This window comes from Pontibacterium sinense, from assembly GCF_015209595.1.
Classification (GTDB): domain Bacteria; phylum Pseudomonadota; class Gammaproteobacteria; order Pseudomonadales; family Balneatricaceae; genus Pontibacterium; species Pontibacterium sinense.
The window spans coordinates 1-57,671 of record NZ_JADEYS010000004.1 but is presented as its reverse complement, the minus strand read 5'-3'; the positions used below and the strand labels follow the sequence as shown (position 1 = coordinate 57,671).

General features: G+C 50.3%; 54 protein-coding genes, 1 tRNA gene and 1 pseudogene (1 of these 56 running past the window's edge). 25 read left to right on the top strand and 31 right to left on the bottom strand.

The features are described from left to right. From dbpA to IOQ59_RS05235, 4 genes are all read left to right on the top strand, one after another. On the top strand, positions 1-972 hold the 3' portion of the coding sequence (gene dbpA, locus IOQ59_RS05250; protein ID WP_228050706.1) for an ATP-dependent RNA helicase DbpA. The gene continues 468 nt to the left of window position 1, outside the view; only the last 972 of its 1,440 coding nucleotides appear in the window; the start codon falls outside the window, past its left edge; it ends in the stop codon at positions 970-972. A gap of 31 nt (positions 973-1,003) precedes the next feature. Then, positions 1,004-1,285 carry a peptidylprolyl isomerase gene (locus IOQ59_RS05245; protein WP_193952221.1) on the top strand — a complete coding sequence of 94 codons (282 nt, stop codon included), beginning with the start codon at positions 1,004-1,006 and terminating at the stop codon, positions 1,283-1,285. A 108-nt stretch (positions 1,286-1,393) separates the two neighbouring features. Beyond that, a complete protein-coding gene (locus tag IOQ59_RS05240) occupies positions 1,394-1,654 on the top strand; it encodes a hypothetical protein (RefSeq protein ID WP_193952220.1) in 261 nt (86 codons plus the stop codon). Positions 1,655-1,735: 81 nt separating this feature from the next. Next, the gene (locus IOQ59_RS05235) at positions 1,736-1,981 is read left to right on the top strand and encodes an RNA-binding protein (protein WP_193952219.1); all 246 of its coding nucleotides are present in this window, start codon (positions 1,736-1,738) and stop codon (positions 1,979-1,981) included. Between the two features lie 6 nt (positions 1,982-1,987). Here the strand turns inward: IOQ59_RS05235 and nth are convergent, their stop codons facing one another. From nth to cysD, 11 genes are all read right to left on the bottom strand, one after another. Continuing rightward, complete coding sequence (nth, locus tag IOQ59_RS05230; protein ID WP_193952218.1) at positions 1,988-2,632, bottom strand: endonuclease III; 645 nt, start codon at positions 2,630-2,632, stop codon at positions 1,988-1,990. A gap of 102 nt (positions 2,633-2,734) precedes the next feature. Beyond that, entirely contained in the window at positions 2,735-3,703 is a 969-nt protein-coding gene (locus tag IOQ59_RS05225; protein WP_193952217.1) for a GGDEF domain-containing protein, read from the bottom strand. Next, positions 3,703-4,683, bottom strand: a complete 981-nt coding sequence (locus IOQ59_RS05220) for a response regulator (protein ID WP_371871829.1) — start codon at positions 4,681-4,683, stop codon at positions 3,703-3,705. The genes IOQ59_RS05225 and IOQ59_RS05220 overlap by 1 nt, the downstream gene beginning before the upstream one ends. 114 nt (positions 4,684-4,797) lie before the next feature. Next, positions 4,798-5,499: an electron transport complex subunit E gene (locus IOQ59_RS05215; RefSeq protein WP_193952216.1), complete on the bottom strand. Its 702-nt coding sequence runs from the start codon at positions 5,497-5,499 to the stop codon at positions 4,798-4,800. After that, positions 5,499-6,134 (bottom strand): electron transport complex subunit RsxG, encoded by a 636-nt coding sequence (rsxG, locus tag IOQ59_RS05210; RefSeq protein ID WP_193952215.1) that lies wholly within the window; start codon positions 6,132-6,134, stop codon positions 5,499-5,501. Before rsxG ends, IOQ59_RS05215 begins: the two co-directional genes overlap by 1 nt. After that, positions 6,134-7,195 carry an electron transport complex subunit RsxD gene (gene rsxD, locus IOQ59_RS05205; protein ID WP_193952214.1) on the bottom strand — a complete coding sequence of 354 codons (1,062 nt, stop codon included), beginning with the start codon at positions 7,193-7,195 and terminating at the stop codon, positions 6,134-6,136. Before rsxD ends, rsxG begins: the two co-directional genes overlap by 1 nt. Before the next feature lie 19 nt (positions 7,196-7,214). After that, entirely contained in the window at positions 7,215-10,181 is a 2,967-nt protein-coding gene (gene rsxC, locus IOQ59_RS05200; protein WP_193952213.1) for an electron transport complex subunit RsxC, read from the bottom strand. Next, positions 10,181-10,786 carry an electron transport complex subunit RsxB gene (rsxB, locus tag IOQ59_RS05195; protein WP_193952212.1) on the bottom strand — a complete coding sequence of 202 codons (606 nt, stop codon included), beginning with the start codon at positions 10,784-10,786 and terminating at the stop codon, positions 10,181-10,183. Before rsxB ends, rsxC begins: the two co-directional genes overlap by 1 nt. Positions 10,787-10,802: 16 nt before the next feature. After that, a complete protein-coding gene (gene rsxA, locus IOQ59_RS05190) occupies positions 10,803-11,384 on the bottom strand; it encodes an electron transport complex subunit RsxA (RefSeq protein ID WP_193952211.1) in 582 nt (193 codons plus the stop codon). A gap of 224 nt (positions 11,385-11,608) precedes the next feature. Further along, a complete protein-coding gene (gene cysN / locus IOQ59_RS05185; protein ID WP_193952210.1) occupies positions 11,609-13,336 on the bottom strand; it encodes a sulfate adenylyltransferase subunit CysN in 1,728 nt (575 codons plus the stop codon). Between the two features lie 57 nt (positions 13,337-13,393). Next, positions 13,394-14,311, bottom strand: a complete 918-nt coding sequence (gene cysD, locus IOQ59_RS05180) for a sulfate adenylyltransferase subunit CysD (RefSeq protein WP_193952209.1) — start codon at positions 14,309-14,311, stop codon at positions 13,394-13,396. Positions 14,312-14,602: 291 nt separating this feature from the next. On the opposite strand from cysD, the gene IOQ59_RS05175 reads away from it, so the two are divergent. The 5 genes from IOQ59_RS05175 (at position 14,603) to cysG (ending at position 19,927) form a co-directional block, all read left to right on the top strand. Further along, complete coding sequence (locus tag IOQ59_RS05175) at positions 14,603-15,388, top strand: sulfite exporter TauE/SafE family protein (RefSeq protein ID WP_193952208.1); 786 nt, start codon at positions 14,603-14,605, stop codon at positions 15,386-15,388. Between the two features lie 65 nt (positions 15,389-15,453). Next, positions 15,454-17,112, top strand: coding sequence for a nitrite/sulfite reductase (locus IOQ59_RS05170; RefSeq protein ID WP_193952207.1), 1,659 nt, complete (start codon positions 15,454-15,456; stop codon positions 17,110-17,112). After that, positions 17,096-17,572 carry a DUF934 domain-containing protein gene (locus tag IOQ59_RS05165; protein WP_193952206.1) on the top strand — a complete coding sequence of 159 codons (477 nt, stop codon included), beginning with the start codon at positions 17,096-17,098 and terminating at the stop codon, positions 17,570-17,572. Before IOQ59_RS05170 ends, IOQ59_RS05165 begins: the two co-directional genes overlap by 17 nt. A gap of 59 nt (positions 17,573-17,631) precedes the next feature. Then, on the top strand, positions 17,632-18,351 hold the full coding sequence (locus IOQ59_RS05160) for a phosphoadenylyl-sulfate reductase (protein WP_193952205.1): 720 nt from the start codon (positions 17,632-17,634) through the stop codon (positions 18,349-18,351). Positions 18,352-18,502: 151 nt separating this feature from the next. After that, complete coding sequence (cysG, locus tag IOQ59_RS05155; RefSeq protein ID WP_193952204.1) at positions 18,503-19,927, top strand: siroheme synthase CysG; 1,425 nt, start codon at positions 18,503-18,505, stop codon at positions 19,925-19,927. A gap of 410 nt (positions 19,928-20,337) precedes the next feature. On the opposite strand, the gene IOQ59_RS05150 is transcribed toward cysG, so the two are convergent. From IOQ59_RS05150 to nrdA, 4 genes are all read right to left on the bottom strand, one after another. After that, complete coding sequence (locus IOQ59_RS05150; protein ID WP_193952203.1) at positions 20,338-21,336, bottom strand: cysteine synthase A; 999 nt, start codon at positions 21,334-21,336, stop codon at positions 20,338-20,340. 533 nt (positions 21,337-21,869) lie between these two features. Next, positions 21,870-22,136 (bottom strand): class I ribonucleotide reductase maintenance protein YfaE, encoded by a 267-nt coding sequence (yfaE, locus tag IOQ59_RS05145; protein WP_193952202.1) that lies wholly within the window; start codon positions 22,134-22,136, stop codon positions 21,870-21,872. A gap of 19 nt (positions 22,137-22,155) precedes the next feature. Beyond that, positions 22,156-23,286 (bottom strand): class Ia ribonucleoside-diphosphate reductase subunit beta, encoded by a 1,131-nt coding sequence (gene nrdB, locus IOQ59_RS05140; protein WP_193952201.1) that lies wholly within the window; start codon positions 23,284-23,286, stop codon positions 22,156-22,158. Between the two features lie 91 nt (positions 23,287-23,377). Continuing rightward, on the bottom strand, positions 23,378-25,645 hold the full coding sequence (gene nrdA, locus IOQ59_RS05135; RefSeq protein ID WP_193952200.1) for a class 1a ribonucleoside-diphosphate reductase subunit alpha: 2,268 nt from the start codon (positions 25,643-25,645) through the stop codon (positions 23,378-23,380). Positions 25,646-26,063: 418 nt separating this feature from the next. On the opposite strand from nrdA, the gene IOQ59_RS05130 reads away from it, so the two are divergent. Together IOQ59_RS05130 and IOQ59_RS05125 are read left to right on the top strand one after the other, a co-directional pair. Then, positions 26,064-26,147: transfer RNA gene (locus IOQ59_RS05130), tRNA-Tyr, on the top strand. Positions 26,148-26,331: 184 nt separating this feature from the next. Then, positions 26,332-26,538 carry a DUF2788 domain-containing protein gene (locus tag IOQ59_RS05125; protein WP_193952199.1) on the top strand — a complete coding sequence of 69 codons (207 nt, stop codon included), beginning with the start codon at positions 26,332-26,334 and terminating at the stop codon, positions 26,536-26,538. On the opposite strand, the gene IOQ59_RS05120 is transcribed toward IOQ59_RS05125, so the two are convergent. Further along, positions 26,535-27,050, bottom strand: a complete 516-nt coding sequence (locus IOQ59_RS05120) for a HugZ family pyridoxamine 5'-phosphate oxidase (protein ID WP_193952198.1) — start codon at positions 27,048-27,050, stop codon at positions 26,535-26,537. The genes IOQ59_RS05125 and IOQ59_RS05120 overlap by 4 nt on opposite strands. 127 nt (positions 27,051-27,177) lie before the next feature. Here IOQ59_RS05120 and IOQ59_RS05115 point away from each other — a divergent pair, with 127 nt between their 5' ends. From IOQ59_RS05115 to IOQ59_RS05095, 5 genes are all read left to right on the top strand, one after another. Next, on the top strand, positions 27,178-27,594 hold the full coding sequence (locus tag IOQ59_RS05115; protein ID WP_193952197.1) for a PilZ domain-containing protein: 417 nt from the start codon (positions 27,178-27,180) through the stop codon (positions 27,592-27,594). 70 nt (positions 27,595-27,664) lie between these two features. Continuing rightward, positions 27,665-28,513 (top strand): 3-deoxy-8-phosphooctulonate synthase, encoded by an 849-nt coding sequence (kdsA, locus tag IOQ59_RS05110; protein ID WP_193952196.1) that lies wholly within the window; start codon positions 27,665-27,667, stop codon positions 28,511-28,513. A gap of 82 nt (positions 28,514-28,595) precedes the next feature. Beyond that, positions 28,596-30,683, top strand: a complete 2,088-nt coding sequence (locus tag IOQ59_RS05105) for an SUMF1/EgtB/PvdO family nonheme iron enzyme (protein ID WP_193952195.1) — start codon at positions 28,596-28,598, stop codon at positions 30,681-30,683. Further along, positions 30,683-32,101 (top strand): DUF4139 domain-containing protein, encoded by a 1,419-nt coding sequence (locus tag IOQ59_RS05100; RefSeq protein WP_193952194.1) that lies wholly within the window; start codon positions 30,683-30,685, stop codon positions 32,099-32,101. Before IOQ59_RS05105 ends, IOQ59_RS05100 begins: the two co-directional genes overlap by 1 nt. Then, positions 32,098-32,691 (top strand): tRNA-uridine aminocarboxypropyltransferase, encoded by a 594-nt coding sequence (locus tag IOQ59_RS05095; RefSeq protein ID WP_193952193.1) that lies wholly within the window; start codon positions 32,098-32,100, stop codon positions 32,689-32,691. The genes IOQ59_RS05100 and IOQ59_RS05095 overlap by 4 nt, the downstream gene beginning before the upstream one ends. A 6-nt stretch (positions 32,692-32,697) precedes the next feature. Here IOQ59_RS05095 and IOQ59_RS05090 read toward each other — a convergent pair whose 3' ends face one another. Beyond that, positions 32,698-33,060, bottom strand: coding sequence for a tetratricopeptide repeat protein (locus IOQ59_RS05090; RefSeq protein WP_228050705.1), 363 nt, complete (start codon positions 33,058-33,060; stop codon positions 32,698-32,700). 383 nt (positions 33,061-33,443) lie between these two features. Between IOQ59_RS05090 and cysK the strand changes: the two genes are divergently transcribed. Next, entirely contained in the window at positions 33,444-34,412 is a 969-nt protein-coding gene (gene cysK / locus IOQ59_RS05085; RefSeq protein WP_193952191.1) for a cysteine synthase A, read from the top strand. A 90-nt stretch (positions 34,413-34,502) separates the two neighbouring features. Here the strand turns inward: cysK and IOQ59_RS05080 are convergent, their stop codons facing one another. Further along, positions 34,503-34,700 (bottom strand): hypothetical protein, encoded by a 198-nt coding sequence (locus IOQ59_RS05080; protein ID WP_193952190.1) that lies wholly within the window; start codon positions 34,698-34,700, stop codon positions 34,503-34,505. 161 nt (positions 34,701-34,861) lie between these two features. Here IOQ59_RS05080 and IOQ59_RS05075 point away from each other — a divergent pair, with 161 nt between their 5' ends. Further along, the gene (locus IOQ59_RS05075; protein WP_193952189.1) at positions 34,862-35,797 is read left to right on the top strand and encodes a bile acid:sodium symporter; all 936 of its coding nucleotides are present in this window, start codon (positions 34,862-34,864) and stop codon (positions 35,795-35,797) included. Positions 35,798-35,822: 25 nt separating this feature from the next. Here IOQ59_RS05075 and IOQ59_RS05070 read toward each other — a convergent pair whose 3' ends face one another. From IOQ59_RS05070 to IOQ59_RS05060, 3 genes are all read right to left on the bottom strand, one after another. Further along, the gene (locus IOQ59_RS05070; RefSeq protein WP_193952188.1) at positions 35,823-36,752 is read right to left on the bottom strand and encodes a Dyp-type peroxidase; all 930 of its coding nucleotides are present in this window, start codon (positions 36,750-36,752) and stop codon (positions 35,823-35,825) included. Between the two features lie 178 nt (positions 36,753-36,930). After that, the gene (locus IOQ59_RS05065) at positions 36,931-37,773 is read right to left on the bottom strand and encodes a sulfurtransferase (protein WP_193952187.1); all 843 of its coding nucleotides are present in this window, start codon (positions 37,771-37,773) and stop codon (positions 36,931-36,933) included. 33 nt (positions 37,774-37,806) lie between these two features. Further along, on the bottom strand, positions 37,807-39,087 hold the full coding sequence (locus tag IOQ59_RS05060; RefSeq protein WP_193952186.1) for a tryptophan--tRNA ligase: 1,281 nt from the start codon (positions 39,085-39,087) through the stop codon (positions 37,807-37,809). A 158-nt stretch (positions 39,088-39,245) separates the two neighbouring features. On the opposite strand from IOQ59_RS05060, the gene IOQ59_RS05055 reads away from it, so the two are divergent. The 4 genes from IOQ59_RS05055 to yaaA all read left to right on the top strand — a co-directional run bounded on the left by IOQ59_RS05055 (position 39,246) and on the right by yaaA (position 40,728). After that, complete coding sequence (locus tag IOQ59_RS05055; RefSeq protein WP_193952185.1) at positions 39,246-39,524, top strand: hypothetical protein; 279 nt, start codon at positions 39,246-39,248, stop codon at positions 39,522-39,524. A 91-nt stretch (positions 39,525-39,615) separates the two neighbouring features. After that, entirely contained in the window at positions 39,616-39,732 is a 117-nt protein-coding gene (locus IOQ59_RS21320; RefSeq protein WP_255512521.1) for a DUF2789 family protein, read from the top strand. After that, on the top strand, positions 39,719-39,850 hold the full coding sequence (locus IOQ59_RS21570; RefSeq protein WP_371871828.1) for a DUF2789 family protein: 132 nt from the start codon (positions 39,719-39,721) through the stop codon (positions 39,848-39,850). Before IOQ59_RS21320 ends, IOQ59_RS21570 begins: the two co-directional genes overlap by 14 nt. A gap of 107 nt (positions 39,851-39,957) precedes the next feature. Further along, positions 39,958-40,728, top strand: coding sequence for a peroxide stress protein YaaA (gene yaaA / locus IOQ59_RS05045; RefSeq protein WP_193952183.1), 771 nt, complete (start codon positions 39,958-39,960; stop codon positions 40,726-40,728). Between the two features lie 74 nt (positions 40,729-40,802). On the opposite strand, the gene IOQ59_RS05040 is transcribed toward yaaA, so the two are convergent. The 4 genes from IOQ59_RS05040 to IOQ59_RS05025 are packed head-to-tail and all read right to left on the bottom strand — an operon-like array spanning position 40,803 to position 44,718. Then, positions 40,803-41,696 carry a Tim44 domain-containing protein gene (locus IOQ59_RS05040; RefSeq protein WP_193952182.1) on the bottom strand — a complete coding sequence of 298 codons (894 nt, stop codon included), beginning with the start codon at positions 41,694-41,696 and terminating at the stop codon, positions 40,803-40,805. Between the two features lie 8 nt (positions 41,697-41,704). Continuing rightward, positions 41,705-42,601: a DMT family transporter gene (locus tag IOQ59_RS05035; protein ID WP_193952181.1), complete on the bottom strand. Its 897-nt coding sequence runs from the start codon at positions 42,599-42,601 to the stop codon at positions 41,705-41,707. 10 nt (positions 42,602-42,611) lie between these two features. After that, positions 42,612-44,303: a potassium channel family protein gene (locus IOQ59_RS05030; protein ID WP_193952180.1), complete on the bottom strand. Its 1,692-nt coding sequence runs from the start codon at positions 44,301-44,303 to the stop codon at positions 42,612-42,614. Between the two features lie 31 nt (positions 44,304-44,334). Next, positions 44,335-44,718, bottom strand: coding sequence for a DUF6394 family protein (locus IOQ59_RS05025; protein ID WP_193952179.1), 384 nt, complete (start codon positions 44,716-44,718; stop codon positions 44,335-44,337). A 326-nt stretch (positions 44,719-45,044) separates the two neighbouring features. Here IOQ59_RS05025 and IOQ59_RS05020 point away from each other — a divergent pair, with 326 nt between their 5' ends. Continuing rightward, complete coding sequence (locus IOQ59_RS05020; RefSeq protein WP_193952178.1) at positions 45,045-47,897, top strand: insulinase family protein; 2,853 nt, start codon at positions 45,045-45,047, stop codon at positions 47,895-47,897. 87 nt (positions 47,898-47,984) lie between these two features. Here IOQ59_RS05020 and IOQ59_RS05015 read toward each other — a convergent pair whose 3' ends face one another. Both IOQ59_RS05015 and sbcB read right to left on the bottom strand, forming a co-directional pair. After that, positions 47,985-48,326, bottom strand: a complete 342-nt coding sequence (locus tag IOQ59_RS05015; RefSeq protein ID WP_193952177.1) for a hypothetical protein — start codon at positions 48,324-48,326, stop codon at positions 47,985-47,987. 71 nt (positions 48,327-48,397) lie between these two features. Beyond that, on the bottom strand, positions 48,398-49,852 hold the full coding sequence (sbcB, locus tag IOQ59_RS05010; RefSeq protein ID WP_193952176.1) for an exodeoxyribonuclease I: 1,455 nt from the start codon (positions 49,850-49,852) through the stop codon (positions 48,398-48,400). 79 nt (positions 49,853-49,931) lie between these two features. Here sbcB and IOQ59_RS05005 point away from each other — a divergent pair, with 79 nt between their 5' ends. Both IOQ59_RS05005 and IOQ59_RS05000 read left to right on the top strand, forming a co-directional pair. Then, positions 49,932-50,357 carry a YchJ family protein gene (locus tag IOQ59_RS05005; RefSeq protein ID WP_193952175.1) on the top strand — a complete coding sequence of 142 codons (426 nt, stop codon included), beginning with the start codon at positions 49,932-49,934 and terminating at the stop codon, positions 50,355-50,357. A 219-nt stretch (positions 50,358-50,576) separates the two neighbouring features. Continuing rightward, the gene (locus IOQ59_RS05000; RefSeq protein ID WP_193952174.1) at positions 50,577-53,426 is read left to right on the top strand and encodes a DUF349 domain-containing protein; all 2,850 of its coding nucleotides are present in this window, start codon (positions 50,577-50,579) and stop codon (positions 53,424-53,426) included. 112 nt (positions 53,427-53,538) lie between these two features. On the opposite strand, the gene phbB is transcribed toward IOQ59_RS05000, so the two are convergent. The 4 genes and pseudogenes from phbB to IOQ59_RS04980 all read right to left on the bottom strand — a co-directional run. Beyond that, the gene (gene phbB / locus IOQ59_RS04995; protein ID WP_193952173.1) at positions 53,539-54,288 is read right to left on the bottom strand and encodes an acetoacetyl-CoA reductase; all 750 of its coding nucleotides are present in this window, start codon (positions 54,286-54,288) and stop codon (positions 53,539-53,541) included. Between the two features lie 219 nt (positions 54,289-54,507). Further along, positions 54,508-55,857 carry an MATE family efflux transporter gene (locus IOQ59_RS04990; protein WP_228050704.1) on the bottom strand — a complete coding sequence of 450 codons (1,350 nt, stop codon included), beginning with the start codon at positions 55,855-55,857 and terminating at the stop codon, positions 54,508-54,510. A 196-nt stretch (positions 55,858-56,053) separates the two neighbouring features. Next, positions 56,054-57,370: a DUF1329 domain-containing protein gene (locus IOQ59_RS04985; RefSeq protein WP_193952172.1), complete on the bottom strand. Its 1,317-nt coding sequence runs from the start codon at positions 57,368-57,370 to the stop codon at positions 56,054-56,056. A 31-nt stretch (positions 57,371-57,401) separates the two neighbouring features. After that, positions 57,402-57,671 (bottom strand): annotated as a pseudogene (locus IOQ59_RS04980) (hypothetical protein); the annotation flags it as partial.

Here is a 57,671-nt window from a genome sequence, read left to right as displayed (position 1 = left end):
CTGCGTAAAGGCACGCTGAACCTCTCTGCGCTGAAAACGCTGGTTCTGGATGAAGCGGATCGTATGCTGGAGATGGGCTTTAACCCGGATATCCGTGACATTGCCGCACAGACCCCTCGAGATCGTCAGACGTTATTGTTCTCCGCGACTTACCCGGATGGTATCCGCGACCTGAGCAACGATTTCCAGAACAATCCGGTGGAGGTTAGCGTTGAAGCCCAGCCCGAAGAGAATACCATTCGTCAGCGTTTCTACCGTGTAGAAAAAGACGCAAAAACCGCCACCCTTCTACACCTGTTACATAAATACGAACCTACTTCTTCGGTGGTGTTCTGTAACACTAAGCAGCAGTGCCAGGACGTACGACAAGCGTTAAAGAACGCTGGTTTTTACGCCAATGCGCTGCAGGGTGATATGGATCAGCGGGACCGTGATCAGGTATTGGCGACATTTGCCAACCGCAGCTGCTCCGTTCTGGTCGCGACCGATGTTGCCGCCCGAGGTCTGGATGTTGAAGATCTGGATATGGTGGTGAACTATGACCTGCCCCGCGATCCGGAAGTCTATGTTCACCGCATTGGACGTACAGGGCGTGCCGGCAAATCAGGTCTGGCATTGAGCATTTGTGGTGAACGCGAACATTACAAAGTGACCACCATCGAAGAATATACCGATCAGACTGTGCTCTACGATACGGTGCCAACCACAGCAAACCGTGAAACAGAACTGCCAGCTCATCCTCCTATGGTGACGCTGTCTATTGCCGGTGGACGGAAACAGAAAGTACGCCCGGGTGATGTGTTAGGTGCACTCACAGGTGCGGCGGGTATACAAGGTGCTCAGGTAGGCAAGATAGATGTCTTTGACTTCTTTACCTATGTGGCCGTTGAACGTGGAGTAGCCCGTAAAGCGCTGGACCAGTTGCTCGACGGAAAAATCAAAGGTCGTAAGTTTAAGGTGCGTCGCCTCTGAGCGACCACCTTTCTAAATCGAGGATTTGATCATGGCCAACAAAGCCTGCGCCCGCCACATTCTGGTAAAAACCCGCGAAGAAGCTGAAGCACTGAAAGCTAAGATTGCTAAAGGCGCTGACTTTGGCAAGTTAGCGAAACAGCATTCGACCTGTCCATCCAAGCGTCGTTTTGGCGATCTGGGCGAATTTAAACGCGGTCAAATGGTGAAAGCCTTTGATGATGTGGTTTTCAAAAAGCCCTTACTAACCGTGCACGGCCCAATTAAAACCCGCTTTGGCTGGCACCTGATCGAAACGATCTATCGCAACTGATCTATCGGATTGGGATCTGGCTGCAACCTATTCACGACAGCACCTAAAAACAAAAATAGTTACGCATACAGACTGTCATCTAAGCAGGCTTTAATAGGCCTGAACTTTATGGAAAAAATACAGATGATTATTGCGATAAATAACCTGCCGAGCGACACTTCGATTCATGATGTTTGCGAACTGTTCTTCAGCGACAACAGGATTGAGAACATCAGCTTCAGCGAGGAAGGGAATGCGGAAAGAGTGATTGCCTGGATCAGGTTTAACCAGATGAGTCGGGTAGAGTTAAACCGGAATGTGGGGAGGCTCAATCAACACTTCCATAAACAACGCCGCTTGGAAGCCTACGCACCTCTATTTTTTAACTAATGATCTATCCGTTGGTTGACAAAGCACCCTACTAAGAACCATTTTTCTAATAGGACAAATGCTAACCTAGGATAACATCGCATGGTTATCACCCTTGGCAACCTGCCACCTCATGTCACTCAGGAAAATATCAGTGATTTGCTGAAGGGGGATGCGCGGATTCAGAAAATCACCTTCAGCAACGAAGGCAATCCGAATAAGGTGATGGCGTTGATTGATATAGATGTTGGCCGTTTCGAAGCACAATTTATATCCAAGAAACTGAATCGAACCTTCTTCGAAGGCCGACGCATCGAGGCCTATACCCCACTGTTTTATGGCCGCTGAAGCGGATCAGTCTCCACCAATCTCAGTTTTATCTTTGTATTCACAAAGATCTTCAATCAGACAGGAACCACAACGTGGTTTGCGCGCGGTACAGACATAACGCCCCAATAAAATAAGCCAGTGATGGGCGTCCAGCAAAAACTCTTTTGGCACAAAGCGCAGCAACTTCTGCTCCACTTCGTTAACGTTTTTGCCAGGTGCAATTTTAGTCCGGTTCGACACACGGAAGATATGGGTATCGACAGCCATAGCCGGATGACCGAATGCTGTATTCAATACAACGTTGGCGGTTTTACGTCCGACCCCTGGCAGGGCCTCCAATGCTTCACGATTATCGGGTACTTCAGAGCTGTGCAAATCAATTAACATGCGACAGGTCTTGATCACATTTTCCGCCTTAGCGTTAAACAGACCAATCGTCTTTATGTACTCCTTCAGTCCATCCACACCTAATGCATAAATCGCTTCTGGTGTATTCGCAACCGGATAGAGCTTACGTGTTGCTTTGTTCACACCCACATCTGTCGCCTGTGCTGACAAAATCACAGCAATCAACAGCTCAAAGGGTGAGTTGTATTCAAGTTCAGTGGTCGGGTTCGGATTATCATCACGCAATCGCGTGAAAATCTCGTGGCGTTTCTGTTTATTCATCGGAGGCAGTTGTACAACAAGCAGCGATTAAAAGAGGTGTTCAGTTCTATTATATGAGCAAAGAGGCGCCCACAGGCATCATAAAACAGCCTGCGAGTGCCGTCACTCGTGATTGTAGATATTAAACTGGTTACGACCGTTTTGCTTAGAACGATAGAGCGCGTCGTCGGCCTGCCCGATCCACTGTTCTGCATCCTGCACATCAACCTGTATCTCTGCGATACCTAAGCTGATCGTGACGTTGATAACCTGCCCCTCAAACTCAACATCCAACAGCTCAGCAGCACGACGCAACCTCTCAGCAAAGACCTCCGCTTGTGTAGCGTTGGTATGAGGCAAGATAACGCCAAATTCCTCACCACCATAGCGCCCGACAATATCAGTTTTCCGGGCATGCCCCGCCATAAGCGCGGCTATCTTGCGAATCACCTCATCACCCGCCGGATGGCCGTAGTTATCATTTACGGCTTTGAAGTGATCGATATCCAGCAGGATCAGCGTGCACGCTTCTTGCCCACGCATAAAGCGATTCACTTCCAGATCCAGGCACTCTTGCCAGTGACCGCGATTAAAGAGCCCTGTAAGGCGGTCTTCCCGACTCAAGGTTTGTAACTGTCCGTTCACCTCTTCCAGTGCGATACGGCTCACGGCAACATCGGTCACATCATCTATCATCATACTGACAAATTCGACCTGACCCGTTGGAGAGGTCAAAGGCATGAGGGTGACATTTTGATACATGCGTGTGGCAACACCCGTAATCGGGCGCTGACTTCTAAAATCAAATAAGTAGGGTTTTTGTTCCCAGGTAATATACGCCGGACTTTTGAGCTGAAATACACTGTCGATTTTCCTTCGCAGCCACTCAACAGGCAACTCTGGAAATACGTCAAAGAGGTTCTTATCGCGAATTTTGGCCGGTCCAACCTCCGAATGGTTAGACATAAAGCCATTCCAGAGCTGCACCTGATAGCTTTGATCCAGTACAACCAGGCCGACGTTCAGATTCTGCAGTAACCCCAAATGCCAGTGCAGCTCATCAATATTCAGGCTTTCGTTGTTGTCAGTCATCAGAAGTATTTACTCAGTTTTCTTAGAGGTTCCAGAGACTCTTCGCTGAACACAAGCATCAGTTCACAGCTGTTGCGCTGTTCATTTAAACCGTATTCGATGGTTATGGATAACGTCTCTTTCCAGCTTTCACCACCAGAAGGTAATGACGTCATCGCAGGTAACAGCACCGGCGTCCCGCAACTGAACTCAATATCTAGCTGACGTGCAAACGATTGCAGAAAGGCGCCAATGAGAATATTGGCCAGATCCATGAGCATTTCATTCTCGAATTCGGTGGTCGCTTCGTAATGCAGCTTCAGCAGTTCGGCCACCGATTCAAAACTCTCCGGCGGCAGGGAGATCATCGCTTCACCGGCGATACCCGCACCTACAAATCCTTGTGATACAACCCGTTTACCCTGATCAGCAGAAATTTTTAGTTGCTGCTCTAATTCATTTCGCGTTACTGATGCCACAACCGGCACTGGCAAATGAACAAAAGCGTCAAGAAAACGCGCCAGTCGGTCACCTGCCCGCCCCATCGCAACGTTGGCAATCTCCTGATAGTAATCAGGCAATATGACAGCCGTATCTTCAGGGGGAAGTTCATCACTTTCGTCTTGTAGCTCGCTCAACAAGCCATAGCGACGCAGAACTTCAGAAACAGTCTCTTCGGAAAATGGCTTTTGAATAAAGTCGAGCGCACCCATCGCCAAGACCTGTCGGCGGGCTTCAGGTTGAATATCACCAGAGACAACGATAACCATGGTCGGTAAATCTTCAGCTCTGATACGTTCCAGCACCTGATAGCCATCCATAATTGGCATATTCAGATCCAGAAACAGCACATCACCTTTACCTATACGAATAGCTTCTAAAGCGGTTAATCCATGTTCCGCATAGCTGATATCGACGTTCCAGTGACTCAGAGCCTTGGCCATCTGTTTACGGGCCAGGTTAGAATCGTCACAAATTACAACTGGAATGGGGTTACTCACACAACAGCTCCATTGATGTCGCGAGTTGAGGAAGACAACAGACTATCGAATCTTGGATTGGAACACAATGAAGGGAGTAGAAACGGAGATACGGGCGTATCTCCGTCAGCAGAATCAACCAGTTACGCGAACGCGCTGGGTTTCTGTTGGTCCGGCGGGTGTCTGGCGTTTGCGACGCTCTTCCAGACGGCCGTCGATGATATTTTTCAACGCAATCAGCAACCCCATACCCACAAAGGCACCCGGTGGCAGTACCGCAAACAGGAAACCGCTATAGTCATCGATCAGCACAATCTTCCAGCTCTCTGCCGCTGGGCCAAACAGCAACTGCATATCCGCAAACAGAGTGCCGCTGCCTAGTACTTCACGCATTCCCCCAAGCAGAATCAATACTGCGCTGAAACCCACCCCCATCATCAAACCGTCCAGCAATGACGCAGACACCGGGTTCTTGCTGGCAAATGCATCTGCACGGCCCATGATGGCGCAGTTGGTTACAATCAAAGGGATAAAAATACCCAGAATCTGGTACAACTCGAAGGTGAAAGCCTGCATCAGCAGCTCAATGGCGGTGACAAACGATGCAATGATCATCACAAAAATGGGCAGTCGCACAGAGCCCGGTACGAACTTACGAAATGCTGAAATGGTCAGGTTTGAGCCCAACAGAACAATGGTACTTGCTAACCCCAGACCCAACGCATTCACCACGGAGCCTGTAACCGCCAGCAATGGACATAATCCCAGCAGCTGCACCAGTGCGGGGTTATTCGTCCACAGACCATCAAGCGTAATTTTTTTAACATCAACGGACATTACTCTGCCCTCGCGATCTTCGGCTCTAACAAAGCCGCTTTATTAATTCGGAAGTAGTCCAGCGCACGCGCCGTTGCATTAACCACCGCGCGCGGTGTGATCGTCGCCCCTGTAAACTGGTCAAAGCGACCACCATCCTTTTTCACGGCGAAACTACCGCGCTGATCGTCATCGTTTCTCTGGTCATTCAAACTGAGAATCCAGTCGGACTTTTTAAGATCGACCTTATCCCCCAACCCCGGTGTTTCTTTATGTGAAAGTACACGTACACCTGCAACGCTGCCATCACGCGTGATACCAACAATCATATTGATTGCACCGCTATAACCATCAGGGGCGGTCACGGGCAGAATCACCGCGATCACCTGACCCTCTTTGCGTGCACGATAAGCATCAACCGGCTGATCATGGCCGAGCAACCCCGGCGCTACAAATGACACCGTGTCCTCCAGCATATCGTTGTCGATCTGATCACGCGGCACGATCTCATACAACGCTTTGGCCTGCGCCTCGCGTTCATTTTTAAGAATACGATCTTTGGTCGATACCTGAGTGACTGCGATCAGCGCAGCCGTAACCACAGCAAAAATAGTAATGCCCAGTGTACTGCTGCGGATTGCCGTGAACATTTCCATCAGGCATCTCCCTTCATGCCACGGTTCGCTTTAGCATGGCCGTAGGTACGTGGCTGGGTGTACTGATCAATAAACGGAGCCGTCAGGTTCATCAGCAACACTGCAAACGCTATGGCATCCGGATAACCACCCCAGGTACGGATAACGAAGATCAGCGCACCAATCCCGATACCGAAGTAAATCTTGCCTTTGTTACTGGTGGCAGAACTCACCGGGTCAGTGGCGATAAAGAAGGCCCCCAACATCGTGCCGCCCACCGTCAGATGGAAAAATGGATCAGCAAAGTAATCAGGCTGAACGATAAAAAACAATGTTGAAAGCACCGTCAAGGAACCCAACATCGCAACGGGTGCGTGCCAGGTAAACACCTTGCGATAGAGCAAGAAAACACCACCCATGACATAGGCAGCACTGACCGCGTGCCATGCCCCAATACCGTCGGCCAGTACAGGGACCTGACGCCATGCTTCCTCAGTAGTCAGTCCACCCCGGTGACGCAACGCATCCAGTGGTGTCGCACCGGTGTAATTATCAATGAGTGCACTATCGATGCTGCCAAAGATCAGCGATAACGTATCGAACAGGCTCAGTACGGACCAACTGCTCTCCGCATCGATCATCACAAAAGGTACTGTCCAACGGGTCATCTCTACAGGGAATGAGATCAGCAGCAAGGCATACGCCACCATTGCCGGATTAAACGGATTTTGTCCTAAACCGCCATAGAGGTGTTTGGCAATCACGATCGCCACAAAAACACCTACCAGCGTCACCCACCAGGCAGCAAACGGAGGTAGCGCGAGCCCTAACAGGACGGCTGTCACCAGCGCACTGTAGTCTCGCAGAACAAAACCCACCGGACGGTTACGCCACTTAAGAATCGCAGCCTCAAAACCAACCGCCAGCAGGGAGGCCCAGATTACGTTGATCAGCGTGCCCCAACCAAAAAAGAAGGTCATCGCAGCCATTCCCGGCAGGGTTGCCATCAGGACCAGGCGCATGACGTGGCCGGTCTGATTCATCTTATGCAGATGAGGGGAACTGGATCGAATTAAAGCCATCGGTTACTTGGTCCTTAAATCAGTCAATGGTTAGGGTGTCAGGTTGTGCCGCTTCCACGGTCCCCCCTGCTGCCACATAGGCCTGTTTGGCCTCTTCATATTTACCGCGTAGCTTTTCCACACCCGCTTTCATCTTCTCAGCGGTGGGAAGACCTTTTTCCTCAGCATTCTTAGCTGCGGCGGCCGCTTTTTCTACTTTGCTACGCGCACTGTCCATATCTGCTTTCAACGCGTCCAGATTAGCTGCGGGCACAGTGGGTGCCGACGCGTTTAGAGCAGCATCATATGCCTGCTTGGCTTCTTCATACTTGCCGCGCAGTTTTTCCACACCCGCTTTCATTTTCTCGGCGGTGGGCAAACCTTTTTCTTCTGCATTTTTTGCAGCAGCATCGGCTTTCTCAACCTTTGCCAAGGCTTTTTCCATGTCCTCTTTCAGAGGTGCCAGATCAACCACAGGTGCGTTTGATGCAGAAGAATGCTGAGCCGCTTCATAGGCCTGTTTGGCTTCTTCATATTTACCGCGCAGCTTTTCCACACCTGCTTTCATCTTTTCAGCAGCAGGCAGGCCTTTCTCTTCTGCGTTCTTGGCGGCGGCTTCAGCTTTCTCAACTTTAGCCAGCGCTTTATCCATATCCTCTTTCAGAGGAGCCAGATCAATCGCAGGGGCACTTGGCGCGGATGACTGCTGGGCAGATTCATACGCTTGCTTGGCTTCTTCATACTTGCCGCGCAGCTTTTCCACACCTGCTTTCATCTTCTCAGCAGCAGGCAATCCTTTCTCTTCTGCGTTCTTGGCAGCAGCATCAGCTTTTTCAACTTTAGCCAGCGCTTTCTCCATCTCTTCTTTCAGAGGTGCTAAATCAACTATCGGGGTTGCAGCAGCAGTCCCACCCGATTCAGCCGCTTCAAACGCTTGTTGAGTGCTTTCGACTTTTGCCTGTTGCTCTTTGACTTTGGCTTCCAGCTCAGCAATGTCACCTTCACCGGATTCCTGAGCTTTCGCCAGGGCCTTCTCGGCCTGTTTCAGCTTCGTACGCGCAACTGCCGCAGCGGTCTTAAGCTGCTTAATATCCACCACAGGTTCAACCTGAGCGGGAGCAGACTGAGCATCGTCGTAGGCTTTCTGAGCTGCTTCCGATTTCGCATCCAGCGTCTTCACTGTTTCCCGAAGCGCCTCAATACCGTCCTGACCTTTCTCTTCCGCAGACTTAAGTGCAGTTTGAGCTTTCTTCAGTTTGGTACGGGCCACTGCGGCGGCTGTTTTCAGGGCCTTAATATCCGGAGCTCCAGATGCGGCGGATGTGACACCTTTCTCAGCGTTTTCCAGCTTGGTCTGGGCATCATTGGCTTTCTGTTCAGCCGCTTTAAAAGCAGCTTCCAACTCAGGCAGATTATCTGCACTCGCGTCCTTCGCCTGTTCAAACGCTTTCTGCGCTTTCTTCAGTTTGGTGCGAGCCACTGCCGCAGCGGTTTTCAGCGCTTTAGGGTCATCGGTACTTGCCGCCGGTTTAGCAGCCACACTGTCTTTCTTCGAAGCCTGCGCTTTAGCGGCTTGTTCTGCACGCGCTTTACGGCGCAGTTCTTTCTCGATTTTTTCCTGCTCAAGGCGTGCCTGACGGGCTTCAAAGCGCTGACGCGCATACTCAGCCTTCTGCTTCTCAACCTCTTCCTGGCGGATTTCAGCCTTCGCGTTGCGGTAGTACTGCACCAGAGGGATGTTGCTCGGACACACGTATGAACACGCACCACATTCGATACAATCGAACAGGTTGTGATGTTTGGCCTTCTCGTACTCTTTGCCTTTTGCAAACCAGTGCAGCTGCTGCGGCAACAGTTCTGCCGGGCACACTTGTTCGCACATGCCACAGCGTATGCAGTTCATCGCAGGTGGTGCGGGCGGCATCTCTTCGTGCGTTGCGGCGATGATACAGTTAGTGGTTTTAACCACCGGTATCGCTTCGTTGTTCATGGTGAAGCCCATCATCGGACCACCCATGACCAAGCGATAGAGATCATCACGACGTACGCTGGACGCATCCAGCAACTCGGAATACTGCGTGCCGATCAGAACCTCAAGATTGTGACGCTGATTGACCGCATCACCCGTAATCGTCACGACCCGTGAGATCAGAGGTTCACCCTGATGCACCGCCCGGAAGATTGCACTGGCAGTGCCCACGTTCTGACAAACAATACCCACATCCGCTGGAATCCGGCCACTAGGCACTTCGACACCGGTCAGCAGTTTGATCAGCTGTTTCTCACCACCGGACGGATATTTAGTCGGAACAACCACCACATCGATGTTCAGTCGACTGCCACGTACTGTGTCTTCCAAAGCACGAATCGCTTGTGGTTTGTTGTCCTCGATCCCAATCAGGATATGACTCGGATTCAACAGGTGAGCAATGACTTCAATACCACCTAAAATCTGATCGGAACGTTCGCGGATCAGCAGGTCATCGGCCGTGATATAAGGTTCACACTCCGCGGCATTAATGATCAGCGTGTTAACGATATGATCATCACCCAGATGCAGCTTCACATCCGTTGGAAAACCTGCGCCACCCATTCCAGCAATGCCGTAGTTACGGATATAACCGATCAACTCCTGCTTGCTCAGTGACTTGTAATCTTCAAGCCCGCTATGCTCAATCCACTCATCCTGCCCATCCGTTTCGATGACAATGCAGTTCGCTTCCATGCCCGATGCATGGGGCACAGGCTGAGGTCCGATCATACTGATGGTGCCGGAGGTTGGCGCATGTAAGCTTACGCTGATGCGGCCAATAGGCTCAGCGATCACCTGCCCTTTAAGGACCCGGTCACCCACTTTCACCAAAGGTTCAGCGGGTGCACCGATATGCTGTGACAACGGCAGCACCAGTTTCGCTGGAATCGGAGCCGCCTGAATCGGCGCTCCGTTAGACTGGCGTTTGTTTTCCGGTGGATGGATACCACCGTGGAACGAATGCACGCTAGACATCAGGCGGCCTCCCCTTTATCGGTGAAGGCTTCACCACGACCGCGGTCGGTGGCGATCAGTTCAACACCCGGTTTCGGCATGTCCCACTTCCAGGTATTCAGCGTTGTTTCAATCGGAACCATATCAATACAGTCAACAGGGCAAGGTTCTACACAGAGATCACAACCGGTGCACTCTGAAATAATAACGGTGTGCATCTGTTTAGCCGCACCCAGAATCGCATCCACAGGACAAGCCTGAATGCACTTGGTGCAACCAATACACTCGTCTTCGCGAATATAGGCCACTGCTCTGACTGGCTCGCCCGCATCTTCCGCATCCAGCGGTACAGATTCCACATCCAACAGGTCCGCTAACGCATCCACAGTGGACTGGCCGCCCGGAGGGCATTTGTTAATCGCCTCGCCATTGGCAATGGCTTCAGCATAAGGTCGACATCCCGGATGGCCACACTGACCACACTGGGTTTGAGGCAACAGTCCGTCGATCTGATCAACGATCGGGTTACCTTCCACTTTAAAGCGTACAGAGGCATACCCCAGCAGCAAACCAAACAGCAGCGCAAGGACAGCTAAAACAAGAATGGCTATTACAACGGCACTCATTTCAAACTCCACCCACTCAGAACTGAACCAGACCGGTAAAGCCCATAAAGGCCAATGACATCAAACCTGCAGTCACCATACCGATGGCAGAACCTTTAAATGGCGCAGGTACGTCTGCAACAGCAATACGCTCACGCATCGCCGAGAAGAGAATTAGTGCCAGAGAAAATCCCACCGCAGCGCCGAAGCCGTAAACGATGGAATCAATGAAATCGTTCTGCTTTTTAATGTTGAGCAGGGCAACACCCAATACCGCACAGTTCGTCGTAATCAGCGGCAGGAAAATACCCAGTACTTTGTAGAGCATAGGACTGGTTTTATGCACCACCATCTCGGTGAACTGCACCACAACCGCAATCACCAGAATAAAAGAGATGGTCTGCAAATACGCGAGATCCAGCGGTTGCAGGATGTAGGCAAACACCAGATAGCTGCAAACAGAGGACAAGGTCAGCACGAAGGTAGTCGCCAGCGACATTCCCATCGCGGTTTCCAGCTTATTGGAAACCCCCATAAACGGGCACAAACCAAGGAATTGCACCAGTACGAAGTTATTCACCAGTACTGTGCTAATCAGAATTAATAGGTACTCTGTCATAACGTATCTGTTATCGCTGTTGTCGCTTTATGCTTCACCGACACAAAATCGGCGCTAAAATTAGAGACTTCTAATTTTATCGATATTCCGTAACCATCGATAGGGGCTGACGCTTGACGCACCTCAATGTGAACAACAAAGCGGCATTAAAGCCGCTTTGTTCATGATGGTAAATTCGCCAGTTGTTCACCCGCTTCGGATAACTCCGTCACGGGTAAGGCATATTATACCAGTGCGTGCTGTGTAAGCAGCTCCAGTACAGCAGAAACCTGCTGTGCCGCATCCTGATCTGCAGTCAGACGCAAGTCAGCATCTTTCGCATCCAGGGATACATTCAACACCTTCTCACCGGCCAGAGCATCATCACTGGCCGCGAGCACCAACAAACCGTTGTTATTCAACACGGTCGCTGTTTGCGTCAGGTTGAACTGCAGTTCAGCCGGCAAAGTCTCGTTGTTCAGTACGGCCACTGCACGCCCGGCATTAAACAGTGCTTTCTCTACACTGTATAGCACCATATTACGCTGCTGCTCGGTACCACCTGATACCACAACGGTACCCGCCTGCTGACCAAATCGAAGCGCTTTGTCTGCTGCGCTCACCTGAGACTGCTCAACAATCTCCAGATCACCGTTCAACAATGCTTGTCCGCTGGCGTCAACGATCATGCCTGCAGCCACAGTGGCATTCGTCAAGCGATCAACAATAATGAACGAGCCAGTACCGTGGTGCTGTTTGTAGTCATCTGCGATCACCGGACGTTCCAGTGTGATTTCACAACGGGAAATATCGTTCAGTCCCAGAGTATTCACTTCTGACTTTTCCAGGGTGTTCACATCAATACGGTGACGGATATTAGTAACGCCACCTGCAATAGTGGTCGTCGCCAGTTTCACATCGTATTGGCGCCCCTGTACCAGCTCGGACTCTGACATCCAGACCAGCATCGCATCAAAACGATTAGTCGCTTCCGGTATGTCTTTGGAATGCACCAGCACGTCACCGCGAGAGATATCAATCTCATCTTCCAGTGTCAGAGTGACAGACATTGGTGGAAACGCTTCTTCAATCTCACCTTCAAACGTGACGATTGATTTCACGCGACTGGATTTACCTGATGGCAGCACAGTGACTTCATCACCCGGGCGTACAATACCGGACGCTAGTGTGCCGCAGTAACCACGAAAATCCAGGTTCGGACGGTTCACGTACTGCACAGGAAAGCGCAAACTGTCAAAATTCTGGTCGTTCGCGATCTCAACCGATTCCAGCATCTCCATCAGCGGCTCACCTTTATACCAAGGTGTCTGCTCGGATACACTCACAACGTTGTCGCCTTTCAGCGCAGAGATCGGTGCGAACTGCACATCAGGCAGATCCAGATCTTTGGCGAATTCGATGTATTCTTGTTTAATCTCTTCGTAACGCGCTTCGCTGAACTCCACCAGATCCATCTTATTGATGGCCACAACGGTGTGTTTGATACCCAGCAGGGACACGATGAAGCTGTGACGTTTGGTCTGCACCTGTACACCGTGTCGGGCATCAATCAGGATGATCGCCAGGTCACAGGTGGATGCACCGGTCGCCATGTTACGGGTGTACTGCTCATGCCCCGGCGTATCCGCAATGATGAACTTGCGCTTATCGGTGGAGAAGTATCGGTACGCCACATCGATAGTGATACCCTGCTCCCGCTCCGCCTGCAGGCCATCTACCAGCAAGGCCAGATCCAGCTCTTCACCGGCATTGCCGATACGCGCGCTTTCGTTCTGGATAGCGGCCAGCTGGTCTTCATAAATCATTTTGGAGTCGTGCAGCAGTCGCCCGATCAGGGTGGACTTGCCGTCATCGACGCTGCCGCAGGTCAGGAAACGCAGCAGCTCTTTGTTTTCATGCTGATTCAGGTACGCCTGAATATCGGATGCGATCAGATCGCTCTGGTGACTCATATCTGTATCTCTTCTGAAATCCGTTGAATTCTGCCCTGGATAACCTCTAACACGCGGTTAGAAGTAACCTTCCATCTTCTTCTGCTCCATCGAACCGGCACTGTCGTGGTCGATGGCACGGCCCTGACGCTCAGAGGTCGTGGTCAGCAGCATCTCCTGAATAACCTCAGGCAGCGTTGCCGCTTCAGATTCAACCGCACCGGTCAGCGGATAGCAGCCCAAGGTACGGAAACGGACGTTCTTCATTTCAGGTACTTCACCCTCTTCCAAAGGCATACGGTCGTCGTCGACCATGATCAGCATGCCGTCGCGCTCTACAACCGGACGCTTTTCGGAAAGGTATAGCGGTACAATCGGAATCTCTTCCAGATAGATGTACTGCCAGATATCCAGCTCGGTCCAATTCGACAGTGGGAATACACGAATGCTTTCACCCTTGTCGATACGGGTGTTGAAGGTATTCCACAGCTCTGGACGCTGGCTTTTCGGATCCCAGCGATGGTTCTCGTCACGGAAGGAGAACACACGCTCTTTTGCACGGGATTTCTCTTCGTCACGACGGGCACCACCAAATGCCGCATCAAATTTGTACTTGTTCAAGGCCTGCTTCAGGCCCTGAGTCTTCATAATATCGGTGTGCTTCTTGGAACCGTGGGTAAACGGACTGATATCCATGTCCACGCCTTCCTGGTTGATGTGCACGATCAGATCCATGCCGGCTTCTTGAGCCATCTGGTCACGGAATTCGATCATTTCACGGAACTTCCAGGTGGTGTCTACGTGCATCAGCGGGAAAGGTGGATTACCCGGATAAAACGCTTTACGCGCCAGATGCAACATGACAGCGGAGTCCTTACCAACGGAGTAAAGCATCACCGGGTTTTCGAACTCGGATGCAACTTCACGAATGATATGAATACTCTCGGCTTCGAGCTGCCGAAGATGGGTCAAACGATGTTCCGGCAAGGATGACATTAATACACGCCCTTTAAATTAATATCGGTTGAAGCAAGAAACCCTATCTCGCCTTGCTGACGTTATAGAGTTCCGGTTTTAGCTGCGCATTATCGCAGCTCGCCCTATAAAACAAAAAAGAATAAATAGAAATTTATTAATCACTTTTTAGAATATAGAGCTCAATTTGTGACCAGTATATAAGAATCCCTGCATTCAATCAAAAAGTAATAAGAAAATTTCAAATTATTATTTTAAGTTATATGCAGCACAGGCTAATATTCCGCTCGTTTATTAGTGACAGGTGCACCCATGGAATTTGCATACAGCTTTGCTGGATTGGTAGTCGGATTCATCGTCGGCCTGACAGGTATCGGCGGTGGAGCCCTTATGACGCCAATACTGATCGTTGTATTCGGTATCCCACCGGTGACAGCCGTCAGTACCGACCTTTTATATGCAGCTATAACTAAAGGTGGCGGTATTTTCTCGTACGCCAAGAAAAAGCTGGTCGAGTACAAGATTGTTCTGCTGCTGTTAAGCGGTAGCCTGCCAGGCAGTTTGCTGACCCTGCATTATTTGAAGGGGCTGGATGGTCTGGAACAGATCGAGCATCTGATGAACCTGACGCTGGGCGTGTCGCTGGTACTGACCTCCATCGCTGTATTCTTTCGCAATAAGATTCGCGCGAAAGCACTGGAGTGGCAAGACACAGCCTTTGCACACCACGGTCGCCGCTGGCGCCCGTATATTACGGTTGCGATGGGCCTTGTCCTTGGCGGCCTGGTAACTCTGTCATCTGTTGGTGCAGGTGCTCTGGGAACCGCGCTATTAATTTTGCTGTATCCACGAATGTCCATGCCGGCCATCGTGGGTACCGACCTGTTGCATGCAGTGGTCTTAACTGCAGTAGCCGGCGCAGGTCATTACGGGATGGGCAATGTTGATCTGACATTGCTGATCTATCTGGTTATCGGATCATTGCCAGGCGTGTTTGTCGGTAGTCATCTGGGTACCCGACTTTCACCAAAGGTGATGCAGCCGATCATGGGCTCATTACTGTTAGCCATCGGCCTGCGTTTCGTTCTGGCCGGGTAAGACCCAACAATTTTTAACACAATGTGAGGTGATCGGTCCGTAGAGGCCGAGCTAGGTGTCGAATCATGTATCAATACAATCAAGTCGACCAACAACTGGTAAATGAGCGTGTCGCGCAGTTCCGCGATCAGACCCGCCGTTTCCTTGCTGGTGATCTGCCGGAAGATGAGTTTCTGGCGCTCCGTCTAATGAACGGACTTTATGTACAGCGTCACGCACCAATGCTGCGTGTTGCGGTACCTTACGGCATGATGTCGGCACAGCAGATGCGTTCTCTGGCAAACGTTGCCCGCACGTGGGATAAAGGCTACGGTCATTTTACGACCCGTACTAATATCCAGTTCAACTGGCCGAAGCTGGAAGACGTACCGGATATTCTGGAAGAACTGGCGAAAGTGCAGATGCACGCTATCCAGACCTCCGGTAACTGTATCCGTAATACGACGACTGACCAGTTTGCCGGCATCATCGCTGACGAGATCGAAGATCCGCGTCCGTATTGCGAGATCATCCGTCAGTGGTCCAGCCTGCACCCTGAATTCGCATTCCTGCCGCGTAAGTTCAAGATCGCCATCTCCGGCGGTCCGACTGATCGTGCAGCCTCTCAGGTGCATGATATTGGCCTGCACATCGTGAAAAACGATGCGGGCGAAGTCGGCTTTGAAGTCCTGGTTGGTGGCGGTTTGGGTCGTACGCCTGTGATCGGCAAGCAGATTCGTCCGTTCCTTCAGAAGAAGGATCTGTTGTCCTATCTGGAAGCGATCATCCGGGTGTATAACCTGAAAGGCCGTCGTGACAACAAATACAAAGCGCGTATCAAAATTCTGGTCAACGCTCTTGGTATCGATACGTTCCGTGAACTGGTTGAAGCTGAGTGGGAACAGATCAAAGATTCTGATCTGGTACTGACCGATGCTGAGATCAGCCGTGTGCAGGGCTTCTTTAAGCCATTCGAATACGAAGCGGACGCTGCAAATGACACCTCACTGGATGCCAAACTGGCTGAAGATGCAAGCTTCGCTGCATGGTTCCGTCAGAATACCGTCGAGCACAAAGTGTCAGGTTACCGTGCAGTGATCGTATCCCTGAAAGCACATCTGGTACCGAAAGGTGATATCAGCCATCAGCAGATGGATCTGGTGGCCGACCTGTCAGACAAGTATAGCTTTGGTGAGATCCGCTCTACCCATAACCAGAATCTGGTACTGGCAGATGTACGCAATGCTGACCTGTATGAGCTCTGGGAAATCCTGTCTGAAGCGAACCTGGCCCGTGCCAACGTTGGCACATTGACCGACATGACAGTCTGCCCGGGTGGTGACTTCTGTGCACTGGCAAACGCCAAAACACTGGGTGTTGCTGATCAGATTGATGCCAAATTTGAAGATCTGGATTACCTCTACGATCTGGGCGATATCAAACTCAATATGTCGGGATGCATCAACGCCTGCAGCCATCACCACGTAGGCCATATCGGCATCCTGGGTGTGGATAAGAAAGGTGAAGACTGGTACCAGATCACGCTGGGCGGATCCGACGGTGAAGACGCCTCTCTGGGCAAAGTCATCGGCAAGGCGGTAGCGTCCGATGAAGTCGCAGACACGCTGGAGAAAGTCCTGGCGGTATTCGTAGAACAACGCATTGAAGATGAACGGTTTATCGATTGCGTGCGTCGCATCGGCCTGAGTCCGTTTAAGGAGAAAGTTTATGCCCCTGCTCATTAATCGCGAACCGGTCGAAAACGATAGCTGGACACTGGTCGATGAAGACACTCTGCAGCAGAGCGGTGACATTATTGTTCCACTGGCGCTCTATCAGGAGAATCAGGACAGCCTGAGCAACCGTGAAGGCCATTTGGCCGTGCAGGTCAGCGGCGATGATAACATCGACACAGTTTTGGAAAATCCAAACCAATTCCCGTTGATTGCGGTATTCTTCCCAGCAGTGCGCGACGGTCGGGGGTTCTCGATCGCCCGCCTGCTGAAACGCGCCGGTTTTACCGGTCAGATCCGTGCCACAGGCGATGTATCGCATGATCGTCTGGACTTCATGACCCGCTGCGGTTTTGATGCACTGGAGATCCCTGCAGACCGTTATAGCGAAGAAGTACATAACGCGTTTAGCGAATTCAGTGTCCGTTATCAGGGCGCCGAAGATGACAGCCGTCCGGTCTATCGCCAGTAACCGGATCGTGCAGGCCATACCCGGATGGTGTGGCCTTTTTATGTGAGTGAGGTTGAAAGATGAGTGAGCAAATTACCCCGGAGCTGCAGGCAAAAGTTGATGCCACGGCCGCTCTGCTGAAGAAGGCGGTCGCTGATCACGACGGCTCCATCGTTCTGGCCAACAGTCTGGGCGCGGAAGATGTCGTTCTGACCGATCTGCTGAGCAAGTTCGCACCGGAAATTCCAATGTTCGTTCTGGATACCGGTCGCTTGCCCGAAGAAACCCTGAAATTGCTGGCGGACGTGCGCACCGTCTACCGTAATCTTCAGGTACAGGTGTATTACCCTGAATCTGCCGATGTAGAAACCTACGTGCAGGACCACGGGATCAACGCATTCTACGAATCACAAGAGATGCGCAAAGGCTGCTGCTTCGTACGTAAGATCAAGCCGCTGCAGCGTGCTCTGAGTGGCAACAAAGCATGGATTACCGGCCTGCGTCGAGAACAGTCCGTCACCCGTGACGAGATCCAGTTCGAAGAGTGGGACGAAGGCAATAACATGCACAAGCTCAACCCTCTGGCCGACTGGTCCGAAGAGGATATCTGGGCATACATCAAAGCGAACGATGTGCCGTACAATGCATTGCACGATCAACACTACCCAAGCATCGGTTGTGCCCCATGCACTCGTGCAATCTCCATGGGAGAAGACGTTCGTGCAGGACGTTGGTGGTGGGAAAATCCGGAAAACCGCGAATGTGGTCTGCATCCGGCAACACCGCTTAAGTTCAAGTAAGCACTTCAGAAAAAGGGGCAACGAGGCCCCTTTTTTCTTGCCTGCCGCAAACCTGCCCGCAATTGCAGCATTTGCTCTGATACACTATTAATATTCTGTAACCCATTTCCGGCAACGACGTCAGATATCCGATCCATCAGGAGAGCTAGCCTTGGATTACCTGCCACTCTTTTTCAAACTCGAGAATCAACCCGTATTGCTGGTCGGCGGCGGTAGCATCGCCCTGCGTAAAGCAACACTGCTTACCCGTGCAGGCGCAATCGTCACTGTCGTATCACACGAAATCTGCCCTGAGCTTGAAGCGATGCTCGCCCAGCATCAAGGCGAAGCGATCATTGGCGAATACCATACCGCTCTGTTAGAAAACAAAGGGTTGGTGATTGCCGCCACCGACGATAATGCACTGAATGAACGGGTTCACTTCGACGCCAAAGCGCGTAACCTTCCAGTGAATGTCGTTGACTCACCTGATCTGTGCACGTTTATCTTCCCTGCAATCGTTGATCGCTCCCCTATCGTCGTCGCCATCTCCTCAGGCGGGCAAGCACCGGTACTGGCGCGCCTGTTACGGGCCAAACTCGAAACCTGGATCCCGAACAGCTATAGCGAACTGAGCCAACTGGTAGGACGTTTCCGGCACGCAGTGAAGAAGCGTTTCACTTCAGTTAACCAGCGCCGTATTTTCTGGGAGGAGGTCCTGCAAGGTCAGATCGCCGAGAAAGTCTTCGCTGGCCGTCATGATGAAGCCCAGCAGATGCTGGAAAGTAAACTCGACCTCAGTGACTCAGAGCAGCATACCGGCGAAGTCTATCTGGTCGGCGGCGGACCGGGTGACCCCGAACTACTGACCTTTAAAGCGCTGCGCCTGATGCAGCAAGCCGACATCGTATTCTACGATGCGCTGATTTCCGACAAAGTGCTGGATCTCTGCCGTCGCGATGCAGACCGGGTGTTTGTAGGCAAAAAGCGCGATAATCATGCGGTGCCGCAGGAAGGTATTAACGAACTGCTGGTTAAACACGCACTTCAAGGCAAACGCGTGCTGCGTCTTAAAGGCGGAGACCCTTTCATCTTCGGGCGCGGCGGAGAAGAACTGCAGAAGCTGAAGGAACACAACATCCCGTTTCAGGTGGTACCAGGTATCACCGCCGCCAGTGCGTGCTCTACCTACGCCGGTATTCCACTAACACACCGCCACTATGCGCAATCCGTACGCTTTGTGACAGGCCAGCTAAAAAACCGCAGCTCAGACCTGAATTTTGAGGAACTGGTTCATCCCAACCAGACCATTGTTTTTTATATGGGCTTGCATAGCCTGCCCCACCTGAGCAAGGAGCTGATCCGTCACGGTAAGGCTGAAGACACACCTGCCGCGATCATTTCTCGCGGGACCTCCCCTGAGCAGAAAGTGCTGGTTGGTACATTGGCTAATCTGGCAGACAAACAGCAGAAAGCACAGCTGGAAGCACCGGCACTTATTATCGTTGGTGAAGTCGTAGACCTGCATGATGATCTGGCATGGTTTGGCGAGGAAGTCCTGAGCGAACATCAGGCTGACCTGCTGCCGAGGGATTAAATCAACAGGCGACTGAGGCGCAAAATGGGTGCCCTCAGTCGCCTCTTCAACACCGCTGACATAACTAAAACGGTTCAAATCGAGCATGAACTCAAATATTACAGTTTATTCACACTTTCTGTGGATAAGTTCGTGGATGAGTTTGTGACAGACGCCTCTAGCCCCCATGAGACATAGCCCTCCTGCAGATTGCGCATTTTACGACCAGCCCATAAAATGCTTGTTTTTCATACAGTTAAGCGCGTAAAAATAAAGCGGATTGCAAGTATTGACAGTCAATAAGTCTGAATATTTTTACCCTTTTTGTAAAAAAACTACCGTTTTTATCTCTAGACTTTTGGCACTTACTCACAGAGAGACATGCTCTCTGATAGTCAATCATTTTTACTATCGATAGTCCCTGCATCCGATCAATACATCCAATCAGGAACAGGTAAGCCCTTATCGCGCAGATAGTCCGGATTGAACAACTTACTTTGATAACGTGCAGCCCCATCACACAAAATCGTCACAATCGTGTGACCCGGTCCCAACTTTTTAGCGACATGCACGGCCCCTGCGACATTGATCCCACTAGAGCCCCCTAAGGCCAATCCCTCCTCTTGCAGCAGATCAAACACGTAGGCCATCGCTTCTTCGTCGGGGATTTGAAAAGCCCCATCCGGTACAAAACCCTGAAGGTTGGCCGTCACCCGACTTTGCCCAATCCCTTCCATCACCGAACTCCCCTTGGCTTGTAACTCACCATAGGTATAAAAGTGGTACAGCGAGGCCCCCATCGGATCACTCAGGAATACCTTAACGTCAGGGTTATGATTTCTGAGTGCCGATCCAACACCTGCCAAAGTTCCCCCGGTTCCGACAGCACAGCAAAACGCATCGATCTTTCCTTGTGTCTGATCCCAGATCTCCTGACCCGTCGTTTGATAGTGCACATCGCGATTGGCCGTATTATCGAACTGATTGGCCCAAATGGCATTGCCGTGTTGCTGAAACTCAATAGCAAGGCGTTTCGCCACTTTTGTATAGTGATTGTCATCCGCAAACGGAACCGCAGGTACCAGCTTCAAATCAGCATTGAATAAACGTAACGCATCCCGCTTTTCCTGACTCTGGGTTTCCGGCATCACGATCATGGTATGAAGGCCGAGCGCATTACCCACCAGCGCGAGCCCTATGCCGGTATTACCTGCAGTGCCCTCTACTACATGTCCGCCGGATTTCAGCAACCCTGCCCGCATCGCCTGCCTGACAATTCCCAGCGCCGTACGATCCTTCACAGAGCCACCAGGATTCATAAATTCAGCTTTACCGTAGATATCACAGCCGGTTAGCTTAGAAACCTTGTTCAGACGTACCAGAGGCGTATTACCGATCAGTTCAAGTAACCCGGATGCAGCAGCAGACATAACCATACTCCCGTTCTTCAGGGGCTCTACGATCAAGTCCGATACTGGTTCTATGAAGCTTTCAGACTCACCTGCAGGTACCCTGGGTGTTTAGGGAAAGTATGGCACGCAAGACCGGAGTGCGCCTTGCCACAGCCACGACCGGGATACAGACACAATCGATACAGTTAACAGCACTAAAACGATGGAAAAGTTACCCACACATACTGTGCATAACTACGGGGATTGTTTTTGGGTAGATTGCCAACACGCAGACAATACGGGCACTTCAGCATTTTGAACAAAATACGTTCAGCCGCTAATAACACACCGAATATCAATAAGTTACATTCATTATCTGTTATTTTAGTTTCAATGTTAGCGCTAACTGTCAACAGCAGGATCGGTATTTTTTTCCTGTGAAAAACATTTCTAAAAGCTTGATGCTTTTACTTTTTCAGCGTTTGGGATGTAGCAGACGACAGGCATAGAAAACCCCGTTCAGTCACCTGAACAGGGCTCAAAGAAATAGACAATATCTGTATCAGGCACAGTCAGTCTGATGGTATTTCGATCTCGATATGACCTTTAGGTACGCAGCAGCATGTCAGAATTTCATCATCCTGAAGGTCAAACAGAGCATCCTGCACTTGGGTCACCTCGCCTTCAATCAACCGCACTTTGCAGCAACCACAGTAACCACCACGGCAATTGTACGGCGCATTGATCTCCTGCGCTTCCAGCGAATCAAGTAAGGAAAACTCGTACTGGTAATAGAAGGTGTGATGATGGTTTACCTTTACGCGAGGGATACCAGACATCACTACATCCTCCTTTTCCTTATAGATCGAATCCATCAAAATCGTCATCGCCTACCTCGTTATCAATCTGACCCACCAGATAGGAACTGATCTCAGACTCTTGTGGCGCAACTTGTACATTGTCACTCACTAACCAGGCATTCATCCATGGCAGAGGGTTCTGACGATCAGCGAAGATTGGAGTCAGATTCAGTGCTTTCATTCGAACATTGGTGATGTACTCAACGTAATCACTCAAAATCTTAGCATTCAGACCAATCATCGAGCCCGAACTGAACAGGTACTCTGCCCAGTCGCGTTCTTGCTCGGCCGCTTCACGGAAGATCTCGTAGACCTCCTCTTCACACTCAGCCGCGATCTCTTTCATTTCCGGATCATCGGCACCCGAAGCCATGATATTCAGCATCTGCTGAGTACCCGCCAGGTGCAACGCTTCGTCACGCGCGATCAGCTTGATGATCTTAGCATTGCCTTCCATGATGGCACGCTCAGCAAACGCGAAAGAGCAGGCAAAACTCACATAGAAACGAATCGCTTCCAGCACGTTGACGGTGACCAACGTCAGATAAAGCTTACGCTTCAGGTTACGCATGCTGGCATCGAAGACTTTACCGTTAATCGTATGCACACCTTCACCAACGGTGTTGCGTACGCTGACTAATTCAATCAGCTCATCGTACAAACGCGTCACAGAATCGGCACGCTTGATGATCTCATCATTCGTCACGATGGTATCAAACACTTCGGAAGGCTCAGTGATGATATTACGGATGATATGCGTGTAAGAGCGACTGTGAATGGTTTCACTGAACGCCCAGGTTTCAAACCAGGTTTCCAGTTCCGGCAGAGACACAATCGGTAAGAATGCGATATTCGGAGAACGCCCCTGAACGGAATCCAGCAGCGTCTGGTATTTCAGGTTACTCAGGAAGATATGTTTTTCATGCTCAGGCATCTGCATGAAATCTTTACGGTCGGTGCTGAGATCCACCTCTTCCGGACGCCAGAAGAAGGAAAGCTGCTTTTCGATCAACTTCTCAAAGAATGGATATTTCTGTCTGTCATAACGGGCAACATTCACACTGCGGCCAAAAAACATTGGCTCTTTGGTTGCATCATGGGCGCTATGGCTAAACGTAGAGTACGACATCGTTGTCCTGAATTACCTGAAAGATACTATTCGATATGGAGAGGCATGACTCAATGATTATAAGCCATGCCGGGTATGTAACTGCTTACAACTACAGTTTACATGCACCACCTTCACAACCACCATTGTCTTCATGCTGGTCGGTCGCACCATCACGGGTGTTGTGGTAGTAGAGGGTTTTCACACCATTTTTATAGGCCGTCAGCAGATCTTGCAGAAGCTGCTTCATCGGTACCTTATCACCCGGGAACTTCGCAGGATCATAGTTGGTGTTAGCAGAGATCGACTGGTCAACAAACTTCTGCATGATGCCCACCAGCTGCAGATAGCCGTTGTTGTTCGGGATATCCCACAGCAATTCGTACTGATTTTTCAGCTCGCTAAACTCAGGGACAACCTGCTTCATGATGCCGTCTTTGCTGGCTTTCACAGATACGAATCCACGTGGTGGCTCGATGCCGTTGGTGGAGTTGGTAATCTGTGAAGAGGTCTCACATGGCATCAACGCAGTCAGTGTACTGTTACGTAAACCAAACTCGCGGATATCTTCACGCAAGGTTTCCCAGAACTGGTGCAGTGGCTCTTCACAGAAGTCATCCACTTCACGCTTGTAGGTATCGATTGGCAACAGGCCTTTAGAGTACACGGTCTCGTTAAACTTCGGACAAGCACCGCGCTCTTTCGCCAGTTCGTTGGATGCTTTCAGCAGGAAGTACTGAATAGACTCAAACGTCTTGTGAACCAGACCATTGGCAGATCCGTCAGAGTAACGCACACCGTTCTTCGCCAGATAATAAGCGAAGTTCGTCACACCGACACCCAACGGGCGACGGGACATAGTTGAAGTGTGAGCCGCTTTGATCGGATAGTCCTGATAATCCAGCAAGTTATCCAGCGCACGTACAATCAGATCAGCCAGATTTTCCAGCTCATCCAGATTCTCCAGTGCGCCCAGGTTAAACGCTGACAGTGTACAGAGGGCAATCTCACCATTTTCATCGTTGAAATCGTTCAACGGCTTCGTTGGCAGTGCAATTTCCAGACACAGGTTAGACTGTTTCACCGGCGCAACCATCGGATCAAACGGACTGTGCGTATTACAATGGTCGACGTTCTGAATATAGATACGCCCGGTGGATGCACGCTCAGACGCCAGCAGACCAAACAATTCAACCGCTTTGATGGTTTGCTTACGGATGCTCACATCCTGCTCATATTTCACGTACAGACGCTCAAACTCGTCCTGATCGGCGAAAAAGGCATCATACAATCCAGGGACTTCGTCCGGGCTGAACAGGGTAATATTGCCGCCCTTGATCAATCGGGTGTACATCAGCTTGTTAAGCTGCACGCCGTAATCCAGATGACGCACGCGGTTTTCTTCAACACCACGGTTGTTCTTCAGAACCAGCAGGGACTCAACTTCCAGATGCCACATCGGATAGAACAAAGTCGCTGCACCACCGCGCACACCACCCTGAGAGCACGATTTAACAGCTGTCTGGAAGTGTTTATAGAACGGAATACAGCCGGTGTGGAACGCCTCACCGTTACGGATCGGGCTACCAATCGCACGGATACGACCGGCATTGATACCAATGCCAGCACGCTGAGATACGTACTTAACGATAGAGGAAGAGGTCGCATTGATTGAATCCAGGCTATCACCACATTCAATCAGTACGCAGGAGCTGAACTGACGCGTTGGTGTACGCACACCGGACATAATTGGTGTCGGCAACGACAGCTTAAACAGCGAAGTCGCGTCATAGAAACGTTTCACGTAGCTGAGGCGTGTGTCCTGTGGATAATCCGCGAACAGGCAGGCTGCCACCAGCATATAGAGGATCTGAGGGCTCTCAAAAATCTCACCCGTAACACGGTTCTGAACCAGATACTTACCTTCCAGCTGCTTAACCGCAACATAAGAGAAGTTCATATCACGGCTATGATCCAGATAGTCGTTCAGCTCGCTCCATTCTGCTTCAGAATAGTCGTCCAGAAGATGGCGGTCATAACGACCATCATCCACCATTTTAGTGACGTGTGAAAACAGGTGTGGCGGCTCGAAACTGTCGAACGCACGCTTGCGCAAATGGAAAATAGCCAGACGCGCAGCCAGATACTGGTAGTCAGGCGCAGCATCAGAGATCAGGTCAGCAGCAGACTTGATAAGGGTTTCATGAATATCTGAGGTTTTCATACCTTCATAAAACTGAAGGTGTGCTTTGAGCTCAACTTCGGACGGTGATACAGCGTCTAGTCCATCCGCTGCCCAGATAACAACCCGGTGAATTTTCTCCAGGTCGATTTTTTCCCGTCGCCCGTCTCTTTTTGTAACCATCAGATCTTGCTGCATCAGACCTTCCACTCGAATGCAAAATTATTGTAATGAAACTGGAAAATGTAGTAATTCCGGCACGGAAGACCCCCCCTTAAGGATAACCCCTACCTATTTACCTGCACATACTACGACCAGTGGGTAACAACTCCCTAACCACACAAGATGTTGTATACCCTGAATCGATTTGCACTAAATATAGTTCCCAGCGCGAGGAATGCAATATTGATTTTCAATGACAACTATGCGTTTCTGGAGGTGCAATACTGGGGGATACGGGGAATCATCGGGGCTTCACGGCGATAGCCGTTAAAATGAATTTTTTTCAGTGAATTCAAAAATCACATACACAACATTCATGACATTTTTTTTGAAAATTTTCTACATTTTCCTCTTTACAGCCCCGTGCTAAATCCATAAGATACGCCCTCCTCGTGGTGAGGTTCCCGAGTGGCCAAAGGGATCAGACTGTAAATCTGACGCGCAAGCTTCGGTGGTTCGAATCCACCTCTCACCACCATTTATTGCATCACTTCAGATGCCAGCATCACCTAAGATTCAACACTTCCAATAACGTCACCGACGCCTACAGAATCCTTGTAATGTTTTACATAGAATCGCTACTTTTCTGAACAAGTCAGTTTCTGTACAATTCACGCTCAATTTTTAAATCGTCACTCAACAAAACCAGTGGAATTATTGCGATGCGTTTAGCCGAAATCGAAGCAATCATGCTGAATGTTGGACTGGCCCTGTTTGCCGGTTTCATCTTCTTTATCATCTATGATCTGGCGAAAAAATCGAACGCAGGTAAGTTCGGTACTGTAGTCCTGTTCTTCGCTTTGGGCCTGGGTCTGGCGGCATTTTTGATTAAGACTGTCGTGGTTGAGTATGTCGGCAACGGCGTTTAGCCTTTAAGACGATCGACATTGAGGTGGCTTAAGCTGTTATCCACAGGATCCACCTCAAACGCTTTACCAAATCCTACGACATAACTGCCGCTTTGGGGTTTCAGCTTAAACAGGTGAAAATCCGGTAATCCACGCAGCAGCGGTATCGTCGCCCCCAGATGCGCTTCCATACTATCCAGTGTCGATCCATATTCCACCGAATCGGTATGAGCTTCTTCTACTTCGCAACGATAGGATAAGCGCTCACGCGCAAACAAATTTCGACTCTCGGTTTCATCTTCGATAAACAACACACTACAGACAGGATTTGCCAGCAAGTTCATTGTATGCGCAGCCAGACGGCTGACAAATATACAGAACTCACCCTGCTCATTGCGCCAATATGGCGCGTAACTGATTTCAGGTAATCCCGCTTCAGAGAGCGTTGATAACAACAAAGAACTCTTACACTGCTGCAACGCTTGGCAGGATGCTTCATATTCCTTCAGCTCATCTTGTTTCATTGATGCCATTGCTTTTCCTCAAATACGCGTTATACCTAAACATAGGAACACCTTTAGTTGTTTGAAAAATAGCTAAAGGAACCTACATCCCCGACGATGTAATAGAGAAGGGTACACAGAGAAAGGGGAGGTTGTCATGAGCAGCCTACAGGTTTACATCCGTCATCCGGAAGAGATTCCGATTGAGCTTGAACAACTCAGTCGTCCGCTCCCTACTTCACATTCCACACAAGGCCTTGGCCTGATCTGCCACTCACACAACATGATTATCGAAGGCTCCGCCGTCGAACTGAGAGTTCCCTTTGTCGAACCCTCGATCACGGTGTCCGGTATCGTGAACTGGTGTCGCAACACCGGCCCGGGATTTGAACTGGGTATTGATTTCGATAATCCTGATGCCACGATGCGCATGCGCATGCTGGAACAGCTGTGTCAGATACACCAGTATCGTCTGGACATGCGTGAGGAACAAGGGCGAACACTGAGTCCAGACGACGCAGCGATGGAGTGGATTCAGCGCTATGCCGCACTTTTCCCTAATGATGGCGTATAATGCTCGCTTAAAGGCCTAGATGTTACATACAGGCACTGAGCATATACCTTATCTGAAGGAAAGAGACAGTATGGAGCAGAAAACCGTTGTTGCCGGTGGCGTAGAGATCGCCAACGATAAACCGATGGTTCTTTTCGGTGGCATGAATGTGCTGGAATCCCGTGATCTTGCGATGACCATCGCTGAGTATTACATGGAAGTCACCACCAAACTGAACATCCCTTATGTATTTAAGGCGTCATTCGACAAAGCGAACCGTTCGTCACTGACCTCTTTCCGTGGTCCGGGCCTGGAAGAAGGCCTGAAGATTCTCGAAGAGGTGAAGACGACCTTTAATGTTCCGATTATCTCGGATGTCCATGAACCTTATCAGGCTGCGCCTGCGGCCGAAGTATGTGACATTATCCAGCTGCCTGCATTCCTGTCTCGTCAGACAGATCTGGTTGAGGCGATGGCAAAAACCGATGCCGTCATCAATATCAAGAAGGCCCAGTTCCTTGCACCGCATGAGATGAAGCATATCCTGCACAAGTGTGAAGAAGCCGGTAACAGCAAACTGATTCTGTGTGAACGCGGCTCCTGCTACGGTTACAACAATCTGATCGTTGATATGCTGGGTTTCTCTATTATGAAAGAGTTTGGCTATCCACTGATGTTTGACGCCACCCACGCATTGCAGATGCCTGGTGGTCGTTCTGACTCCGCCGACGGCCGTCGTGCGCTGGCTGCACAGCTTTCACGTGCTGGCATGTCACAAGGTATTGCTGGCCTGTTCTTGGAAGCACACCCTGATCCAAACGCCGCTAAGTGTGATGGCCCTTGCGCCCTGCCACTAGACAAGCTGGAGCCTTATCTGGCTCAGATGAAAGCGGTGGATGACTTAGTTAAATCCTTCCCCGAGCTAGATACCTCAGCTTAATCAAACATCTAGCAGCCCATCGCTATACAGATTCGGCCAGCGTTGACTATCATAGATAGAAATTTTTGATACGAGCTGGCCCATGGCGACTCCCCCGGCAATAGAATACACCTCCCTCGCCCCCGACAAGACTGTTGGCCCGGCTCAGCACCGCTTTCTTCTGATCAGCAAAACAGCTGATTCGCTGTTAGGACAACTGTGGCAAGCACAAGATCTTAGTGTTCAAGGCCAACCCATCGTGACGCTGGAGTTCATCCTGCCCACATTGGTTACGCAGAATACCGCGATAGAGGCGATCAAACGTTCGGTGGCTTACGGCAAAAAGCTGCGCCACAAACATCTGGCCTTACTACATGGCTTTTTTCAGAGCGAAAACCAACCAACCTTTCTTGTCTCCGAATCGTTGGATGCCACAACACTTGCCAGTTTATTGGATACAGGAAAAGCCCAGTCCCTGTCAGACAATCAGATTAGAGGATTGTTGTTACAGATCGCGGCAGGATTGGATACCGCGTATAGCAGCCACCACATCAGTCACAATAGCCTTAATCCCGCTTGTATCTATATCAACCGGGGTAGCGGCGTAAAACTCAGTGGATTCGCTACATTTCCTGCTCAGGACCATCTCGACAGTAGGCGCACGCATACCCAGCGTTACGATATCTATCAGGCTCCTGAAACGCACATGGGTCAAAATCGCAACCGTTCGGCTGATATCTATTCCCTCGCCTGTATCTGCTACGAAGTTCTGACCGGACATCCGCCGTTTGCAACAACGCAAGACACCAGCCAATGTGATCCGCTGCGCCTGAGCCAGCCTAGCCGATTGACCGAGCAACAGTGGCAACACCTACAAGCCGCTTTGTCTGCTGAACCCGTTGCGCGCCCAAGCAACGCAATGGCGTTGGTCAAAGGTATATTTCAACCCGATGAACCTGACACCTCTGCAGCCCCCATCAACCACGATGGAGCAGAGAACAGCGCTCCGGAAAACTCAGCGGAGGAAGCCCCCCTACCTCCCCGTCTCAGTGCAGCTGATCTGGCGCCGGAACCAACCTCAGTAGAAAACAACCAATCCGTACCTGAGAAAACAGGCAAAACCAAACGTTCAAAGCGATGGGCCATACCCTTGATGACGTTTGTGGCGGGTCTCCTGATTGGTTACCTCGTATCTCAGTTACAATCGGATTCTTCTGATGTTGTTTCAGCAGTATCAGAAGACACAATCATAATGGAAGCTCCCTCCCTCACTGCATCAGATACATCGGAGGGAACAGAACCTTCCACTGACGATCACAATATTCAGGCCACAGTCAGCGAACCCGGGATAACCTCTGAGCCATCTTCTGGGACAGATACACACACCGCAGTATCTCTGGCGGCGGAGCTGACAGAGTCTCAAGCACCACGGACCTTGTTGTTCCGCGATCAGATTGCTGAGGGTGTATACGGCCCCGATATGGTGGCATTGCCCCCTGGTCAGTTCCAGATGGGTGATAGTCACGCTTTGGGAGATGATAATGAACAGCCTTTGCATGCCGTCACGATTGAACACCCGTTTGCGTTGTCACGGTATGAAGTGACATTTGCCCAATATGATATTTTTGCTCGTGCTACCCAACGCACATTCCCTTCAGACGAAGACTGGGGCCGCGACAACAGGCCCGTCATCAATATTAGCTGGTTGGATGCGCAAGCTTATGTAACATGGTTGGCAAAAGAGACGGGGCAACCCTACCGCTTGCCCACAGAAGCAGAATGGGAATATGCCGCACGTGCAGGTACCCAAACCGCGTTTAGCTGGGGGAACGAACCCCAGTCGGGTTATGCAGTCTGTGATGAATGCAGTAGTGAATGGGACGGTAGCCAAACCGCTCCGGTTGGTTCACAACGCCCCAACGCATGGGGTCTGTACGATATGTCTGGAAACGTGGGGGAATGGGTTGAAGATTGCTATGCCCCCAATTATAACGGCGCACCCAACAATGGAGACGCACGCCAGACCGATGGCTGCAATTACAGAGCGATGCGCGGCGGCTCCTGGTTCGACATCATGCGTCTGATGCGCCCGGCAGGCCGTTACCGACATCCAGCCAGCGCCAGCCAGAATGACTGGGGATTCCGGGTTGCACTGGATCTGCCAGAACAGTTTATTAAGGAGAACAACTGATGAATTTCCGCCCTTTGATGATATCAATACTTGTCGCCAGCAGCCTGCCTGTCTACGCAGCTGATGCGCTGACGGTCGGGGTGAATCAACGCCAGTCGATAGGATTAACGCTCTACAATCGAGATCTGGCACTGGTACGTGAAACCCGCGCGATGCCGCAAATGAGTGCAGGCCAGAGTGTCACCATCGAAGATGTTAGCAAGCAACTACAGCCTGAAACCCTGCGCATCAAAAACGCAGGCAAGATCTTAGAGCAGAACTTTAATGCCCGACTGCTCAGCCAACGCGCCATTCTGGAACACTATCTTAACCGTGAGCTGGAACTGGCCCGCACTAACCCTGCAACCGGCGCAGAGACCATCAGCAAAGCAACACTGCTCAGCGTAGACAATAATCAGGCACTGATCTCCCGTAATAATCGGGTTGAAACCATCCCTCTCAACGGTCAATGGCGTTTCATCTTCCCATCACGCCCATCAGAATTGCTGACCAAACCCAGCCTGAGCTTTCGCAGCCAAGGCACCTCAGGGCAAAGTGACGCTAAAATTAGCTATCTCACCAGTGGTCTGAACTGGACGATGAATTATGTTCTCACCCTGTCGCAGGATGGCGATACCGCTAACTTATCCGGTATGGCCGCTTTAACCAATAACAGCGGCACCAGCTTCCCGGATGCCCGCGTGCAACTGATGGCAGGAAACGTTAACACCGCGCCGCGCCCACGTATGTATAAGTCAGTCCGACACCAGGAAGCCGCAGTCGCTCTCAGTGCAGCCGCAGACGGCGTTGCGCCGCCTGCGCAGATGGAAGCCTTCCATCTATATGAGCTTCCCGGAAAAGTCGACCTGGAAGAGGGGCAGCAAAAACAGATAACGCTGATGAACAGCGACGATGTAGCGCTTAAACGGACCTATCAGCACGAGTTTTTTGTCGGAGCCCATCAGGACAGCCAGCGCTATCGCATCAAACCCAATTTGCGCCTGAGCTTTTCCAACACCCACGAAGAAGGGTTAGGCCAGCCGATGCCTGCCGGCAACATTCGCGTATTCCGCCCCGACACCCAGGATCAACTGCAATTTGTGGGTGGGGCCCGCATCAACCACACGGCGGAGAAAGACCCGGTAAAAATCACACTGGGGCAAGCCTTTGATCTGACATTGACCCGTAAGCAAAGCCAGTTCCAGAAAACCTACAATGGTTTTTTAGTCGGCCAGGAACTTCGCATTACCAATAGCCGAAACAAACCCGCCACGGTCGTCGTTCGTGCTAACTTCCCTTACGAATGGGAACTGGAACACAGCAACATACCGATGGAAAAAATTAACGCCGGAGCGGCTCAATGGACCGTTGAAGTTAGCGGGAAAAGTGACCAGGTGCTGAACTTTAGCGTCCAGATGAAAAAGCCTGAGCGTAAATGAGTCAGTGTGACCACTGCGGACTGCCTGACAACTACTGTGCCTGCGGCGATACTTTTGCCGGTACGCTGCCGGTACAGCTTGTCTTGCTGCTGCATGAAAATGAACCGATACGTCCCAGCAACACCAGCCGCCTGATCCAGCAGCTTCTACCACATGCCACGCACCGCTTTATCTGGCAGCGCACTGAACCGCCACAAGCACTGCTGGATATGTTAAACAGCGGGCAATACCAGCCCTGGTTGTTGTTTCCCGCAGATCGACCAGATCTGCAACCACGCCAGAAAACCTATCAACGGGAAAACGGAAAAATACCATTGATCGTAGTACCGGACGGCACCTGGAAAGAAGTACGCAAGATCGTACGCAAGAGCCCCTGGTTGAATGATCTTCCCTTGCTGGCATTTGATCCGGATCGACGCACACGCTATACGCTGCGCCGCAATCCGGATGATGATCACCTCTGCACAGCAGAAACGGTCGCAGAAGTGCTGCGACTAACCGATGCGAATGAAGCTGCGGAAGAACTGGATCAGTTGCTGGATCGTTTTCTATTGCATTACCATGCCTGGAAGTGCAACCACCCAATCTAAAGCATCCTATCTAGCGCTGGGCAAGTCAGGTAATGCCTGACTCCAGCGCTCAGCTTCCTGCTCATTGACCTCAATCCCGAGCTCACCCTTTTCATTTGCCTCGATCAAGCGCCTGATCGCAAGTTGATGACCCTGACCCGCTGCCGCCGCATAATAATGGTAGGATTTTTCAGCATTCGGCTGGAAATAATGTTCAAAGCCATCCTCAAACACCCTTCCCATTTGATACTGAGCTTTCATATCGCCCTGATCTGCTGCGCGCTGCAGGTAGATAGCACCTTGGATTTTATTTTGCACATCCTCGCCCCGAAAGTGCAGCAGATGCCCATACACCGACAAAGCTCTTGTACTGCCATTATCTGCCGCCAAACGAAACACCTTCATCACAAAACGGTGTTTACGCTCGGACCGCTTAAGGAGTGAGGAACGAAACAATGCAAACGCAAACCAGAAGATCACAGGTGACAGTAGATGCATCAACCAGCGCATAATAACCTCAAGTTAGATAATGATGGGCAATTCAAGATAACCTGCCAAACGTGACAGCAAGCACCATTATATCAGCAGCTACTAATTTAAGCATACAACTACAGAAACGGGAGGATTGCGACAAAGCGCTTGTTCCCAACGGGAAATTAGGCTAAAACCTTTAGATCTCTAAAAGACATAAATAACTCGCGTTATATACCTAGTAGTTATATACGGTATGTATATCACTATAGCGCAGCAATACGGACTTTCAGGTAACGACTATGAAGATCTTCGAAGACAATTCCCAGTCAATTGGTAATACACCGCTCGTACGACTGAAACGCATCGCGCCAGAAGCCAACCTTCTCGGCAAAGTAGAATCTCGTAACCCAGCAGGTTCCGTGAAGTGTCGTATCGGTGCCAGCATGATCTGGTCAGCTGAAGAAGATGGCAGCCTGAAACCCGGTATGACCATGGTTGAACCAACCAGTGGTAATACCGGTATCGCTCTGGCCTTTGTTGCAGCATCCCGTGGGTACAAAATTATGTTTACGATGCCCTCTTCCATGAGCCTTGAGCGTCGTAAACTGATGAAAGCACTGGGGGCTGAGATCGTTTTAACTGAGCCTGCAAAAGGTATGAAGGGCGCTATCGACAAAGCGCAGGAGATTGTGGACAGCAATCCAGATCAATACCTGATGCTGCAACAGTTTGAAAACCCGGCCAACCCAGCAATTCACGAGAAAACAACCGGCCCGGAGATCTGGAACGACACCGACGGTCAGATCGACATTCTGGTTGCTGGCGTGGGTACCGGCGGTACCATTTCCGGTATCTCCCGCTACATTAAGAAAACTCAGGGCAAAGCCATCACCACGGTGGCCGTAGAGCCGGTCGACTCACCTGTTATTACTCAGGCGATCAATGGCGAAGAGATTAAACCAGCTCCGCACAAAATTCAGGGTATCGGCGCAGGTTTCATTCCAAAGAACCTCGATCTGGAACTGGTCGATCAGGTTGAGCGTGTTAGTAATGACGATGCCATTGAGATGGCGCGTCAGGTTGCACAGAAGGAAGGGATTCTGGTTGGTATCTCCTGTGGCGCAGCGGTTTGTGCGGCTCAGCGTATTGCTCAACAGCCTGAAAACAAGGGCAAAAATATCGTAGTAATACTACCAGACTCCGGTGAACGTTATCTGTCATCCGTGATGTTTGAAGGTATGTTTACCGAGAACGAAACCCAGCAGTAATGGCTACTCTATGCAGCCAGACATAAAAAAACCGGGTCATACCCGGTTTTTTTATGTCTGTAACTAAGTAGCTGAGTTGTCAGCGAATACTTAGTGAATCAGCTCACGAATCGACTCATGCGTCGGAAACTGTGTACATTTGTCGACAATCACGTTTCCGTCACGACTACGAGTAATGGTGTACCAGCTTGCGTTGCGCTCCTGATCTGCGTAAAAACCATTCACAGAAAAGTTCTCACCATCTACTGCCAGCACTGCAATCGTGCGGCTTTTAAACTCGGTTGACATCCACTCGCTCCCATTTTGTTGTTGTAAGATTTTATCATTTTTGTAGTTTTACTACATACAATCTTAGCGTAGTCCGGAAATTTAACAAGGGTATGAATCGATCACGACGGTTTTATGACATACTGCCCCGCACATGAATATGGATATGAATAGGTATCAAGGTGAAAAGTAGTTTTCTGCCGGGTGGATTGGTTTTAGCGTTTTTAGTCGCGTGGTTACTGCCAGAAGCAGGCGTCCAGTTAAAAGACTGGGGACTGATTCCTTGGATGGTCGTGACCATCTTTATCGTCAACGGGTACCAAACCAACCTCAGCGAACTACCACGCAGTAAAAGCTTTGTTGTCGCGATGAGTGTGACGGCCGTTATAGCTCTGTTAATCAGTCCATTTATTGGTCTGGGTGTTGCTTCAGTCCTGGGTATGGGAGCTGGCTTTACTCTGGGATTGGTCGTGAAAGCGACGGTTCCGCCGACGTTATCCACCTGTATTGTCATGACTCAGCTAGCCGGAGGTTATGGTGCATGGGCACTCATTATGACTCTGGCCCTGAATATCGTTGGTATCTTTACCATTCCGTTTATGCTGGACCTAACACTGGATGGCATCGGTGACATTGTCATCGATCCGCTGCCGCTACTGCAAAAATTGGTGATGCTGGTGTTATTGCCGTTTCTGGCAGGTCTTGGTTTGCGCCGGATTGCAACCCTAGACCCGAAACACCTCGTACTCCAGTATCTGCCCTCCACTTGCGTCATTCTGACCGTCTGGATGGCGCTGTCTGATTCCTCGGAGATCTTCCAGTCACTGGACCTGATAACACTCGCGTCTATAGGCTTTGCAGCGCTGAGCGTTCACCTGATATTGCTCGCACTCTGCTGGGGTGTTAGTAAACTACTTAAACTGGAATGGAAAGCCGCTATTGCGGTGATTTTGACAGGTTCACAGAAGACCTTACCGGTTGCCGTGAGTGTACTAACGGCACTGAACCTGCCGATGGGTGAAGCGCTGCTAGTCTGCGTGCTCTTTCACTTTCTGGTGTTATTTGGCGATGCTTTACTGGTTCCTTACTTGAAACGCCCGCTCAACGAGCAGGCGTAGTAATCAGCGGTCGAGTACAGGGAAATTAACTGCCCAGTTCGGCCAATCCTTCCACAGAAGGCGCAAAGAACGCAGCACCCGTCACTGCACGGGTGTATTTCAGCAGGTGATCGGTATGCCCTTCACCGTCACCGCTCACCATACTTTCCAGCATCAACCGGAAGTTCTGATTATTTCGGCAGTAGCTGGCAAACAATAAACCACACGCCTGCAAATCGCCGTAGGGCATGCTGTGACGCAAAATCTCTACTGAGTTGCCGTTGCTGTCTTTCAGCGAGGTGCGTTTTGTATGGGCCGTAAGCGCCTTGTCAGCACCTGCATATTCAATATTCTCTGCTTTAGTTCGTCCCATAATATCCTCCTGCGCTTTAATCTGCAGACGGTTCCAGTGGGTCATATTGTGAACATAGCGTTGAATATGAATATAGCTACCGCCATAAAAAGCACGGTCTTCATCGCCGACAACAGCCACATCTATACGGTGCTCGCCCTCCGGGTTTTCCGTACCATCGACAAAACCCGTCAAATCTCGGCTGTCCAGATAGCGGAAACCTTCCACCTCTTCCACCAGTTCAACCGCATCTCCCAATTGTGCACTCAATGCCGAGGCAAACTGAAAGTTGAGATCTTTCCGTTCAGAGCGAATATGAAATAACAGATCAACCGGTGTGAACGGGGCAACGTTGCCACCATTTTCCAGTGCCGGAAACGGTGCTAACTCAGCGGGCCGTTTATGTGCACTCAGACGGTCCCAATACCCACTACCAATCGCAGCGACGGCATGAAAATCAGCGTCAGGATATTGCGTTCGATATTCAGCTTCCAACGCAGGAATCTGGCGCAAGACGTTAAGAACGTTGGCCAGCGCGCCTTCTGCACTGGATTGGTTATAAGTCAGAAATAAGGCAGCGCTATTCGCCGCGGCGGTAATACCCAACTGGGGACGGGCGGACATATGAAACTCCCTGTGCTCATAGAGAAAACAAGAAAAGTATAACCAGCTAGCAGGGACAGGGGTATTTGATTTCAATAAAGAGACTGATAGGTATCAGCTATAGATGTAAAACGGAGGGTAAAACTGCCTGCTTACAAAAAGGGCCGGCAATGCCGACCCTGATCAGAACGTAACTCGCTTATTCGCCGGTCGAGACCGGACGTGCCGGATCGCGAATCCACTCACTCCAGGAACCTGCATAGATTCTTGCACCACTTAATCCGGCAACTTCCATCGATAACAGATTATGGCAGGCCGTTACGCCCGAGCCGCAATAATGCACAACCGTATCGGCGGCACGGCCATCCAACAGTGCACGCCACTCCTCTGATAACTGCTCCGCAGACTTAAAACAACCATCCTGCAGGTTATCCGTCAGTGGACGGTTCAGCGCGCCAGGAATGTGCCCAGCTACCGGATCAATCGGTTCTTGGTCACCACGATAACGCTCTGCACTGCGTGCATCGATCAAAGCAATATGTGCCTTAGAGGTCTCACGGATCACATCATCCACCGGCATGTTCATACTTGCACGCAGCTGAGGGATGAAGTCCCCCTCCTCTGGCTCAACAACATCCTGAGAAACGGCACAACCTTGTGCTGCCCACTGAGGAAAGCCACCATCGAGTAATGCGACGGCATCATGCCCCAGGTAACGTAACAACCACCACGTACGTGCAGCCATCGCACCACCGCAGTCATCGTAGACAACAACCTGTTGATCCTTCTTGAGCCCACTTTGCTGTAGCTTGGCAGATAGCTTATCCACATCGGGCAACGGATGACGGCCGGTTGTTGGGAGAATAGGCGAAGAGAGGTCATCATCCAGATGCATAAAAACTGCCCCCGGCAGATGACCTTCGTTGTATACACGCTGACCATAGTCGATATCCGCCAGACTGAAACGACAATCCAGAATCAGCACACTGCTATCCGATATCAATGTGTTCAGCTCAATCGCAGTAATCAGCGTGTTATACATCGTCTTCTCTCCGTTTATCGCTGTATGACCAGATCAGCCCAGCAATTCAGCCAACTCTTCACGCAACAGGTCCAGTTCGTTCTGAGCTTTCTGCTTCGCCTTCTTCTTCAGACCTTCAACTTCTGCTTCTTTGCTGGCAATCAATGCCTGAGCTGCCGCGGATTTGTCATCAGCAGCCTGCACTTCATCCAATTGCGGTTTAAGCTGCATCAGAATACCCCGTCGACGCCCGGCTTCTGCACGCGCCATCGCTTCTTCGGAGACTTCTTTCTTTTTCTTCTCTGCTTTCACGCTGCTAGCAACATGGGTCAGAGGGCGGATACCCGCCGCAATACGCACTTTATCCAGCAGGTCAGACGACTTCTCACGCGCTTTAACAGCACCTTTTTCCAGTACCGCCTCAACGTCTGCCGGATTCGCCATCAGCTCATTGTATACAGCACGCGGCTGACTCAGCTTAGCATCCATAAACTCGAACAGCTCTTTCTTCGCATCACCCCAGCCGATGCCATTGAGGAACTTTTCATGCATCTGCTGTTGCTCTGCATCATCGGCAAAGCAGCTGTAAAGCTGGAATAAAGTGCTGTCATTCGGATCTTTCGGCTCACCCGGCATGCGGGTATCCGTTTTGATCTGATTGACCAGTTTGCGCAATTCATCGGAGGAGCAGAACAAAGGAATGGTATTGTCGTAACTCTTGGACATCTTACGACCGTCCAATCCCGGAATCAGCTGAGTCTGCTCATCAACCAACGCTTCAGGCAACGTAAACAGCGGCTCATAGGTATGATTAAAACGACCGGCCACATCACGCGCCATCTCGATGTGCTGAATCTGATCCTTACCCACCGGGATAATATCCGCGTTGAACATCAGAATATCCGCTGCCATCAGGATCGGATAACTGAACAGGCCCATGGTGACGCCGTCGTCCAGATCCTGCTTGCCCGCATCACGGTTCGCATCAACAGACGCTTTATACGCGTGAGCACGGTTCATCAGCCCCTTGGAGCACATGCAGGTCAGAATCCAGGTCAACTCCGGAATTTCAGGAATATCGCTCTGACGGTAGAAGGTTGTTACATCCGTATCCAGACCCATAGCCAGCCAGGTTGCCGCCACCTCACGGGATGAACGCGCAACACGGTCTGCATCATGGCATTTAATCAATGCATGATAATCCGCCAGAAAAAAGAAGCTGCTGTATTCCGGGTTGTGGCTCGCATCAATCGCGGGCTTGATTGCACCCAGGTAGTTACCCACATGTGGAGTGCCGGTAGTTGTGATACCGGTCAGGACCGTCTTCTTGCTCATGAAACTCGATACTCTGAAATCTGGAATAAAATTTGACCGCTATCATAGCCTAAATCACTACTAATGGCGCGTGCTAAGAGGGCGACTCAGCCTTCCCTTCTACTAAAAGCAGTGTTAAAAACAATGTCTTAACTCTCTAACATCAGTGTGTCTCTTTTATGTCTGAATCGCTTGCTTCCTGGATCTCTCTTTCCGGTTTTGTACTCTCTGCGCTGGTCCTGTTTGTACGCGCCCCTGATCGGTCAGGCCACACCATCATGATGAACCTGCTGACCGCCGTATTATGCTTGTTTGGAGGCTTTCTGATTGCCGCAGCACTTATGAAACTCAGCGGTGGAATTACAAACCCGATCGTAAACTCTGTTCTCGTGGTTGTTGGCGCACTGGCATGTGTGGCGGCAAAAGAGATGCTATCTACCCGAAGAAAGGCCAAGTAAACAGGTCGGGCTTAGCAGTTCTGCAATCCTGATCAACACTCTGACTGATACCTTTTAACGTTATTGGGAGAGTGTATATTGGGAGAGTGTAATGGACATGTCCGTGCACAGTCTGGATGCCCTGTTTGACCCGTTGTGTCTACCAAGCAGCGAGAAGGATCTCGAACACTTCGTCAGCACGCATCGCCTCGACAGTGGTCGATATTAAGCTGACAACGGCGACTTTTTGGACCTCCTCGCTATCCAGTTTTCTGAAAGAATCACTGAATTCTGAATCTGACTGGAGTGAACGGGTCGATGAATTGGACAGCATGCTACGACACTGACACGTAGCCCCTTCTTTCTCAAAAGGCCGTACGAAATGCGGCCTTTTTTGTTGCCGTTCTGGCGCGTATTATGAGGACCAAACTGGGTTAAGGATTGATAGATACCAATGCTGATTGTTATTTCCCCTGCGAAAACACTGGATTATGAAACCACGCCGGTGACTGACGTACATAGTCAGCCGGGTTTCCTCAACCACTCCGCCGAGCTGATCGAGCAACTGCGCACACTGTCGGTTCAAGACGTGGCCGAATTGATGAAGCTGAGTGACAAGCTCTCCAGCCTGAATGTCGCCCGCTTTGAAAGCTGGACACCCGAGTTCACCACCGACAACGCCAAACAGGCATTACTGGCGTTTAAAGGGGATGTCTATGCCGGTATGGATGCCGAAACGTTCAGTGCCGAAGATTTTGAGTTTGCTCAAGACCACCTGCGGATTCTCTCAGGCCTATATGGTCTGCTCAAACCGCTGGATCTAATGCAACCCTACCGGCTGGAAATGGGTACCAAACTGGCAAATGGACGGGGTAAAGACCTGTATCAGTTCTGGGGCAATATCATTACGGATACACTAAACGAGCAGCTGGTCAACGAACAGGTACTGATCAACCTGGCTTCCAATGAGTATTTCAAAGCGACTAAAGCTAAGAATATCTCCGGGCGTATCATTACGCCGGTGTTCAAAGACTGGAAAAACGGTCAGTACAAGATGATCAGCTTCTATGCCAAAAAAGCACGCGGCCTGATGAGTCGATACATCATCCAGAACCAACTGGAAAACCCTGAGCAATTAAAAGACTTTGATCTTGACGGCTACCGATTCGCAGAAAGCATGTCCGAAGGCGATACCTGGACCTTTATCCGCGATCACGAAGAGTAAGCATCACTCTCGCCAGGTAAAAAAAAGCGACCCTATGGTCGCTTTTTTTGCATATAACCGAACAAATTCCGTCTTTACGGCTGCTCGATACCAACGATAATCCAGTCCGCATTGTCGACTGTAGTATCACGGGTCAGGTGCCAGATCTCGTTAAACTCCGTGGTCTGATCTGAGTCTTCTTTCAGCCAGCCGTAGAAGTTAATGCTCACAACCACGTGATCAGATTCAGTAATAAAGTTAGCCATTTCAGCCATCACCGAGACAACTTCTGTGCTCTGATCTTCAGGCAGCTTAGCACGCTCTTCTTTCAACGCGGTCAGCAGTTCTTCCGAGGTGTAAGTCGCAATCTCATCCCAGTTGCTGTTGTCCCATTCACGCTGCAGGGTAGTGAAATGAGAACGAGCGCCCTCCAGAAAAGCTTCCTGATTAAACCATTCAGGCGTTTCCGGTTCTGCATTCCCTAAGCCAGAGCTGAATGCAGGCGTAGGTTTAACTTCTTCTGCAGATGCTGTCGGTGCGGTATCAAATGCACTGCGTTTCTGTTGACGCTCCGGACGTAATTCATATTGCGCGCCATCGGTTGCGTACTTTGGCGGCCGTTGGGATTGCCGGTACATCGAGAATATTTTGTATGCGATAAAGGCGATACCTAACACAAGTAAAATATCCATAAACTGGATACCTTCAAATCCACCGCCAAAGAACAGTGCTCCCAACAGGCCACCTGCCAGAAGACCCGCCATCAAACCACCGAATCCACTACGTTTCTTAGCTGGCTGCTGGGTTTTAGATGCAGTATTTGTTGCACTTTGTTTGTTCTGAGTCGGAGCCGGTGAAACCTTCTTCTTCGGTGTCGAGAAGGATTTACCGAAGGAGGAACCACCGCCCAAGCGTTTTGCTTCAGCGTAATCGACGGTAAACGTAAAGCTAGCCAGGACAACCATCAGGCTGACGAGAAAAGTACGCATAAAACTTCCTAATTTAGTAATTTCATTCGTTTCAGGGTATCGGCAATGACCGCCAAATAGATACCGGCAAATATTAATACCACACCCCAAAAATGGAAAGAATATAACGCTTCTCCCAGAAAGAGAACCGATAACAACAAACCAAAGACCGGCATCAGATGAATAAACAGCCCTGCAACCGCAGCGCCCAACTCTTCAACCCCTTTATTCCAAAAGATATACGCAAGAATCGATGGAAAGATCGCCATATAGAGGACGGTCGCAATAACCGAGCCACTCCACTGGATAGGAGAGCTACTCTGCTGCTCCCACACACTCAGCGGTGCCAACACAATCACGGCAATCACCACAGTAACACCAAAAAAGGTGAATCCGTCCAACCCCTTTGGTTTCCAGCGCAGACCCACAGAATAAACCGCCCACACCAAAATTGCCCCAATTATCCACAGATCGCCCTGATTAAACTGCATATCAGTAATCACACTCAGCTGCCCCTGCGATACGAGAACCGCCACACCGCTAAAGGAGAGCGCCACGCCAATCCATTGTCGGGGTGAGCCCCGCTCTCCCAAAAAGAGTGCTCCGATCAGAAGAATGACAATAGGTACCATCGACTGCATCAGCACAGCATTTGTCGCCGTTGTATCCTGTAATCCGAGATACACCTGAGTGTTAAAGCCCGCAACACCCACCACACCAAAGAAAATCAGCTTTGTAAGGTTTGCTTTAATGACTTCGCGGGACTTCCAGATACGTGGAATCAACCACGGAGAGATGATCAACAATGCCAGCGACCAGCGAGTAAACGCCATCGTAATAGGGGGTAGATCTAAGTGCATAGCACGCGCCAGCACAAAGTTGCCCGACCAGAAGAGCGTGGTCAGCACGAGCAGAATATACGCCAAGACAGTTTCCTTATTGCCGGCTTAACAACCGGGAGAGCAGATTACCGGTGGGTTCATGCCCAGTTTGCAGATAGTGCAACGTATTGAAGTTGTTCATCGTCCACTCCATACGCCTCAAAGACTTACTTTTACCACAAAACAGGATCTCATCACCGGGCTTCAGCAGATCCAGCTCACCTGGCAGGATGTCATACATGTCGCCACTGTGCAGCATGAGAGGGAAAGCAGATAACTTTTGCTGACGATCCCGTGGATCTTTCAACAATATCCCCAATGTAACGTCACCACCGCTATTGAGTGACTCCATCAATGCAGGCGAGTTCTCCTCATCAACCTTCACTGACCAGCTATCCAGCTCTTCTTCCTTGGCAACACTGTTCATTCGGTTAAGCAATGTGTGCGCCCAAACATCATCGTATGCCTGCATCTGCTCGATGAACACCGGCAGTAAAGGCGATTTCAGATGAGCCAATACACGATTGGCAATAATCTGCCCCGGCTCCATTACAAAATCGGCTTTGGAATTCTTAAAGACTAACTTATTCGCGTGCACATTCTGCCGTACGACCGTGATCAACTTTTTGTTCATTTCACGGGCGGTCATTATGATCGACAGATTATCGGCATCATTCGCTGTACCCGCGATTATACCCACCGCATCTTCAACCCCCGCTTCACTTAGCGTCAGCGCTTCCGTGCCTTTGCCACGCACCATGTACGGCAGATCGGTATCCAGTGAAAGATTACTGTCCACGACGGTCAGATCAACATCATCCTCGTCAAACTCACGATAGAGCGCACTACCAAAGCGACCATAACCGCAAATGATCCACCGTCCTTTGGTTTTTTGATAAGCACTGGAAAGCGGACGATGATAGGGATTCACCAACCAGTCATAGACCAGATGGGTATACGGCGCATGGGCCGCCAACGAAAGATACTCAGCATACACCCGAAACGGATTGACCACCTGATCGGTACCAAAAGAGAGCAGATTCGCGGTCGTAACATCCTCTTCCGTACGACTGATCACCATCCGTTCCGGGCGCAGTAATTTACTGGCAATCGCGATCGACAGATTAACCTGATCGACATTGGTCAGTGCCAGCACGCCAACACATTTGTCATGCTGTAAACCCGCGTCATCTAATACATCCGGCAGAGACGCATCCGCACATAATCCCGGCACTTCAAACTGCAGTTCACCCGTTGTTTCCACTGCATCAACACGCCCCTCGTCCAGATCAACCACCACGGAGCGAATACCACGCTTTGCCAGCTTGCGAACAATGATGGACCCGGTCACACCATATCCACAGACCAGATAAAATGGCTCGGTCATGTTGTCTACTTTGCGCACAAATGAACGACGCCGAAGCATACGCCCAAATACAGGCTCCTGTACCAATGCCAAAATGGTACCGATGCCATAGAGCCAGGCGATAACCGTGGCGTAGATCGTCGCCAGCGTCCACATACGCTGCGCATCGGTGAACGCATACGGGATCTCACCAAAACCGATGGTGGATCCCATAAAAGATACGAAATAGACCGCATGGAAGAAATCCATACGATAGACATTGCCCTGATCATCCATACCGGGAATCAGAACAAAGCCGAGAATAGATCCGGCATACACCAGGATCATCGTAATCAGCGGTACCCGCAGACGCCTGAACAGCGCATAAAGGACGTTATTCATGACCGCGTTCCATCATCAGTCAGGCGGCCTGTCAGCGCCGCACCATGATAGTTTCAACCATCAGCAGAATCACAGAGATCACATTGGCAAGCAACGCTCCGCCACTGAGTGATACCACACTACTCATATGGGAAGGTGTCATACCGACTCCGCTAATATGTTCAGCATATCCCCAGATCATCGCGGCAACGACTAACTGCAAATCAGCAACCAGCGAGGTCGCCATCATTGACGCTCCCAGATGGGTGCGATCACCAAACTTCAATACGGTACAGATCAGGCTGATAACGATTGCGGCAAAAAACTCAAAGACATTGTGATGCTCCGGGTTATCGATCTCTCCCAGAAAAAAACCAAAGTTCACGGTCAGTGCCAGTACGATAAAGAACGCGAATATCACTTTCTCTTTGTTCATGAAGTCCTTCCTGAATTCAAACCGTTATCAGCGTATATCCGCTCGATTGTATCACTGTGATCCCGGCTCCGCATGAAGCTGAGCGGAACTAAATTGCCCATTATCAATCGAATGGTGTTCTTTTCTGAAAATTCATTAATAATTAAAACTGCCTTGGTTAGAACGAAACAATTGATCAAAAAATAGACAGAATAAGCATATCAATATAGGATCGAGTGCTTATACATAATAAAAACGACAGACTAAGGAACCTGCCGTCGTAGCTATATCGAGTAACTTGGTAGCGCTTTGCAGGATCCCTAACTTCAGCAAAAGGCCCGATGCATATGACCCCACTGAAGCGCCTGCCATTCAGCAAATACGCTCTTTTCTGCCTCCTATTTTTGTTGGGCAATATTGCCAATGCGGGGGTACACACAAGCCCGAGCGATTCGCGCGAATATCTTACCTTCACCTTGAACAACCAGATGAAAGTACTGGTGATCTCGGACCCAACAAGCAGTAAGGCTGCGGCATCACTGGATGTAGCCGTTGGCTCCAATGCCAATCCAAAAGAACGAGAAGGTCTCGCCCATTTCCTTGAGCACATGTTATTTCTGGGTACCGAAAAATACCCTGAAGCAGGTGATTATCAGGCATTTATTAGTTCCCATGGCGGTAATCACAACGCCTACACCGCCTTTGAAAACACCAACTATTTCTTTGATATCAAAGCGGATAGTCTGGAACCCGCACTGGACCGTTTTTCACAGTTCTTTATCTCCCCCTTATTCACCGATAAGTATGTAGACCGTGAACGTCATGCAGTGCATTCCGAGTATCAGGCAAAAATCCGCGACGATGGCCGCCGAATTTACGCGGTCACCAAACAGATCCTTAACCCCGAAAATAGTTACAGCCAGTTCTCTGTTGGTAGTCTGGAAACACTGGCGGATAATGAGAACGGCAAAATACGTGATGATCTGATCAAGTTCTATCAGCAGCATTATTCCGCTAACCTGATGTCACTGGTTGTGCTGGGTAATCAGAGCACCGCGGACCTGAAGGCCCTGGTCGAAGCGAAATTTACTGCGGTACCGAACGCCCACGTACGTCCCTTTCGCAATAACACACCGCTGTTTAAGCCAGCGAGTCTGCCACTTAAACTGAACATCAAAACGGTCAAAGACCTGCGCTATATGTCGATGACCTTCCCGATGCCTGAAGTTCGTAGTCAGTGGCGTAAAAAGCCGCTTTATTACATCAGTAGTCTGGTGGGTTACGAAGGGGCTGGCAGCTTGTTATCCGAACTTAAAGCGAAAGGCTGGGCAACCGGACTAGCGGCGTCAACCGGTACAAGTCTGCCGGGTGAATCGACTTTCCACGTAAATATCGCACTGACGCCCGAAGGGTTACAGAATCAGGAAGCGATCACTCAGCTGTTCTTTAACTATATCGATCTAATCAAGCAAGGCGGTATCAGCGAAACCTTGTATCAGGAAGAGAGTGACCTGAACCGCATTCAGTTCCGTTTTCAGGAACGCAACGAACCGATTCACTATGTCAGCCAATTGTCACGTCAGCTGCGCCAGTATCCTATGCAGGAAACCATTCGTGCGCCCTACCTGTTTGAGGCATTTGACGCCGAGTTGATCGGCAGCTACCTGACCAACGTCCGCCCGGATAATATGCTGCTTACCGTTAAAGCACGGGATGTAGAAACTGACCAGTCAAATCCTTGGTACAACGTAGAGTTCAGTGCCAAACCGATCAGTACTGATATGCAGCAGGCTATGTTGCAAGGTCCAAAAACTGCTGCACTATACATCCGTGGTACAAACCCGTTCGTAGCGACCAACCTGCAACTCAAGGATCGCGCCACTGCAGCCACTAATCCTCAGGTCATCCTGGAACAACCCGGCCTGACACTTTGGCATCAGCAGGACGCCAGCTTTAGCTCACCAAAAGCGAACCTGTTCTTCAGTGTCATGTCCCACCGCGCCAATCTGACCTCTAAAGATGCAGTGCTGACCGGCCTCTACACGCGTATGGTGAAAGATCGTCTGAATGAAGTCCTGTACGACGCCTATGTCGCAGGCCTGAACACGGATATCTATCCACATCTGAAAGGTTTTAGCGTGCGCCTGTCGGGCTATAACGAAAAACTGCCGGTACTGCTGGAAAAAGTAACCGCCGAGTTGAAAAACCCGATGTTTACTGAACAGCGGTTTGCTGTGATCAAACAGCAGTATGCCGATCAGCTGGCAAACGCCAAAAAGGAAAAACCGTTCAACCAGACCATCAATGAAATTTTTCAGTTGTTGCTGCCCCAGTGGAGCAAAGCGGAAAAGTTAGGCGCGATCGACACCGTTTCGTTTGCGGATCTGCAACGCTTTACACCTGAGCTACTGGCAGAAACCGAACTTCGCGTGCTGTCCCACGGCAACATGCTAGCGGATGAAGCGACCGATATGGCGAATCATATTGCCGTTACATTGCTGAAAAAAGTACAACCGAAACACCTGTCGCAAACCCCGGTTGTACGTTTACAGAAAGGCCGACCGTTTGTTCAGACTCTGGATCTTCCACACAACGATTCGGCGATCAGCATCTACTTCCAGGGTAACGACTCAGCACTTAAAACCCGTGCGGAGTTCGCGATCCTCAGTGAGTTGATGTCATCACCGTTCTATAGCCGTCTGCGGACCGAAAAGCAGTTGGGCTACGTGGTATTCGAGACGCCATTACCCCTGCGTAAAGCACCGGGGCTGGCATTTGTCGTGCAGTCACCGGTAGCTGATCCGCTCTCGCTGGAGGAGCATATCACCCACTTTATGGATGATATGGGCGACCAGATGCTGGCGATGAGTGATACCCAGCTGGAGAAATACAAACGCAGCGTCATTTCACGCATTCTCAAAGAGGAAAACAGCCTGAGCGAGCGTAGCGCACGCTACTGGAATCAGATTGACCGTAACAATGCCGACTTCCACAGCCGTGAAGCACTGGCAAAATCCATTGCCGAGCTGTCACTGCAGGAACTGCAGCAAGGCTTTAAACAGTTACGTGATCGTCAGCTGATCGTGCGCAGCTTCGGCCTGAAGCATATGGAAAACGCCAGTCGTGAAGAGATCGGCAGAACCTGCGATGTTGAGATCAACTCGCTGAAAATCGCAGGGGAGTTCATGCCGGAGGCCTGATTCTCAAGTCACTTCAGATACATTCCAGATATAAAAAGAGGCGCTTGATGCGCCTCTTTTTATGGATCACTCGGAGGAAAGCGCCCCTTATTCCTCTTCAATAATTTCCAGTGCCGAGCACGCCTCGCCAAAGATCAGACAACGTTCTTTTTTCTGATCATCCGCAATGGACTTAAACACCAGATCCTCTCCAGATAATGTCGGCCCGTTTTTCTCTAACTTGTTCATTAATATGTAAAACGCTGGGTCTGCTGCGGGTACAACCGTGGGGGGAGGTAACGTCGACGGCAATTTAAACGCTTTGACTTCAGCCATTGGCTCAACATCAAAAGTACCACGCGGTAGCCCTTTGTATGCCTGAGACGGCTCAATAGCGAAGATCAGTGCACCGCCCGGACGGGTAACATCATAGGGGATCGAATTATCCACAAGAGATTCCTCTGCCTTCACAGGCAAAGTCACGCAAAGAACAATCAATGCGGCATTGATCCCCAGTTTCACTATGCAAAATCCTCCATCGGATAAACCGACTCAGCGTAAACCGCCAATTCTTCGAGTATATGGCGGTCACGATCACTGCAATCGGGTCGGGCATACAGTTCATTCAGGCGTTCGTAAAATGCACTCATTGTCAGATGTCCGCTGTTGTCCGGGCCAAGCAACTTGCGGGAACGGTACTCCTCCCATATTTGCTGCTGCTCACTGGTGAGCACAGACGGACAGTTTCGTGCTTTATAGCGCAGGAACATCTCTTCAAGACGCCCATCCTGAAACGGCGGGTCCAGCGTCATCAGGGCATCACTATCAGCGTTTCTGACAAGCTCCATAGAGTTCTTATCGGCATCATTGAAGAATCCGCCAGCGTAGATCATCAGATCCGGATCACTTTCACCTTCAAATGGATTTGCGCTGAACAGATCCATCAACTTATGTTGCAAACCGTTCATACCACGCAAGATCTGCAAATGGGTTCGACAGGTATCACCGTCTATCGATAAGCGTTGAGCTTCTTCTTTATTCAACATACCTGCCGGAGCGATGATCGGGCATTTATTGATGTGAATCTGCTTCAGCGCAATACGCGGATCATCGTCAGACAGCGACTCCCGCTTGGTATACATCAGTCTATTCAACTCTTCGACTGAGAGTTCCATTAACGGCGAGGGATCGAAACGCAGATCCCACGCCAGAATGGCGTTCTTATTCGTCGGATGCGTACCAATAGGCGCAATAACCGCCAGGTTGCCGAACTCCACCGGATACCGAGATGACACATGAAGCACCGGTTTCATACTCACAACATCCAGCTTATTCTGAATCGCCTGTTTACTACGATTGCCCACTACAAACTCATACAGTTTGGGCTGCTTCTCGCGCACCAGCTTAGCCATCTCTATCGTCGCTGTAACGTCGGACAGCGCATCATGAGCGGCGCCATGGTCAATACCGTTCGCTTTGGTCAGATCTTCCAAACGTAGACTTGGACTGCCGTCATCGTACGTCGGCCAGTTTATGCCATCCGGGCGCAACGCCCGCGTCAGACGCAACATATCGATGATATCCCAGCGCGAGCAGCCGTTTTGCCATTCGCGCGCATAGGGGTCATAAAAGTTGCGATAAAGCGTATTACGGGTCACTTCGTCGTCGAAACGAATACTATTGTAACCCACCCCACAGGTACCCGGCTTTGCCAGCTCTGCGTGGATTTCACGGATAAAGTCAGCTTCGCACAAGCCCTCTTCCAGTGCTTTCTGAGGTGTAATTCCGGTGATCAGGCACGCATCCGGATGGGGCAACAGATCGTCCGAAGGACGACAGTAAAACATCACCGGTTCACCGATTACGTTAAGGTCAGCATCAGTGCGAATCCCGGCAAACTGCATAGGACGGTCGCGCCTCGGATCTGCACCAGAGGTCTCATAGTCGTGCCAGAAAAAAGTCTGCTTCGCACTCACAAGTAAATATCCTTTTGGGGTATGGAACTGGTAATCACAGAGGATATAATACCTCACAGTTCATGGAGGGATCATCCGTATGTTGCACGACCAAGACATAACTAAAGCTTGTCCCTGTAACTCAGGCAAACCCTTCCGCTTTTGCTGCGAGCCTGCGATTGAAGGCCATAAACCTGCAGCGACTGCTGAAGCTTTGATGCGCTCACGTTATACCGCGTTCTCCTTAGGCGCTGTTGATTACCTGATTGGCACCACAGCCCCGGAAAACCGCAACCCTGAAGATGCGGAAATTCTCACCGAACAGGTGAAATGTACCAATTGGATTGGGTTAGACATTCTAGCCACTCAACAGGGCGGAAAAGGTGACGCTACCGGCATGGTAGAATTTGAAGCACGCTTTGAAGCTGATGAGCAAAGCGGTGTACTGCGCGAACACTCCAACTTCCGCTGTGATAATAACCAGTGGTATTACGTCGACGGTGACGTCGAAGTCAGCATTAAATAGACTCCGTCCGCAGTATCCGACCTGCTCAAAACACGGACAGGTCAACGCTCACGGGCTGACATGCCGGTTAAGCTGAAATTCGTGATCAATCGCCTTTTTCATCATTTCATAATAATTGAATGTCAAGCCTGTTCCTGTGACTTTTCTGCGCTAGAATAGCCTCCCCCAGTTGCTCTGAGTGAGCGACTGACTAGTTTGTGATTTCGGGATCGGGATTGAATGTTGTTCAAATTTTTTAAACCCAAGTGGCAAAATCAAAAACCTGAAGTACGCCTGCGGGCTATTGAGGAGATAGGCCATGACACCCCGGACTCAAGTGCCATTCTTGAGCAACTGGCACAATCCGATCCGGACCAGAATGTCCGACAAGCGGCAACATCTCGTCTAAACAATATCTCTCTGCTGGTCAAAATCAGTCAGCATGAACAGAATGAGCAGATTCAGCGCTCGGCACGTGATCGAATGTGCTGCCTAATCGTTGATCAGCACAGTGCGCCGGTGGAAGATCGCCTCAGCGCATTGCTCACGCTGGATTCATCCAACTTATTGACGCACATTGTGCTCAAGGCAACCGATCAGACGTTACAGCAATCAGCGCTGGAAAGGATCTCAGATCAGGATGCGCTTGCCACCGTGATCCGAAGCAGCGCGCTGGCACAGTTACGCCGTCAGGCTGCCCAAAAGATGACCGACCAGCCACTGATAGAAGCGCTGATTAAAGAAACACTGGGCCGGGACAAAAGCGTCAGCCGCATCTTTCGTAACAAACTATCTGAGCTGCAGCAGGCTGAACAGGTCACACAAGCCCTGCAACTGCGATGCGAAGAACTCTCCGCCTCTATCAATCAGTTGGCCAGCGGTGAGTATTTCCCTCAATACGGCGCAAAGTTACAGGCGCTAACAACAGAGTGGGAAAAAGTATCAGCCTCTGCAACGTCAGACATTCATGCGGCTGCATCCTCAGCCCTTCTGGCGGCAAACGAACGTCTTGAAACGATTAAAGCCCAGGAACTTGCCACACAGCAAGCTCAAGCGTTAGCCGCAGCCCAGGCCAAAGAACGCAGCACAATGATTGATGGCCTTCGTTCAGCGGCCTCCAATCTGATTAAAAACGCAGCTCAGAACAATGTACCTGAATCAGTCAGTCAGGAGCCGGTCGAACTGTTGGTGACTCAATGGGCAAACATGGAAAATGTGCCCTCAGACCACCAGAATCGCTTTGATCAGGAACACAAGCGCTGCACGCAGCTACTCAGCTCAATCGCAGAGATCGTAAATCAGGCAGACACCATCCAGACGCTGGCTCAGCAATCAGCAGACACTGATACGCTACCTGAAGCTCAGCTGGAAAAGTGTGCGAAACAGTGCCGTGCCACGATTAAGTCCATCGCCTGGCCATCTGCAGAGAACAAAGCAGCAGCCTTACGCATTCTCGAAAACAGCCGCCGTGCCTTCGACCAGCAACTCAAACTGCTACAACAACAGAGTCAGTCCGAGTTCAGTGCATTTGAGGATGCTCTGCAGCAATTGGAAACGGCTATTGAAGAAGGTCAGAGTAAAAATGCTGACCGGCGTTTCAAGCACGCTGAACAGGCATTTCAGAAACTGGGGCGTTCATGTCCACGCAATCTGGAACGCCGTTTTCGCCTTCTGACTGGCCGTGTTCAGGAAATGCAGGAATGGCGTGGTTACGCTGTCAGCCCTAAAAAGGACGCCCTTTGCGCAGAAATGGAAGCGTTGGTTGGGAACGGCATGGAACCACAGCAACTGGCGAACAAGATTCGTGACCTGCAGCAACAGTGGAAATTGCTCGATTCGACCGATTCCGTGCACTCACATCGTATTTGGAAACGCTTCAAGCAGGCTGCAGATGAAGCCTACAAACCTTGCGAAGTGTTCTTCAATTCCCAGAAAGATGTCCGTGAAAAGAATCTGGTTAGCCGCCAGAAACTCTGCGACCAGCTACAAGCGTATCTGGATGGCATAAACTGGGATGATGTTAACTGGAAAGAGCTAGATGGTCTGCTGAAACAAGTTAAACGGGAATGGCGTGAGCATAGCCCGGTTGATCGCAGCCCCGGCAAGAAAGTACAAACCCTGTTTAATTCCCGTTTGGCTGAACTGGAAGGCCCTCTGAAAGCCTATCGACAAGAAAACGGTGAGTTGAAGCGCCGCTTAATCGATGATGTTAAGGCACTGCTGGAACAGGACGATCTCAGTACCGCGACTGACGATGTAAAAGAGATTCAGGTGATCTGGAAGGAAACCGGTCCAACATTCCGCAATAAGGAACAGCAGCTGTGGCAACAGTTCCGCGAACTCTGTAACGACGTCTTTGACCGCTACCATCAGAACCGCCGGGATCAGTCCGAACTGAAATCCAGTGTGACATTAGAGATCGACAGCCTCTCTCTGGAGATGGAAAACGCCCAGTCACCTTTCTGTGGACTGCATCGTTTAAACGAACTGTTGGAGATTGCAGAGCAGACCTACGATGATGTTGAACATCAACTGACTGACCAATCAGCTCAGCGCTTCCAAGCCGTCTATCTGGAGCTAAAAGCACTTCAGCAAGCATTGCAGTCGATGCAGGATGATGAGGTCAAAGCGTTACAACGTAAAGCAGTACTTTGTGAGCAGCTGGAAATTGCACTCCTGGAAGGCGATTACGAAGAAACACTCACGGCGGTCTATGACAGCTGGCAGGATGATAGCCACCTGCCTACGCTGACTAAACACAATATCGATGCCCGATTCCAAGCCCTGTGCGCACTTGCTGAACAGTCCGGTGATGCTCTGAAAGACTGTCTGACTGAGCAGGATGCTTACCTGCGTCAGCTTTGCATTCGTCTGGAGATCGCTTTGGGTCAGCCATCACCGGTCGAAGACCAGGCACTGCGTATGGAATACCAGATGCAACGTCTGCAACAGGCACTGGCACAACAGGAAGAAGCCTTGAATCTGAAGGCCGTCAAAGCACTACGGTGTGAATGGCTATGCGTGCCGTTTAGCAGCCATTACCCTGCCCTTACACAACGCTTTGAGCACTTGATTAACAGTCTGCTTTGATCAGACCAGGAAAGATGGTGTTTAGTTTGTCTTAACACTAAAAGCTCTATATATCAGCCAATAAAAAACCCGCCTAAGCGGTTTTTTTATTGGCTTGCAACTAATCAGATGATTAGTGCATATGCAGACCACCGTTGATGGACATATCAGCACCCGTGATGTAACCGGAATCCTGTTCTGCCAGGAACGTAACCATACGACCAATCTCTTCTGGTGTACCGAAACGACCCACAGGGATAGTTTTGCAGATCTTAGCCTGAACTTCTTCAGCGATCTTAGCAACCATTGGAGTCATTACGTAACCCGGAGAAACGGTGTTTACAGTTACGCCTTTAGCTGCAACTTCCTGCGCCAGGGCTTTGGTGAAGCCGTGAATACCTGCTTTAGCGGCGGAGTAGTTACACTGACCAAACTGGCCTTTCTGTGCGTTTACGGAGGAAATATTGATGATACGGCCCCAACCCTTTTCGATCATTGGGTTGATAACCAGACGGGTCATATGGAACATAGAGTCTAAGTTAGCACTCATTACTTCATCCCACTGTTCCCAGCTCATTTTCTTAAACTGACCGTCACGCGTGATACCTGCGTTGTTGATCAGTACATCTACGGGGCCACCGGCAACCTCTTCAACCGTTGCGATACACTGTGCGCAAGATTCTGCGCTCGTTACATCACCGTATGCAACTTTGATATCGAAACCCGCTTCCTTCTGCTCTGCCTGCCATGCTTTAGCTTTATCGTGATTACCACCACTGTTATAACCAGCTACTACATTAAAGCCGGCTGTAGCCAACGTACGACAGATATAGGTACCCAGACCACCAGTACCACCTGTTACAAGAGCAATCTTCTGACTCATACTCACATCCCCTTTTAGTATATTATCGTGAGTTTATTGTGCTTTTTAATTCTTATTCTTTGTCGATGTCCCTGACTTACTACCGATCATAATATCAGCTCGTACAATAAATAATATGACTTTCGTTGAATAATAATGTCACACAATAATTGTGTTATATGAAGCCCCGATGACAGAGCAATTGGATATAAGCTAAGAAGAGTTTCTGTACAGAAAAGGTTACGCAGGTTGATCTGCAAGCCGTTTCAAATGGCGACGCATCCAAAACCACGCGGTTAATGCCGTCAGAGCATTGGCAATGACCAGACCACCAAACATCCCCTGCAGGCCAAAGAAATGACTGCCTAACCACCCAAGGGGAACGTAGAAGATGAAAAGCCGAGTAATGCTGATACGCATCGCTCGCAACGGCTGATGCAACGCGTTAAAACTGGATGCGGTAAGGAATGTTGCCGCCTGAAATCCAAAGCCGACAGGGACAATCAGGATCCAGATACCGATCCATTCCTGCACCTCCAGATTGTCACTAAACAATGCAGCGACACTGCCTGCCCCCAGACACAAGCCAATATAGAGCACCGTCTGCCAGATCAGCGCAAAGCGAATGGCAATGCGGTATGCACGAATAACTCGCTCGGTTTGACCCGCGCCAAAATTCTGACTGATAAACGGCGGTAATGTCATCGACAAGGCCAGACACGCCAGCAATGACAAAGATTCGAGACGATTCCCCACCCCAAAGGCCGCAACAGCCTCAGCACCATAGGTTGCCACTAGTGCGGTTAGTACACCATTCGCAACCGGGGTCATCATATTGGACAGTGCGGCGGGTAAACCGATCTTCATCACCGAACGCCAATGCTGCCAGATACGTTGTATATGCAGTGGCTGCAGAATGATCAGTCCGCGGCGATGATAGAGAATATGTAGCACCAGAAAAAAGGTTATTCCCCAGGCAATCACACTCGCAATTGCAGCCCCCTGCACCCCTAAGGCAGGAATCGGCCCCCAGCCAAAAATCAGCAGAGGATCGAGTAGCATGTTCATCGCCGAAGAAAACGCCATAATTTTCGCAGGCGTTTTAGTATCACCGCTGGCACGCATACAACTGTTGCCAACCATATTAACGACCAGAAATACCGAGCCCCAGAACCACACCGACATATAGGTATTAATGTAAGGCAGAAGCGCCTCAGAGGCCCCCATAGCGCGGAACAACGGTTCAATGATCAGCTGACATACCAAGGCAATACCCAGTGTCAGGAGCGCGGTACTGAGGAGGTTATCGGACGACAGAGAGCTGGCCTTATGATGATCGCCAGAACCGATTAAACGGGCTAATGTTGCCGATGTACCAATACCTAAACCTATTGCCAGACTGGTAATCGAAAACGTCACAGGAAACGTGAACCCCAAAGCCGCCAGCGGTTCAGTGCCCAGTTGCGCGACGAAATAAATGTCTGCCAAGTTGAACAGCATCAGGCTGACAATACCCATCATCATAGGCACTGTCATACGCACTAATGTGGGCTGAATATCATCACGGATCAGATCGGGTTTGGCTGACATAGAGGGTCCGGGTCGAAATGAGATCCCCGATGTTCAATCATGCCGGGGGATAAGTGCAGCTAATCCTAACCTGTATCCTTCTATGCGCAAGCAGTATTCACGAAACTCAGTGTTTACTTCCCGTGAATAAAGCCAAACAACGAAAAAGCCCGGACACGTCCGGGCTGAGGGGGAGCTACTAGTACACTTTTATCGATTAACGGCCGGAAGCACGCAGGTTCTGAACGGTGAATTTCTTCGCCGGATTCAGCTTAGGATCAACCTGACCTTTAAACTGACCTGTCGTACAGTGATTAGCCTGCATATCAACCATTGAGAACGCATCGTCAATTGCCACACCAGTGCCTTTGTTACGCGGCAGGTGGAAGTCAGGGTGCGCCTGACCAATCAACCAGCTCTTCCACATGTCACCTTTACGGTCATAGGTGATGTTACGTGGAATGGTAAAGGTCTGAGCATCCATGAAATGCTGACGCTTGCTGATCGGATGGTTAGGATCAATTGGGTCAGATTCTACGACATACACCTTACGCAGCTGCCAGGTGATATTCGGGAAACACCCGCCCTTACCGCCAAACGCCACGACCTGATAACCTTCGTCATCTTTGTGGGTTTCAGCGTCCAGTTCCATCTCGTTGTGGTTATACATCGGCAACAGCATGGTCTTAGTGCCTTTGAAGGACCAGTTCATATCGCTGATACGACCGTTATAACCTTCGAAGTCCTCGATCATGATATCGGACCCCAGGAACGCATCCGTCACCTGGCCGGTAGACAGACGACGTACGCGACGCTGGAAACCCAGGTACAGGTACGCATTGTCACGCTTGAGATCGTCTTCATAACGCTGGATCAGCAGCTGTGTGTTTTTCACATCAAACGGCTCCAGTACCTGCACGTAGATACCACGGAACAGGTTGGATGGGTTTGGCGTCAGTGCCGGATAAGGCTCTTGAGACGTACGATGCGTAAAGTTCAGGAAGTGGAAGTTAAACTTAATTGTACGTTCAACTTTACCGCTCTCCATGTTGCGATATTTCCAGTAGAACGGATAGATCGCAGCAGAATCGCCCCAGTTGTAACCGTACTTGAAGTTCCACGCCAGTTTCTCACCTGAACGTGGGTCATCCATAGACGGCTCCTGTGGGAATGGACGGCCTGCAACAGAACCGCTGATTTCACCGGATTTTTCGCCCAGCTTCACGTCGCCAGAGTACTTACGCGTCGCATCAACATAGGTTTTATTCAGATCAAAGGACGTGGTTTCGCCTACTTTGATTTCGTAATCACCATTCTTGATGAACTTATACATCGCCGGATCAAGATACTCTTTAACGGCTTCAACATTTCCGCTGTTGATCACCATACCCGGAGCAACACCCTCCGCTTTCGGCGCACCGTTCGCGTATGGATAGAATGATTGCTTAACTACATCTTCAGAGATCTGTGCAGCTTGTGCAGACATTGCAAAAGCGCCACTGATCGCGACAGAGATAAGTGCTTTTTTAAACATCATCATTACCTTTTATTATTTTCAGATGCGCTTAGAAGCGATACTGAACTGTGAGCTGATACTCATCTTCTTCATTAGCCATACCCAGGATGCCGGTTTTAAAGCGTCCGGTTGGCTCAAATCCACCCAGACCAGCTGATCCGGACATGCCGCCAGCGTGTTCCGGTGCACCGGTATACGCGGTGAATGGGTTGTATGGGTTACATGAACGGCAGTCGTCTGCGGATTTCGGACCCGGACCGAACTTGATGTTGGCACCGGCAGTGACTTTCCAGTTGTCATCGATCAGCCATTCCACGGA

What these genes read in the sequence shown, in the direction of transcription:
- rsxA (WP_193952211.1), bottom strand. Translation starts at nt 11,384, where the DNA reads ATGACAGAGTACCTATTAATTCTGATTAGCACAGTACTGGTGAATAAC.
- IOQ59_RS05240 (WP_193952220.1), top strand. Translation starts at nt 1,394, where the DNA reads ATGGAAAAAATACAGATGATTATTGCGATAAATAACCTGCCGAGCGAC.
- IOQ59_RS05000 (WP_193952174.1), top strand. Translation starts at nt 50,577, where the DNA reads ATGTTGTTCAAATTTTTTAAACCCAAGTGGCAAAATCAAAAACCTGAA.
- IOQ59_RS05005 (WP_193952175.1), top strand. Translation starts at nt 49,932, where the DNA reads ATGTTGCACGACCAAGACATAACTAAAGCTTGTCCCTGTAACTCAGGC.
- IOQ59_RS05095 (WP_193952193.1), top strand. Translation starts at nt 32,098, where the DNA reads ATGAGTCAGTGTGACCACTGCGGACTGCCTGACAACTACTGTGCCTGC.
- yfaE (WP_193952202.1), bottom strand. Translation starts at nt 22,136, where the DNA reads ATGTCTGGTATCCCTCGCGTAAAGGTAAACCATCATCACACCTTCTAT.
- yaaA (WP_193952183.1), top strand. Translation starts at nt 39,958, where the DNA reads ATGCTGATTGTTATTTCCCCTGCGAAAACACTGGATTATGAAACCACG.
- IOQ59_RS04990 (WP_228050704.1), bottom strand. Translation starts at nt 55,857, where the DNA reads ATGTCAGCCAAACCCGATCTGATCCGTGATGATATTCAGCCCACATTA.
- IOQ59_RS05115 (WP_193952197.1), top strand. Translation starts at nt 27,178, where the DNA reads ATGAGCAGCCTACAGGTTTACATCCGTCATCCGGAAGAGATTCCGATT.
- IOQ59_RS05040 (WP_193952182.1), bottom strand. Translation starts at nt 41,696, where the DNA reads ATGCGTACTTTTCTCGTCAGCCTGATGGTTGTCCTGGCTAGCTTTACG.
- IOQ59_RS05235 (WP_193952219.1), top strand. Translation starts at nt 1,736, where the DNA reads ATGGTTATCACCCTTGGCAACCTGCCACCTCATGTCACTCAGGAAAAT.
- IOQ59_RS05100 (WP_193952194.1), top strand. Translation starts at nt 30,683, where the DNA reads ATGAATTTCCGCCCTTTGATGATATCAATACTTGTCGCCAGCAGCCTG.
- IOQ59_RS05070 (WP_193952188.1), bottom strand. Translation starts at nt 36,752, where the DNA reads ATGTCCGCCCGTCCCCAGTTGGGTATTACCGCCGCGGCGAATAGCGCT.
- rsxB (WP_193952212.1), bottom strand. Translation starts at nt 10,786, where the DNA reads ATGAGTGCCGTTGTAATAGCCATTCTTGTTTTAGCTGTCCTTGCGCTG.
- IOQ59_RS05055 (WP_193952185.1), top strand. Translation starts at nt 39,246, where the DNA reads ATGTCTGAATCGCTTGCTTCCTGGATCTCTCTTTCCGGTTTTGTACTC.
- IOQ59_RS05160 (WP_193952205.1), top strand. Translation starts at nt 17,632, where the DNA reads ATGAGTGAGCAAATTACCCCGGAGCTGCAGGCAAAAGTTGATGCCACG.
- IOQ59_RS05245 (WP_193952221.1), top strand. Translation starts at nt 1,004, where the DNA reads ATGGCCAACAAAGCCTGCGCCCGCCACATTCTGGTAAAAACCCGCGAA.
- IOQ59_RS05105 (WP_193952195.1), top strand. Translation starts at nt 28,596, where the DNA reads ATGGCGACTCCCCCGGCAATAGAATACACCTCCCTCGCCCCCGACAAG.
- IOQ59_RS05225 (WP_193952217.1), bottom strand. Translation starts at nt 3,703, where the DNA reads ATGACTGACAACAACGAAAGCCTGAATATTGATGAGCTGCACTGGCAT.
- IOQ59_RS05025 (WP_193952179.1), bottom strand. Translation starts at nt 44,718, where the DNA reads ATGAACAAAGAGAAAGTGATATTCGCGTTCTTTATCGTACTGGCACTG.
- IOQ59_RS05020 (WP_193952178.1), top strand. Translation starts at nt 45,045, where the DNA reads ATGACCCCACTGAAGCGCCTGCCATTCAGCAAATACGCTCTTTTCTGC.
- IOQ59_RS05120 (WP_193952198.1), bottom strand. Translation starts at nt 27,050, where the DNA reads ATGGCATCAATGAAACAAGATGAGCTGAAGGAATATGAAGCATCCTGC.
- rsxD (WP_193952214.1), bottom strand. Translation starts at nt 7,195, where the DNA reads ATGGCTTTAATTCGATCCAGTTCCCCTCATCTGCATAAGATGAATCAG.
- IOQ59_RS05215 (WP_193952216.1), bottom strand. Translation starts at nt 5,499, where the DNA reads ATGTCCGTTGATGTTAAAAAAATTACGCTTGATGGTCTGTGGACGAAT.
- IOQ59_RS05165 (WP_193952206.1), top strand. Translation starts at nt 17,096, where the DNA reads ATGCCCCTGCTCATTAATCGCGAACCGGTCGAAAACGATAGCTGGACA.
- rsxG (WP_193952215.1), bottom strand. Translation starts at nt 6,134, where the DNA reads ATGGAAATGTTCACGGCAATCCGCAGCAGTACACTGGGCATTACTATT.
- IOQ59_RS05065 (WP_193952187.1), bottom strand. Translation starts at nt 37,773, where the DNA reads ATGTATAACACGCTGATTACTGCGATTGAGCTGAACACATTGATATCG.
- IOQ59_RS05030 (WP_193952180.1), bottom strand. Translation starts at nt 44,303, where the DNA reads ATGAATAACGTCCTTTATGCGCTGTTCAGGCGTCTGCGGGTACCGCTG.
- nrdB (WP_193952201.1), bottom strand. Translation starts at nt 23,286, where the DNA reads ATGTCGTACTCTACGTTTAGCCATAGCGCCCATGATGCAACCAAAGAG.
- nrdA (WP_193952200.1), bottom strand. Translation starts at nt 25,645, where the DNA reads ATGCAGCAAGATCTGATGGTTACAAAAAGAGACGGGCGACGGGAAAAA.
- IOQ59_RS05170 (WP_193952207.1), top strand. Translation starts at nt 15,454, where the DNA reads ATGTATCAATACAATCAAGTCGACCAACAACTGGTAAATGAGCGTGTC.
- cysD (WP_193952209.1), bottom strand. Translation starts at nt 14,311, where the DNA reads ATGTCATCCTTGCCGGAACATCGTTTGACCCATCTTCGGCAGCTCGAA.
- kdsA (WP_193952196.1), top strand. Translation starts at nt 27,665, where the DNA reads ATGGAGCAGAAAACCGTTGTTGCCGGTGGCGTAGAGATCGCCAACGAT.
- IOQ59_RS05080 (WP_193952190.1), bottom strand. Translation starts at nt 34,700, where the DNA reads ATGTCAACCGAGTTTAAAAGCCGCACGATTGCAGTGCTGGCAGTAGAT.
- cysN (WP_193952210.1), bottom strand. Translation starts at nt 13,336, where the DNA reads ATGAGTCACCAGAGCGATCTGATCGCATCCGATATTCAGGCGTACCTG.
- IOQ59_RS05060 (WP_193952186.1), bottom strand. Translation starts at nt 39,087, where the DNA reads ATGAGCAAGAAGACGGTCCTGACCGGTATCACAACTACCGGCACTCCA.
- cysK (WP_193952191.1), top strand. Translation starts at nt 33,444, where the DNA reads ATGAAGATCTTCGAAGACAATTCCCAGTCAATTGGTAATACACCGCTC.
- IOQ59_RS04985 (WP_193952172.1), bottom strand. Translation starts at nt 57,370, where the DNA reads ATGTTTAAAAAAGCACTTATCTCTGTCGCGATCAGTGGCGCTTTTGCA.
- IOQ59_RS05175 (WP_193952208.1), top strand. Translation starts at nt 14,603, where the DNA reads ATGGAATTTGCATACAGCTTTGCTGGATTGGTAGTCGGATTCATCGTC.
- rsxC (WP_193952213.1), bottom strand. Translation starts at nt 10,181, where the DNA reads ATGTCTAGCGTGCATTCGTTCCACGGTGGTATCCATCCACCGGAAAAC.
- IOQ59_RS05150 (WP_193952203.1), bottom strand. Translation starts at nt 21,336, where the DNA reads ATGTCTGCTGCTGCATCCGGGTTACTTGAACTGATCGGTAATACGCCT.
- IOQ59_RS21320 (WP_255512521.1), top strand. Translation starts at nt 39,616, where the DNA reads ATGGACATGTCCGTGCACAGTCTGGATGCCCTGTTTGACCCGTTGTGT.
- phbB (WP_193952173.1), bottom strand. Translation starts at nt 54,288, where the DNA reads ATGAGTCAGAAGATTGCTCTTGTAACAGGTGGTACTGGTGGTCTGGGT.
- nth (WP_193952218.1), bottom strand. Translation starts at nt 2,632, where the DNA reads ATGAATAAACAGAAACGCCACGAGATTTTCACGCGATTGCGTGATGAT.
- IOQ59_RS05125 (WP_193952199.1), top strand. Translation starts at nt 26,332, where the DNA reads ATGCGTTTAGCCGAAATCGAAGCAATCATGCTGAATGTTGGACTGGCC.